Raw genomic sequence first — 41,248 nt, 5'->3', positions numbered from 1 at the left:
GGCTGCATGTTCCCCAGGCGCACGCGCCACGGGATGCCGGCGGTGAAGCGCGTCACGGCATCGGCGAACTCGCGCGCGGTGTAGCGAGGGATGCCCCCGATGGGCTGCCCGAAGAACCACGACTCCGTCAGCTCGGCGCCGTCGGCATCGCGGTACGGCACGCCCGTCGGCTCGCTCAGCCAGCCCCACAAGGGCCGAGTGAAGGACGGATACGTCATCGCGCCATGCCAGCCATCGCCCTGCAGGTCGCTCGCGGCGTCGTTCGTCGACTCCCCCAGCAGGATCGTGTCGGGGTTGATCCGCAGCATCGTCTCGCGCAGCAGCTGCCGCACTTCCGCGTTGAGATCGACCGATCCGAGGCGCCCGGTCATGTTGGCGACGTCGATGCGCCAGCCGTCGGCGCTGTACGGCGGCTTCAGCCACCTCGCCACGACCGAATCCTCGCCCGAGATGAACCGGCGGCGCAGCTCCTCCGACGACCAGTCGAACTTCGGCAGACTCGGGTAGCCGAGCCACGACACGTACTCGGTGTTCCCCTCGTCGGTGAAGTAGTAGAACTCCTCCTCGGGCGCTCCGGGGTGGCCGAGCGCGCTGCGGAACCACTCGTGGCTGTCGCCGGAGTGGTTGCTCGTGAGGTCGCCGATGACGCGGATGCCGCGCGCATGCGCCGCCTCGACGAGACGGATGTACGCCTCGTCGCCGCCGAGCAGCGGGTCGACGCGCTCGAAGCTGGCGGCGTCGTAGCGGTGGTTCGACTCGGCGGGAAAGACCGGCGTCAGGTAGAGCAGGTTCACGCCGAGCGAGGCGAGGTGGTCGAGCTTCTCGACGACGCCGTCGAGGTCGCCGCCGTAGAACTGCTGTGAGCGGGCCGGCGCGACGGGGTCGACGAGGTCGGACCACTCCGCCGGGATCGCCCAGTCCGGCGTCGAGTGGGAGTCGGCCTGCGCGGAGCGGGCGAACCGGTCGGGGAACACCTGGTACATCACGGCCTCGTTCAGCCAGGCCGGCGGGGCGGGGTGCGCGACGAGCGCGAAATCCTCGGCGTCGAGCGTCTCGATGCGATGCAGGCCGGTCTGGTTCAGCCACTCGACGCGGCCGTCCTCGTGCTGCAGCATCCACCGGTACCCGTGGCGCGGATTGCGCACGGTGACCGGCGCCTCCCACCAGTCCCAGCCGCCGGCGGTTCCGAGGAGCGCGGCATCCGTCCACTCCGGCTCATGATCGGGATTGGAGCGGGTGCGCACGGCCGCGAGCGGGCCGTAGCCGGCGGGTACGCGAAGGCGCACGCGCACCACGTCGCCGAGCTCGGGGGCGAGCGCGGAGACGTGCAGCGCGGAGCCGTCGTGGTGGGGAACGAGGGTCATGACGGGCCTTTCAGAACGGTCGGCAGCGCGCGCCGCCGAATGCGCGACGTGGTTGCACGGCCGCGGCCATGGCAGAGCCCTCGAGTTGTATGGGAATCAGGATGCCGCGGGTCGCGGCATCCGTCTACTTCACGCTTCCCGCGATCAGACCGCCGGCGATGTAACGCTGGAGGAGGAGGAACAGGATCATCACCGGGAGGGCCGCGAGTACCGCACCGGCGGCGAAGATGCCCCAGTTCTGCGACTGGAAGCCCGAGACGAGCTGGAACAGGCCGATCGCGAGCGTCTGGTCGCGCGGGTCGGTCAGCAGGACGCTCGCGATCGCGAACTCCCCGATGAATCCGATGAAGCTCAGCAGCCCGATGACGGCGAGCACCGGCGTGACGAGGGGCAGCATGATCGTGAAGAACACGCGCGCGTGGCCCGCGCCGTCGATCTTCGCGGCCTCGTCGATGGCGGTGGGGATCGTGTTGAAGAACCCGTACATGAGGAACGTGTTCACGCCCAGCGCGCCGCCGAGGTAGACCATGATCAGTCCGGCGTGGGTGCCGAGTCCGATCGCGGGGAAGACGTCGGTGATCCAGATCATGGTGAGGAAGATCGCGACGATCATGAGCAGCTGCGGGAACATCTGCAGGATCAGCAGCGCCAGGAGGCCGGTGCGGCGACCGCGGAAGCGCATGCGCGAGAAGGCATAGGCGCCCATCGCGCACAGCAGCACCGTGAAGGCGCTCGAGACGACGGAGATGACGAGCGCGTTCCAGTACCAGGCGAGGTAGATGCCGTCGTCGCGGGTGAGGATCTCGATGTAGTTGTCGAGCGTGAAGGCCCGGAAGAGCTCGTTCGAGCCGGTGAGCGTGCCGATCGGGTTCAGAGACGCCGACAGCACGTACGCGAGGGGCAGCAGCGCGAAGATGATCGCGGCGATCGCCACGAGATGGCGCCACCCCTTGTCGACGAACCACCTCCCGAACGGCTGACGCCGGTCACCGCGCACGGGCGTCGGCGGCTTGGATGCGAAGTCCGCCATTCCGGCCATGGTGGTGACGCCGTCGGCACGGCCCATGCGATTTTCGAGGAGCTGGTCCTCTTTGATCTGACGATCGATGGAGTCGGACATCAGTGCAGATCCTCCAGTGACTTCGTCGAACGGAAGGAGATGGCCGCGATGATCGCGACGATGATGAAGATCAGGATCGACAGCGCGCTCGCGAGACCGTAGTCACGGCCGCCGCCGCTGCCGAATGCGATCTTGTAGACCATCGTGATCATGATGTCGGTGGCGCCGATCGGCAGCGTCGTATCGGGGAACCTCGGATTTCCGCCGGTGAGCATGAAGATCACCGCGAAGTTGTTGAAGTTGAACGCGAACGTGGCGATCAGCAGCGGGGCGACCGCGACGAACAGCAGCGGGAGTTTGATCGACCGGAAGATGCGCCAGGCCCCGGCGCCGTCCATCTTGGCCGCCTCGATGACGTCATCGGGGAGAGACTGCAGCGCGCCCGTGCACACCAGGAACATGTAGGCGTAGCCGAGCCACATGTTCACCAGCAGCACGCTCAATCGCGCGAGCCACGGATCGCTGAGCCAGGGTATGTCGGCTCCGCCGAAGAGCACCTCGTTGATGAAGCCGAACTCCTCGTTCAGCATGCCCGCCCACACCAGGCCCGTCAGATACGTCGGGAACGCATACGGCAGGATCACCAGGATGCGGTAGATCTTCTTGCCGCGCAGGGTCGGATGGTTGAACACGATCGCGAGGAAGAGCCCGAGCGCGAAGCAGAGGAGCGTGGACAGGGCCGCGAAGGCGAACGTCCAGATCGTCACTCGGATGAGCGGGTCACGGATCTGCTCGTTGGTGAACGCGTAGGCGTAGTTCTCCCAGCCGACGACCACGCGCCAGCCGGGCGTGAGCGCCTGGCCGTCCTCGGCGCGGAAGTTGCCCTCGCCGTCGTCGGCGTACACCACCCCGCTCTCGGTGTCGGTGAAGGTGTCGGCCGCTTCGTCGTACTCGAGGGTCGACGTGAACACGAACGCGGTGGATCCGTCCGGCGTGCGCAGGGCGCCGTCGTTGATGTCGTCCGAGATGGGCACGTTGAGGGCGAGGACCTCGTCCTGGAAGCGGAGCACCTGGTTGAGGTTGAGCTTCTCCCAGCCGTCGGGGGCGCTCGTGGCCTCTTCGAGAGGCTGCTCGTTCGTGCCGAAGGAGGTGGAGCCGCCGGGCTCGGCGACGAGCATGCCGTACTGGTCGGCCTGCCGGTAGATCTCGACCGCATAGGTCGGCGAGTCGGGAACGCGCTCCTGCGACGTGCTGACGATCTGTGCGATCGCGTCTTCCTTGGTGCTGTTGTGCGCGTCGCCGTAATTCGTGAACGAGATGTACCCGGTGTAGAAGATCACGAAGACCTGGAAGATCGCGAGGAAGAACAGACCGGGGGTCAGGTACTTCGCCGGCAGCACGCCCGGCTTCAGATAGATGTAGTTGACGAGGCCGACGACCGCGAGGAGCAGCCCCGCGGCGACCCAGTCGCCCTTGCCGACCAGGACGTACAGCCCGAACACGGCGAGGGCGTCGATGATGCCGAGCAGCACCACCTTGACCACGAGGGCGAGGATGCCGCCGCTGGTGAGCTTCCGCTGGGGCCCGAACTCGGGAGCTCCGCCGCGCGGCGGCTTCGGCTTCGCGGGCGGGGCCTGAGTCTTCACGTCAGCCATGGACGCTCCCTCTTCGCAGTGTCAGGGTCAGGGTAGAAGGATGGGCGGGGCTCCCGGAAGAGCCCCGCCCATCGATAGGACGATCAGCCGTCGATGCTCGCCTGGACGTTCTGGGCCGCCTTGGTCCAGATCTCGGCGGGCTCGCCGCCCTCGCCCTTGATGATCTGCAGCTCGGCGTTGCCCCAGTCGGACCACACCGAACCCATCTCGGGGATGGCGGGCATCGGAGCACCGGTCTGGCCGATGGCACCGAACGCCGCGACGTCGGGGTCGTCAGCCGAAGCGGCCTCGTACGCCGACATCAGTGCCGGCGGGCGTCCGCCGACCTCGAACAGGCTCAGCTGAGCCTCTTCGGTGCTGAGGTAATTGACGATGTAGTTCGTCGCCGCGAGCGCGTTGGTGGACTTGCTCGAGAGGAAGAACGCGTTGACACCGATGAAGGGCTTGGCCTCTTCGCCACCGGCGCTGGGGAGCGGGTCGATGGCGTAGTTGATGCCGCCCTCCGCGATCGCGGGGATGTTCCACGGACCCGTGAGGTAGTAGGGCGAGTCGCCGGCGATGAAGAACTCGCGCGCCTTCTCACCGTCGATGTTGGCGTTGAACACGCCCGCGCCGCCGGCACCCTGCGTGCCGAGCCAGGTCGCGAACTCCTGGCCGGCCTCGTCACCGAGCACGAGCTGCGACGAGTCGTAGCTGCCGTCGGCGTTCTGCGCGAAGACCTGCGAGCCGAACGACGTCTGGAACGGGTACAGGTGATACGGGTCGCCCTGCTCAGGCGACAGGCCCACGAGGAACGGGTACTCGGTGCCGGCGGCCGTGCCGTTGGCGATGACCTCGTCGTAGGTCTCAGCGGGCTCGGCGACCAGATCGACGTTGCGCACGAGGGCGACGTTCTCGATCGAGTACGGGACGCCGTAGACCTTACCGTCGTACGTGACGGCGGCGAGGGATGCCTCGCTGAAGCCCTCAGCGACATCGCCGAGCTCGAGCGGCGCGACGACGCCGGCGGCGTAGTAGGCGCCGAGCTTGTCGTGGGGGCTGACGATGACGTCGGGACCCTTGCCGGTCGGAACCTGGCTGATGAAGTCCTGGTCGACGGTCGCGAAGTCCTTGGTCACGAGCTTGACCTCGATGCCGGTCTCCTCGGTGAACTGCTCCGAGATGGCCTCGAGCGCGGGCTCGCGCTCGATGTCGACCCAGACCGTGATGGGGGTCGTGTCCGCGTTGTCTCCGCCGTTGTCGCCGCCGTTGTCTCCGCCGCTCGCGCAGCCGGAGAGAACGAGAGCGCCGCCGGCGATGAGCGCGCTGATGGCGAGTGCGCTCTTCTTGTTCACCTTCATCGGTGTGTGCCTCTCTGAAGTGCTGTTGGGATCCGAACCGGCCCGAGCCGGCGCCGAGCACCGTGAAGGCCGTTCTTCCGCTCGCAGAAACTGCAAGCGCTTACATTGTTACCACGATGGCTCGGAAATGCAAGCGGTGATTGGGGCTATCGATACGAGTTCGTGACTTCCGCTATTTCGCGGGGCGCCCGCGAAATGGCCTGATCTGCAAGCGCTTCCAAGCCGCTGCGCCTTCGCGAGCGCTCACGAGCCCGGATAGAATCGCGGCATGGCCGATTCTTCGTTCGACATCGTCAGCAAGGTGGACCACCAGGAAGCCGAGAACGCCCTCAACCAGGCGCGCAAGGAGATCGAACAGCGCTACGACTTCAAGGGCACCGGCGCCTCGGTCGAGTGGAGCGGCGAGTCCGTGCTCATCAAGGCGAGCACCGAGGAGCGCGCGAAGGCGGTACTCGACGTCTTCCAGTCGAAGCTCATCAAGCGCGGCATCTCCCTGAAGAGCCTCGAGTCGGGCGAGCCGTTCGCCAGCGGCAAGGAGTTCCGCATCATCTCGACGATCAAGGACGGCATCTCGTCCGAGAACGCCAAGAAGATCTCCAAGATCATCCGCGACGAAGGCCCCAAGTCGGTGAAGTCGCAGATCCAGGGCGACGAGCTGCGCGTGCAGTCGAAGTCCCGCGACGACCTGCAGGAGGTGCAGCGCCTGCTGAAGGCCGCCGACCTCGACGTCGACCTCCAGTTCGTCAACTACCGCTGACGCGATCCCCTGACCTGGGGGTTTTCGAGGGTGCGGGATGGCCGAGGGCCCGCTGCGCCGTGACGACGTCGCGCCCTGGGCGATCAGGTTCGACGCGAACGTGTGGCGCAGCGTGTGCAGGGTTACCTCGTCGGGCAGACGGCATCCTCGCGGACACGGCGCCACTCGCCAGCGGCGTTGTTGCGTCGCTGGCGTTGCAGGCCCGCGGCTTCGCCGAGTCCCAGCCCCGCGAAGACGCACACTTCTACGAAGCCCCGGAACTCGTGGGCGGCATCGAGAGCTCCCCGCACCTCGTCGGCATTGAAGATGCGCACGCGATATCCAGTTGCTCACCACTAGCAATCACCATTTGCGCCTGCGTGCATTGCAGTTTCGACGTAAGTCTGGCGCGACCCGTCGAGCTGTAATGAGCAGCGACCGGACGTGACTGTGGCGCAGAGGGGCTAGGGTCATCGCGCATCTTCGCGGGCGGCTTGTACGTCCCCGCGAGCCACAACAGCGGCGGTCGGCCCCGGCAGGCCCGCGTCCTGCGAAGCGCACATCTTTCGACCCCAATACCCGGACCCCGCCCGCCGTCGGGCGCCGTTGTCCTGACCGCGGTCCCGAACACCGCGCCGCGACCCGTCGGTCTTCGCGCGCATGCGGACCGGCTGTCGGGCCGCGAAGTCAGTCCTCCCGGGACAGCGCGATTGTGACCGATGAGGCTGCGGGTCGAAAGTCGCCGGCCAGGCGGATAAGGTTTCGGCACGCAGTCCAACCGTGATCAGGAGACTCGGCGTGGTCGACTGTTTCGACGAAGAGTTCGTATCGCCGATCGCCGCGCACTTGAGTGATCCAAGTCAGCACCTCCTCGACGGAGTCGGCACCCGTGATTCGCTGCGGGTCGTGTCGAGCGGCGTGCACCTCGTCGTGTCCGGTCCAGAAGCAGACCCAGTAGACCGAGGCGTCCTCGCGCATGTCGGCCTCGAAGAACGACTCATCCCATTCAGCCTGCATCCGACCTCCTCATCGCGTAGATGACGCTATCGCCAGGTCGGCCTCATCGGCGCGGGAGATTCGCTTTCTTCGGGACCGACGATTGCACCCCTCCCGCGTCGAGAAGTCCCGAGCCGGAGCGAACGACCTGCGATTGTGCGACCATCGTCGCGTGCTCAACGAACTACAAATGCGCGTCGACGTGGGGGCATCGTCGACGGCAAGTGCAACCCACTCGCACGGGCGTTCTCTCGTGCCCTATGTCGATGGCGTTTCCCTCATCAGCCTCGTCGAGGCTCATGAGGCCGACGCCGAGTTTGACGTTGTCGGCGGTTACGGCGGCATAGAGCCGCAGAGCTTCAACTTCGGTGGTCTCCGGCTCTACTACCTAGGCAAGCAAACCAAGCAATGGCCAGACCCCGGCAAGGCTTGGCTCCTGGGTTGCGGGTGCGGTGAAGTCGGCTGCTGGCCACTCGAGGCATCGGTAGACGCCACGCCCGACGTCGTGACTTGGTCCAGCTTTCGGCAGCCTCACCGCCCGGACCGCGACTACACGGGCTTCGGTCCGTTCCGCTTCAACGCTGAGCAGTACGCGGCCGCGATTGACGCAGCCGTGAACAGCTTCGAAACCGGCGAGTAGGCGCGCTCGAGCACCGTTCTGCGGACCCGACGCCGGGACAGAACCCACCATTACGCTCGTTCCATGGTGGACTCGCGGGACCAGGCGCTCACAGACATCCGAGAGCTCGTCGAGAAGTACGGTTGGGCGATCCGCCACGTGCTGCCGAGCGCGGCGGCGGGAGCATTCTCGTACACAGTTGGTCTCTCCTATCGTGGATGGCCGGAACTCATCGTCACGGGGTTGCCGACAACGGTGGCAGATGCATTCCTCAGAAACGCCATCGATGTGCAGAACGAGAACGGCTCGTTCGAACCGGGCGACCGCACGGACGAACTCACTGAGTCGAGTCACGTGGTGTTCATTGCAGCTGCCGACGTCCGCGGCATGACCGCGACCGCAAACGTCGTTGGCACATTCTCGGCGTTGCAGTTGATCTGGCCAGACTCGGCGGGAGCATTCCCGTGGGACTCGGGCTACCGGAATCCAATCGACTCTCAACCCTTGCTTGGCCCTAGCCCCGCCTGAAACGCGCGCAGGAGTACCCCGCTGCGGGCCGAGGGCCGAAGACTTTGAAGCGGCCGCGATAGGCCGGAGCCGCGCATGGTGGGCGATCCGCTAGCTTGTCGATGTGAGTGCGATTCGCGAGTTGGTCACCGGCTTTCCGTGGGGCCTGATCCTCATCTCTGATGCTGAGTCAACGGAGCCGATTCCCCCGTGGCGATCGGACAACCATCCAGTCGCAAGTGCCGAGTCGGCCGTTGTCCTGAGGGTCCTCCACCGGGATGACGGTGATGTCTCCGTTCGGATTATCACGAGTGAGTCCGAAGCGCGCAGTTCCGAGATCTTCGATGGCGTGCTCTCCATCGGAAGTGGCCTGGTCCGCGTATCGGATGCACTGGGCAATGAAGCGATTGAGTGCCCGCTCTCGTGTGGGAAGCACCGGCTGCGCCTGTACTCGGACGATCGCTTCGAAGGCGCAATCGTCGACGTACTGCTCGACTGACCCTGGTCGCGTAGCGCGCGTGGCTGCGAATTGTGCAACACGCTGTTGCACCCGATAGACAGCCCGGAGTTTGCTGAGCAATGACCGGACGATCCGCAGGGCACGGCCGCCCAGCCGCACACTGATCGCATGAGCACCTTCCTCAGATCGGTCCGACGTGGCGAGCACCGCCTCGCAACGTCGACATGGGCTGCGGCCATCGCAGCTGGGGTGTACACCATCGCGCCGATCGATCTCATTCCGGAGTTGCTTCTCGGACCCCTGGGCTTGACCGACGACCTCGGTGTGTGGGGCATCTTCGCTGTGCTCTATCTGCGAGAGCACGCGCGCTGGCGGGCGAATCGCCTCACCTCGATCTAGTGTCGGGCAGCCCGTTGGGAGCCCGGCGAGCTGTCAACCCCCGGGTGGGCGCGAGCGCCGAGCTCTACCGACGAGCGATGACCGAAGCGTGCGAAGAACGAGCCCATCGAGTCGCCAACGGCGGCACCGACCATCTGGCGACGGACCTTGCCGGCAGCGAGCAGCTGACGGACGATGGCCAAGCGTCAACCGACGTCGACGGCGCCTCGGAGGCGTTATGCACCTGAGGCCGACAGGCTGCGTGGGGCTGCCTCAGTGAACGGTAGCTACGTCAGCCTTGCTCTGCGGCGCATGCCGCCTGGTGGCGGTGAGATTTTCCGCAAAGCATGCACGGAGACCGACCGCCTATTGACGTCTCGCCCGGATTGCAAGACGGTTCATCCGCGCGGCGCTCTAAGAGCTTGAGCGGATACGCTTCCCCGGTGAGTTTGAAGAACCCCCGAGCGGTGTCGCCGGGTCGTACGATCGCGATCGCGGCGATCGCTGTCGGTGCGGTTGTTGTGGGGATCCCTGCCGTTGCGATTGCCGTGATGATGACGGAGGAAGTACGCGGCGTCGTCACGGTGATCGACACGCCGCAAGGCAAGCAGGAGGTGTACTGGCGCGATTACCCCGGTGTCGCTGGTTTGCAGCCATCGGAGGTCCTCTCTGGCCCATCACTCGAGCGTGGCGAGGCCGATGGGCGTGCACTGTTGCGAGAAATCGAGGAAGCGCTCACCGTCGAGTTCGGTCTGGAGTGGGCGCCACCGCCGACAGGCAACGGCGACGATGTCGCCTTCCCCACGGAGAACTCCTACGGCGGTATGTCGATGCTCTCCACACTCAACATCGACGGCCGACAGTCCACGTCGGTTCCAACGACATGGGCGGAGAAGGAGCGGGTGATGGAACTGGTGGCCGAGGTGGCTGCCGAGTACGGCTACGGTGATCTGACCCTCGATCACGACGCCGACTACATGAGCGAGGCCGACCTGGTACAGGCGTATGGAGCGACGAGTCCCGAGGAATCCGTGACGGTATCCGGGTCACTGCAGGGAGAAGCCGGTCAGTGGCTGTGGTTCACCATCACTGATCTGTCCCTGGACCGCGACGGCCGCTTCACCGAGCAGGCCGAGGAATCCGAACAATACGGTTGGCAGCCAAACAGGATCTCACTGCTCTACGGCGCCAACGCCCTGCTTCCCGAGTCCGCCAGAGCTGAGTTCGACCGTCGGCTCGCCCCCTTCCTAGGTCTCCCACACCCCGAACCACTCGAGAGCTGAGCTGGTCACGCCGCGTTCCCGGCAGGCTGGACGCCCGCTTCCGCCGTGATCGCCTTCCTGGCGGTCGCAGAAGCCGGCCTTCCGATTGGCTGGGCGGTGGCCGGACTGGTGTCGGCCGCGACTCTCACGGCGGGGTACTTCTGGGCGTCCACACGCACCGATGGGAACGAGCACCGCGAGTAGATCTGCGCAACGGGACAATCGGGCACGTCATAACGACAATCGCGCTACGGGTTCGTGTTCGTGTCCTTCGGTGCGCACTACTGCTCGCCCGCCCCTGCGCCGTTCGCCGACTGGACTACACCTGACCCGGGCCTACCGCGCGGGGACCGCCGCGTAGGTGAAGACGAGCCTCGCCGGAACCGACCCCTCGAGCACCTCGTCGACGGCGGCGTTCACATCGCCGAGATCGCGCGTCTCGGTGATCACTCGCGTGCGCCCGGCCGCGTGCAGGGCGAACACCTCGGCGAGGTCCTGCCGGGTCCCGACGATGGAGCCGATCACGCTGATGCCTTTGAGCACGGTCTCGAAGATCGGCAGCGTGATCGTGCCGTCCGCCGGGAGCGACACCAGGACGAGCCGCCCGCCGCGGTTGAGGGCGTCGAACGACTGCCGGAAGACCTCCGGAGCGACGGCGAGCACGACGGCCACGTCGGCGCCGCCCAGCTCACGGATGGCCTCGACGGGGTCGGTGGTCCGCGCGTTGACGGTGTGGTCGGCTCCGAGCTCGGCGGCGAGTGCCAGCTTCTCCTCTGTCACGTCGACCGCGATCACCTTCGCGCCGACGAGGCGCGCGTACTGCACCGCGAGATGGCCGAGCCCGCCGACGCCGAACACGACGACGGTCTCGCCGGGCACCACGTGGGCGTTCTTGATCGCCGCGTACGTGGTGACACCCGCGCACGTCAGAGGCGCGGCATCCAACGGCGTGACACCGTCGGGCACGACCACGGCGAACCGCGCGTCGGCCAGCATGTACTCCGCGTAGGCGCCATCGACCGCGTAGCCGTTGTTGAACTGGCGCTCGCAGAGGTTCTCGCGCCCGTCGATGCAGTACCGGCACTCCCCGCAGGCGTGGCCCAGCCACGGCATCGCGACCCGCTCCCCCACCTGTCGTGCCGTCACCCCCTCGCCGAGCATTTCGACGAGCCCGACGCCCTCGTGGCCGGGAACCAGCGGCACGTGCGGCTTGACGGGCCAGTCACCGCGCATCGCATGGATGTCGGTGTGGCACAGACCGCACGCCTCGAGACGGACGAGGATCTGGCCCGGCCCGGGCTGCGGCACGGGCCGCTCCTCGATCTCGGCCGGCGATCCGAGGTGGTGGACGACTGCTGCGCGCATCGCGTGCTCCTTCAACGGGTGTCGATGAGACCACCCTCCCGCCAGGTGCATCGCGCGAGCGGGACGAAGGTCCCGCCGCGGCCGCGGGACCTTCGGCCCTACCCGCGGCACCCGGAGCGGCGTTGGCTGGAGTACACCGCCTGAGGAGGTCGACATGTCCGGCACCGCAACCATGACCGTCGAGGAGCTCTCGCTGGCCGAGTGCTGGCGACTGCTGCACGAGGGGTCGCTCGGCAGGCTCGCCGTCGACGGCATCGACGGGCGGCCGAACATCTACCCCGTGAACTTCCTCGCACACTACGGACGGCTCTACTTCCGCTCCGCGCCGGGCGGCAAGCTCCGCAGCATCGCGGAGCACCCGGGCGTCGCGTTCGAGCTCGACGGCACGGATTCGCGCTTCCACTGGAGCGTGGTCGTCCGCGGCGATGCCGAGCGCATGTCGACGGATGCCGAGATCGAAGAGTCCGGCATCCTCCACCTGGTCTCGACCAACCCGACACCCAAGCACGACTTCGTCCGACTCACTCCGGTCGAGGTGACCGGGCGGCGGTTCCCGCTCGACGCGCGCGGCGCGTTCCCGCGCAGGCGGGACGAGGAGTCGGACGAGAGGGACCTGCCTGTCCTCATCGAGCTCGAGAGCCTCGATGTCGTCGTCCACAGTGCGAAGCCCGAGCCGATCCCGCACCGCACCCCGCTGCCGCACTGATTCGCGGATAGGTGGGTTCGCCCCGTCAGAGAGGGTCGGGATGTTCCAGCTGGAAGATCGCGGCCTGGGTGCGCCGTTCGAGTCCGAGCTTGCTGAGCAGTGACGAGACGTAGTTCTTGACGGTCTTCTCCGCGATCCCGAGCTGCTCGCCGATCTGGCGATTGGTCAGCCCGTCGGCGATGAGCCGCAGCACCTGACGCTCGCGCAGCCCGAGAGAGCCGAGTCGCGGATCGTCGTCCACGTGGGCGTCGATGGTCGCCCTCGCCGCCCTGACCGCACTCGCGTCGAGGATCGACCGTCCGGCGGCCACGGCCCGGATCGCCTCCACGAGACGGGATCCCCGGATGTCCTTCAGCACGTACCCCGCAGCGCCGGCGAGCACGGCGGCCCGCACGGCGGTGTCGTCGTCATAGGCCGTCAGGATCAGGCAGGCCACCGAGGGCATCCGCGAGCGGATGTCGCGGCACACGTCGATGCCGCTGCCGTCGGGAAGCCGTACGTCCAGCACCGCGACGTCCGGCCGGGTCGCCTCGATGCGACCGAGTGCCTCGCGAGTGGTTCCGGCCTCGCCGACGACCTCCATGTCGCTCTCGGCGCTCACCAGTCCGGCGAGGCCCTGCCGCACGACCTCGTGATCGTCGACGAGGAAGACGGCGATCATCCCGCGCTCCTTCGGCCGTCCTCCGTGAGTGGGGTCACGGGCACCCGCCAGCGCGCGACCGTCCCGGCCGGCGAGGACTCCACCGTGAGGGATCCGTGACGGCGGTGCGCGCGGTCGTCGAGGTTGTCCAGACCACGGCGCGGCTCGCTGGGGTCGATCCCCCGCCCGTCGTCCTCCACGACGACGCTCACCTCGTCGGTGATCAGCGCGACCTCGATCGACACGCGATCGGCGTCAGCGTGCCGGATGGCATTGCTCAGCAGCTCGCGGGCGACGGCGACGACCTCGGTGGCAAGGCCCTCCCGCACGACGAGGTCGACGGGTCCGCTGAACCGCACACCGGGAGGGCGCCGGCTGTGCGACGACAGCTCACTCACGACGTCCAGCACCCGGTGGCGGAGGGATGCCTCGTCCCGCCGGGACAGCGCGAAGATCACCGTCCGGATCTGCGCGATGGCGTCGTCGAGCCGGTCGATGGTCTCTCCGAGAGTGTCGGAGTCGGGACCCGGTCCGATCCTGCCGGCGAGCGCCTGAAGGCCGAGCCCCGCGCCGAAGAGCTGCTGGATCACGTGGTCGTGCAGATCCTGTGCGATGCGCCGCCGGTCATCGGCGAGGAGCGCCCGCTTCGCGGCCTCGTCCGCGGCCGCGAGATCGAGCGCGATGCTCGCCCGGGAGCCGAGGTCGGCAGCGGCGTCGACCTCGGCGGGGCGGAACCGCTGGGCGTCGGGCCTGCGCGCGAGGCACAGCACTCCCCAGAAGTTCGGCCCGTTGCGCAGCGGGACAGCAAGGACCGGTCCGGATGCTCCCTCCCGGGTGATCAGCAGCGGATCGCCCCCGCCGGCACGAGCGCCGGGCTGCGCGTGGACCCCGCCGTCGCCGAGCACCCGTCCCGCGAACACGGAGTCGGCATGCATCACCGCCCCGCGGAGCGCGGACCCGTCATCTCCGGCCGCCGCGGCGACCCGGAGGCCCTCGCCGGCGGCATCCGGAACGAGCAGGGTGACACGGTCGGCGTCCGACACGGCGAGGACCCGGGTCACGACCAGATCGAGCGCGGTGTCGGTCGGCGTCGTGAGGATCGCGGCGGACAGCTCCGCCGCGGCGGTCACCCAGCGGGCGCGGGTGTGCGCCTCCGCGAGGAGGCGTGCGTTCTCGATCGCGAACCCGGCGGTGACGGCGAGCGATGCGACCAGCTGCTCGTCCTCCGCCGTGAACCGTCCGCCGCGCTGATTGGTCAGGTAGAGGTTGCCGAACACGGCGCCGCGCACGCGAACGGGAACACCGAGGAACGAGTGCATCGGGGGGTGGTGCGGCGGGAACCCCGCGGCCCGCGGGTCGCCCGCGATCTCGTCCAAGCGGATCGGGTGCGGATCGGTGATGAGCGCCCCTAGCAGACCGTGGCCCTCCGGGAGGTGGCCGATCGCAGCGGCATCCTCGTCGGCGATGCCCGCGTACACGAACTGCTCGAGAGAATCGCCCTCGGGGCTGATGACGCCCATCGCCCCGTACTGGGCGTCGACCAGGTCGACCGCGACCTCGACGATCCGGCGCAGGACGAGGGCCAGGTCGCTCTGCTCGACGACGGCCTGGCTCGCGCTCAGCAGTGCGCGCAGCCGATCCTCTGACCGCAGCGCCCTCCCCTCGGCCATCGGTCCTCCGTCCCCGCGTCGAGCCGAATCTATGTCCGCGGAGGCCCGGAGCGCCAGATGCGGTCCGAACGCGGAGGAAAGGCGTCAGCCGAAGGTCTTGAGCTGCTTCGCCGCCGTGCCGTTGTTGCCGAGCTGGTAGATGCTGACCGCCGACGCGGAGAACGTCAGCGTCTCGAACGCCTCGGCTTCGATCCCGGTGAGGTCGTCGAGCTTGGCGATCCCGACGGTGACGTGCGCGAGGTAGTTCGCGCCGCGCGTCGCCATCACCCGATCGGGGTGAGACGGCGAGCGAGATCCGCCGGGAGAAAGCAAACGCCCACCCCGGCGGTGAGCCGGGATGGGCGTCTGCGAATGGCGTCAGAGGGCGCGGATGTTCGCAGCCTGCATGCCCTTGGGGCCACGCTCGGCGTCGAATTCGACCTTCTGGTCCTCACGCAGATCCTTGAAGCCGTCGCCGGCGATCGCGCTGAAGTGAGCGAAGAGATCGGCGGAGCCGTCATCGGGTGCGATGAAGCCGTAGCCCTTCTCGGAGTTGAACCATTTCACGGTGCCAGTGGCCATCGTGTCTTTCCTATTCTTCGGGCCGCCGGAGCGACCGGGGGTGCCGCGACGTCGAATGCGACGCGGACGGTGAGGGAGCGACCTCGACGGCGAAGCCGGCGAGATCTGGGATGCCGCAATCGCGGCACGGGCGAGGGTGAGCGTCGTGTGAAGCCCGAGGTCCTCGCCGCGTGATCCGTAGGCGTGGATGCCGCGGGAAGTCATGTCGGTGAAGCCGGCGTATTCGTCGGCGAGTGTCGCGACGTGGATGTTGTCATCGGCCTGTCGCCAGGCCAGCGCCTGAGGCGGGGAGTGCATGGTGAAATGTTTTTCGTTCGAAGCGCGAGGTGAGTTCGCTCGCGTGCGCGGCGTGCAGAAGCCGCAGGTGAAGGGTGATGTGTCCGATCTGCGTCTCCACGATGAGGCAGAGAGACGAACACGATGAATCCCAGGTGGGAAGCCCCCTCAGTCTAGCATCCCCGGGCTCACCGCGCGTCACGCCCTGGCGGATGCCGGGGCACGAGGCATCCGCTGGTCCACTGCTCGAGCATGCGATAGGCCGCCGCACGGGGCTCCGGACGGGAGAGGAACACGTCGTGGATCGCGCCGTCGATGCGTGCGATCGTGACCAGACCGCCGATGCGCGTCGCGCTGCGCGCGATGTCGTCCACGACGAGCACCGAGTCCGTCGAGGTCATCACGTCGTCCCACGCGAGGGGCGGCGACGACCTCCTCGACAGCAGCACCAGCACCGGGCAGCCGACGTCGACGCCCGCAGTCACGCGGCGGTGCCCGTCGAGAATCGCGGCCAGCCACGCGGGACGGGTGGCGAACCCCCGCTCGGGACGCCAGTCGGGCTCCTCGATCGCGAGGGGCAGCGCGCCGATCTCGGTCTGCGCGCGCGTGTAGAAGCCGAGGTCGACGGCGGGTTGGTTCCCGAGCGGATCGAAGCGGGCGCGCGCGTTCACGAGCGGCGCGATCGCCTGCCGGCCGATCGCGCCCAGCTGCAGCTCGAGCCACGGGCTGTTGAGCACGAGCGCCGTGGCTCGCCCCGCGTGGCGCGCGGCCCACAGGGTGAGGATCAGCCCGCCGGTGGAATGACCGAGGAGCACCAGCCGGCGCGAGGATGCGGCATCCGTCCCGTGTCCCATCTCGGCCAGCGCGGCCTCGATGTCTGCGTCGTAGTCGTCGAGCGCGTCGATGAACCCGGGCGTCTGGCCCGGCCGAAGACTGCGCCCGTACCGCCGCAGATCGAGCGCGTAGAAGCGCGCGCCGAGCCCGTTCCAGAAGCGGGCGAGCTCGGTCTGGAAGAAGAAGTCCGACCAGCCGTGCACGTACAGCACGTCGACGTCGCGCAGCGGCTGGGTCCAGGAGACGAGCGGATTCGGGATGCTGCGCACCAGCGTCGCGACGAGAGGACCCGAGGCGCCGTCGAGACCGAGGTCGAGCGTCAGCTGCTCGAACGGCTTCCCGAGGACGTCGGGGACCCACTGCCCGGCCATGTGGCGAGCCTAGACCGCGCGCGGAGGCGTCCGCCCGCTACTCGCCGCGCGAGATGCGCACCATCTCGTCGCGGGGCACGACCTTGATGCGGGCGCGCTCGCGCGCGGCGCCGAGGGCGACCTCGTGCCCGTCGAGACGGTGCCAGCCTTCGAGGTCGGTCCAGCGCACGCCGCGCTGCGCGAGGAGGGCGGGGATGGCCGCCTCGGACGGGTCCTCCGGGTTCCACCACGAGCCCTGGTCGTTGATGAGGTGGCGGATCGTCTCCATCGCGTCGGACTTCGTGTGCCCGATGAGCCCGACCGGGCCGCGCTTGATCCACCCGGTCGCGTAGACGCCCGGCACCCGCTCGTTCGAGTCCTTGTGCAGCGCCTGGCCCTCGTGGTTCGGGATGACACCGTGCCGCTTGTCGAACGGCACGCCGGGAAGGGGGGAGCCGAAGTAGCCGACGGCGCGGTACAGGGCCTGGATCGGAACCTCGCGGATCTCGCCCGTGCCCTCGACGCCGCCCTCGCCGTCGGGACGGGTGCGCTCGTAGCGGATCGAGGCCACTCGGCCCGCGGCATCCTTCACGATCTCCAGCGGCTTGGCGTAGAAGTGGAAGTGGAGGCGGCGCGACGCCGAGCCCCCGGCGTTGTTGACGGAATCCCGCTTCCGCCACGACTGCAGCACGCGGTCGATGACGAGCACCTGCTTGTTGCTCGCGATCGCCGCCTTGGACGCCTCGTCGTAGTCGAAGTCCTCGTCGTAGACGACCATGTCGACATCGCGCAGCTCGCCGAGCTCGCGCAGCTCGAGCGGCGTGAACTTCACCTGCGCGGGGCCGCGGCGGCCGAAGACGTGCACGTCCGTCACCTTCGAGGCGGCGAGCCCCGCGTGGACGTTGTCGGGGATCTCGGTGGGCAGCAGGTCCTCGGCGTGCTTGGCGAGCATGCGCGCGACGTCGAGCGCCACGTTGCCGTTGCCGATCACGGCGACCGACTCGGCGTCGAGCGGCCAGTCGCGCGGCACGTCGGGGTGCCCGTCGAACCAGCTGACGAAGTCGGCCGCGCCGTAGGAGCCCGCGGCGTCGACGCCGGGGATGTCCAGGCTCGCGTCCCGGACGGCGCCGGTCGCGAAGATCACCGCGTGGTAGTGGTGCTTGAGGTCCTCGAGCGAGATGTCCTCGCCGAAGCGCACGTTGCCGAAGATGCGGATGTCCCCGCGGTCGAGCACCTCGCGCAGGGCCGTGATGATGCCCTTGATGCGCGGGTGGTCGGGAGCGACGCCGTAGCGCACGAGCCCGTACGGCGCGGGAAGCTGCTCGAACAGGTCGATCGAGACGTCGAACTTGCGCTCGGCCTTGAGCAGGATGTCGGCCGCGTAGATGCCCGCCGGGCCCGCGCCGACGATCGCCAGTCGGAGCTTGGTCATGGGAGGTCCTTTCGGGTGTCCTTCGGAGATCGGATGCCGCGCCCGGCGCGCGCGCTCAGCTCGAGCGGTCGGCCACGGCCTGCGCGAAGCGCGAGAGCGCCTCTCGCACCGGGCCGTCGGGCAGCGGATCCAGAGCCTGGACCGCCTCGTTCGACCACGCGTGGGCGAGGTCGAGCGTGGCCTGGGTCGCTTCGTGGTCGCGGAGCTCGGTGAGCGCGTCGTCGAGGATACCGGCGTCCGCGCCGTCGGCGATGCGGGCCACCCCCTCGTCGATGCGGTCGCGCAGCGCCCGGGCCGAGGCATCCGTCCGCTCCGACAGCACCAGATAGGGCATCGTCGGCACGCCCGCTCGCAGATCGGTTCCCGGGACCTTGCCGGTCTCGTCGGGGTCCGCGGAGAGGTCGATGACGTCGTCGAGCAGCTGGAAGGCGACGCCCGCCTTCTCGCCGAACGTGACCATAGGCTGCTGGAACTCCTCGGGACCGTTCGAGAAGATCACGCCGGCCTGCGCGGCCGCAGCGATGAGGGATCCGGTCTTGTCGGAGAGCACCTGCAGGTAGAACGCGACGCGGTCGTCGCCCTCCTGCGGGCCGACGGTCTCGTGCATCTGCCCCAGCACGAGGCGCTCGAACGTGTCGGCCTGCAACTGGATGGCGCGGTCGCCGTGGCGGGCCATGATCTGACTGGCCCGCGAGAAGAGGAGGTCGCCGGTGAGGATCGCGACGCTGTTGCCCCACACCTCGTGGGCGCTGGGAACGCCGCGGCGCTTGTCGGCAGCGTCCATGACGTCGTCGTGGTAGAGCGAGCCGAGGTGGGTCATCTCGAGCGCGGTCGCGCCGTCGATCACGCGATCGGTCGCGCCCTCGCCGAGCTGCGCCGTCAGCAGCGCGAGGACCGGCCGGATCCGCTTCCCGCCTGCCTCGTACAGGTAGCGGCTGGTCGTGTCGGCAAGGGCATCGGAGCTCCGCAGCTCACGCTCGAGCGCGACGTCGACGCGCTTCAGGCCCGCCTCGACCGCGGAGTGGAGCTTGCGGGACCGGGGTCCGGCGAAGATGCGGTCGGTCAGGCCCAGCTTGCCCGCGATGCGCGAGCCCTGCGCTGAGGGAGTCACACGCCCAGCCTACCGGGGCCCGTGACCGCCGATCGCGGCGGGACCCGACTCGCGCTCAGTCGCGATCGGTCGGCTTCGTGGCGCGGTGCAGAGCGACGATGCCCATCGACAGGTCGCGGTGCGCGACATCCGTCCACCCCTGCTCCCGGATCCACGCCGAGAGTGTGCGCTGGTCCGGCCAGTCGCGGATCGACTCGTTGAGGTAGTCGTACGCCTCGGCGTTCGAGCTCATCGCCTTGGCGACGACGGGCAGCACTCGGTCGTTGTAGAACCGGTAGAGGCCGTGGAAGGCGCGCGACGGCGGATGCGAGAACTCGCACACCACCAGCCGGCCGCCGGGGCGGGTGACGCGCAGCAGCTCGGCGAGAGCCTTCTTGGGCTCGTTGACGTTGCGCAGGCCGAACGACATCGTCACGGTGTCGAACTCGGCATCCCCGAACGGGAGGTCGGTCGCGTCGGCCTGCACGAAGGACAGGTTGCGGATTCCGCCGTGCCGGCGCCTGCCCTCGGCGATCATTCCGGGCGAGAAATCGGCGGCGACGACGGTCGCACCGCTGCGGGCGAGGGCGACGCTCGAGGCGCCGGTCCCGGCCGCGAGGTCGAGGATGCGCTGGCCCGGACGAGGGGCGACCGCCCTGGTCGTCGCGGCGCGCCAGAAGCGGTCGTTGCCCATGCTCAGCACGGTGTTGGTGCGGTCGTACGCCGGCGCCACCTGGTCGAACATCCCGCTCACGCGCGACGGGTCCTTGTGCAGGTCGGCGCGGTTCGGCTCGTGCTCGGAGGGGTGGGATGCCACGGCTCGAGTCTAGGCGCGGTCCGGCCTCACTCGAGGTCGAGACCGGCGAGACGGGCGAGCCACCCGCCGGGTGTCGCGTCGTCGAACGGCGCCTCGCGGGCGATCACGCGGCGCTCGAGATCGAGCGCGAGCGCCTCGAGCCGCGCGACGACCTCGAGGGGGTAGCCGTAGGCGACCCGGTGCTCGTCCCATTCGTCCTGGTCGTCGATGTAGACGCCGACGTCCTCACGGTCGACCACGTCGAGGTCCATGTCGATGCCGGTGGGCTCGGCGCCCTCCCACCGGACGTCCCACGCCAGGTCGATATAGGTGCGGGTGCGGTGCGGGGCGGCGTTGTGCGTGTACACCCAGTCGCCGCTCGGCGGGAGGAGGGTGACGTTCGGATGCTGCGGCGCGAACGTGCGGCCGGGGCGGGAGCTGTCCCACCCGGGGAGCTGACCGAACCAGTCCCCCCAGCGGTCTCTGCCGAGGTACACGCACTCGTGGATCCAGTGCGGCCCGCCGTCCCATTTGCGCCACCGGAACAGCAGGCGCGTGCCCGTTTCTGGGCGGGCGTCTTCGGTCACGGAGCGAGTCTAGGCTTGACGTGTGACCTTCCCGCACCGCCCGCCTCAGCTGGTGGTCGAGACCCGCGAGATCGATCCCGTCGAGGATCTGCTCGCGTTCGCCGATCCTCGCTCCCCGCTGGCCTGGCTTCGCCGCGGCGAGGGCATCGTCGGCGTGGGGCACATGGTCGTCGGCTACGAGACCGGCGCGGCGGGCTTCGACCCCCGCACACTGCCGTCGCCGGCCGACACGTGGCGCGAGATCGCCGCGCTGGCGGAGGTCGACGATCCGGTCGGAGTGCACGGCACGGGGCTCGTGGCCTTCGGCACGCTGGCCTTCGATCCGCGGTCCCAGGCGTCGAGCCGCCTCATCGTGCCGCAGGCCGTGGTCGGCCACCGGGAGGGGCGCGCCTGGATCACGACGATCCGCTCGACCGCGTCCACCGTGGCGGCGCCGCAGGTCGCCCCCGTGCCTTACGGACCGTACTGGTCGGCGACCCTCGGCCCCGGTGCGCTCAACCCCGAGGGCTACCAGGCGGCCGTGCGCGCGGGTCTGGACGCGATCGCCGCGGGCGAGGTCGGCAAGGTCGTTCTCGCGCGCGACCTCGTGGGCACGGTGCCGGCCGGGGCCGACCTCCGCCGCCTGGTGCGCGCCCTGGCCACGGGCTACCTCGACACATGGACCTTCGCCGTCGACGGACTCATCGGCGCGAGCCCCGAGACGCTCGTCACCGTCTCGGGGGGCGAGGTCACGGCCCGCGTCCTCGCCGGGACAATCCCCCGCGGAGCCGACAACGAAGGCGATGCCGCGGCATCCTTCCGCCTCTCGCACAGCGGGAAGGACCTCGACGAGCACCAGTTCGCGGTGCAGAGCGTGCTCGACGCGCTCGCGCCGCACGTGAGCTCGCTGCGCGCCGATGACGAGCCGTTCGCGCTGGAGCTGCCGAACCTGTGGCACCTGGCGACCGACGTCGCCGGCGAGATCGCCGACCACGCCTCCGCGCTGGACCTGGTCGCGGCGCTGCACCCGACCGCCGCCGTGGCCGGGACGCCGACGGAGGCCGCGATGGAGGTCATCCGCCGCATCGAGCCGTTCGACCGCCGGCGCTACGCCGGACCGGTCGGGTGGGTCGACGCCCAGGGCGACGGCGAGTGGGCGATCGCCCTGCGCTGCGCCCAGATCGGCATCGAGCCCGTGCGCGGCTTCGCGGAGTTCAGCGACACCATCCCGGTCGTCGCGCACGCCGGAGCCGGGATCGTCGCCGGCAGCGACCCCGAGACGGAGCTGCTCGAAACCCGCGTGAAGTTCCGCCCGATCGTCGACGCCCTCGCCTGACCCCGGCTTCGCCGGGCCGGGGCCGGGTCCGGGCTCGGTCTTGGCCTTCCGCCGGCCTGTGCCCCCGCGCCGCCTGCAGAACTCCTCAAATCCGGCGCCGAAACGGCCGTTTCGGGCCCGATCCGGCGCCCGGGAGCCCGATCTTGAGGAGTTAGTGCGGGCCGGGCGCCGGAGCCGGCCGGGCGAGGGAGCGGGCCGGGCGCCGGATCCGGCCGGGCGAGGGTCAGGCCTTCCTGTCGGGGGCGAAGAGCATGCGCGCCAGCACGAGCATCATGAGCGCGAAGCCGCCGGCGAAGGCGACGGGAGCCCACCACCAGCCGACCGTGAAGACGAGCACCGCGATCACGCAGAACGTCACGATCCAGATCGCGGCGGTGTAGATGCCGAATCGCGCGGCGGTCTCGGGCTCGCGCTCGAACCGGTTCGCCGGCTCGTCGGCGAGCGCGCGCCGCGTCCAGGCCTTGTGCCGGTTGGTCTGCGTCGCGCCCAGGAAGGCGAACAGGACGATCGACGTGATCACGCCGAGGGCTGCGAAGACGATCCCCCACACGGGCATCGTGCCGAAGGCGACGAGCGCGCCGAAACCGATCCCGTACGCCGCGAGGAAGGTCGCCAGCGCGTAGGCGCCCGCGCGCCCCGACGGCATGGGGTGGTTCGTCGTGGTCTCCTGCGACAGCGAGTCCCCGACGAGCAGGCCGAGAGCGGTGGAGGCGAAGCCGAACAGCGCCACCTGACCCCACACGATGATCGGCAGCACGCCGACCGCGCTGAGAATGCCGAGCGAGATGCCCACGACGGCGATCGCCGACCACAGCACGACGCGCACCACGAACGCGGGCTTCGGACGCACGCGGTGCTTCTGCTGCAGCGCGGCGTACCCCGCGAGGCCACGCGGGGACGCGGCATCCGTCCCGTCGTCCAGGAGCTCGCGCACATCGCCCAGCTCGGCCACCGCGGTGCGCGCCGCCTCGGCGGGGAGGGCGCCGGATGCCTCGAGCTCGGACGTGCGCGCGACGAGGTTCGCCCGCACCTCCTCCTTGAGATCCTGCGCGTCGGGGGTCATCTCGACGCCGCTGAACGCTTCGTCGAGGAGGCGGTGGAGGTCGGTGTTCTCGGTCATTGCTGCGGGTCCTTCACGTCGAGGAGCGAGTCGATGATGCGGCGGGTCGCCGTCCAGGCGGCGACGTTGCTGCGGAAGACCGCACGCCCCGCGTCGGTGATGCGGTAGTACTTGCGGCGGCCGCCCTGCGTCTCGTCGCCCCAGTAGGACTCGACGAGTCCGTCCTTCTCGAGCCGGCGATAGGTCGCGTAGAGCGTGGCTTCCTTGATCTCGTGGTCGCCGCCGGTGGCGTCGCGGATCGTCTTGTAGATCTCGAAGCCGTACCGATCGCCGCGCCGCAGCACACCGAGCACGATGGTCTCGGTGTGGCCGCGCAGCAGGTCGGCTGCGAAGGCGTCGTCCTTTGTCATGTCGAGTACTGTATCACATCAAGTACTTGACGCCGCACGCATCTATACCGGATCACCTGCCTCGCGCCTAGACTCGCGCCATGTCGTTCGACGTCGCCGCCGAGGCGTACGACCGGTTCATGGGCCGCTTCTCCCGGCCCCTCGCGACCGAGTTCGCCGACTGGGCCGCGATCGCCCCCGGGGCGCGCGTGCTCGACGTCGGCTGCGGGCCCGGAGCGCTCCTGGCCGCCCTCTCCTCGCGCACCGCGCCCGATCAGGTGGCCGGGATCGATCCGTCCGAGAGCTTCCTCGCCACCGCCCGCGCGCGCTTCCCCTGGGCGGACCTCCGTCACGGATCCGCCGAGGCCCTGCCGTTCGACGACGACACGTTCGACGCGGCGCTCGCGCAGCTGGTGGTGCACTTCATGACGGATGCCGCGGCAGGCCTCTCCGAGATGGCCAGGGTCACCCGGCCCGGCGGCACGGTCGCGGCGTGCGTGTGGGACTTCGCCGGCGGGCGCGCGCCCCAGAGCATCTTCTGGTCGGCTCTCGGCTCGGTCGTTCCCGGGGTCGAGGACGAGTCGCGCCGCACCGGGTCGAGCGAGGGCGACATCCCGGCGCTGCTGCGAGGGGCCGGATGCTCGGGCGTCGAGGAGGCGCAGCTCTCGGTCGTCGTGGACTTCGCGTCCTTCGAGGAGTGGTGGGAGCCGTACACGCTCGGCGTCGCCCCCGCCGGGCAGCAGCTCGCCCAGCTCTCCGAGGCCGACCGCGGCCGCGTGCGGGAGCGGGCGGCGGAGCTCCTGCCGTCCGGGGCCTTCAGGATCACCGCGACCGCGTGGGCGGCCCGCGGCAGCGCGGCGGTCTAGGTCAGCGCGAGCCGCTTCTTCTCGGCCTCCACGTCGAAGGTCGCCGGGGGCCACTGCGGGTTGATCTCTTCCAGCGCCTCCAGCAGCAGGTGCTGCACGGCGAGGCGGGCGTACCATTTGCGGTTCGCCGGCACCACGTGCCAGGGCGCGTGGTCGGTCGACGTGCGCTCGAAGACCTGCTGGTAGGCATCCATGTACTTCGGCCACAGCTGACGCTCGTCGACGTCGCCGGGGTTGTACTTCCAGTGCTTGTCCGGGCGTTCGAGGCGCTCGTTGAGCCGCTCCTTCTGCTCGTCGGACGAGATGTGCAGCATGACCTTGACGATGCGCGTGCCGGACCCGGTCAGCTGCTTCTCGAAGGTGTTGATCGCCCCGTACCGCCGCTCGATCTCCTCGTGCGGGGCCAGCTCGCGCACGCGCCCGATGAGCACGTCCTCGTAGTGGGAGCGATCGAAGACCCCGATGAAGCCGGGCTCGGGGACGCGCTTGGCGACGCGCCACAGGAAGTCGTGCTCCAGCTCCTCGGGCGTCGGCTTCTTGAACGCCGTGATCGACACGCCCTGCGGGTCGACCGACCCGACGACGTGCCGCACGATGCCGCCCTTGCCCGCGGAGTCCATCGCCTGCAGCACCAGCAGCACGGCGGCATCGGTCGCGTCGACCCGGCTCTGCGCGAACAGCCGGTCCTGGTACTCGTCCAGCTGCTTCGCGCCGGCTGCGAGATCCTCCGCGGCCTGGACCTTGTCCTTCCCATACCCCGGAGTGTCGGACGGATCGACGTCGGCGAGCACGAAGCCCTCGCCCACGCGCAGCAGTTCGCCGGCCTCGCCGGTCCAGTGCTTCTGGCTCGTCGCAGTCATGTGCCCATCATGCAGGGCGTGGACCGGGCGCGTCAGCAGCATCCGCCGTTTCTCGTGCGTGCTCGAGAGCGGGCGCCTCCGGAGCGACGGAGCACGGATGCCGCGGCTCAGCGCTCGAGCGGAACCTCGATGAGCTGCCGGCCCCCGACCGGTGAGGTGAGCACCTGATCGAGCGCCGAGCGGGTGGTCACGCGCCGGTACTCCCAGCCGTATGCGACGGCCAGATGCTCGAACCGCACCGCATGCGGTGTCAGCAGCACCCGGTCCATCGCCTCGGGTCCGGCGACGGCTGCGACCTCGAGCCCGTCGAAGATGGTGCCGCCGTGGTCGTTGCCGACGATCACCTGGATCCGCGGCTCCGCTTCGGACGGCGGAAGGAGCAGGGCGCCGACGTCGTGCAGCAGGGCGAGGTCGCCGAGCAGCACGCGCGTGACTCCGGGCCGACCTTCGATCTGGCTGGCCAGGGCGATGCCGGTCGCGGTGGCGACGGTGCCGTCGATCCCCGCGAGGCCGCGGTTCGAGTGGACCGGCACCTTCTTGCCGCCCAGCACCTGATCCGCGACGCGCACGAGGCGCGACGAGCCGAACACGAGCCGGTCGTGCGGCCACGTCGCGCGCCACACCGCGTCGACGAGCGCGGCACGATCGAGCGGCGCGCGCACGGCCGCGAGCTCCGCGGCGATGGCGCCGAGCCGCTCCTGCGGAACAGCCGAGGCGAGCCCTTCGGCATCGGGCGCGGGCGGGGCGAGGTCGATGGATGCCTCGCGCGACGCGTGCATCCACGCCCCGAGCCATTCGCGATCCGCGTCGCCCCTTGCGACCGCGAGGGCGTCGACGGCGGTGGTCGCGCCGTTGAGATTGAGCGGCTCCCCCGGACCCCGCACGGCGATCACCTCGACCTCGGGGTCGGACAGCAGCGCCGCGACCTCACGGCTCAGGGTCGGATGCCCGAGGACGACCGCACGCTCGATGCGCCCGCCCAGGTCGGGGTCGCGCAGCAGCTCGCGGTAGCCGTGCACCAGCTGGCGGCCGAAGCGCGCCCCGCTGACGATCTCGGCGATCAGGGGCCATCCGCCGGCGTGGGCGAGGGTCTCGGCATCCGCCCCGGCGTCGGCGCCGGCGATCACGACGGTGCGCGGGCCGGGCACCAGGACGACCGGGCGCTCGTCCGGGTCCTCAGGCATGTCGGACTCCCCGATGCCGCCCCCTCCTTGGTAGAGCGCTCCGGATGCCTCGTCCTCGGGGATCTCGGCGGCCGGCGGACCGTCGGGGTGCGCGTCGTGGGCGACGGCGAGTTCGGGGCTCGGCATCCCGAACCACTCCGGCAGGTCTCCGGCGAGCGGCTCGCGGAACGGCAGATTCAGGTGCACCGGCCCCGGCGAGCGGAGGCCTACGCCGAGTGAGGCCGCGACGGCCTCGTCCGCGACGCGCCGGAACATCACGCTCTGGTCCTCGTCGCCGCCGGGATCGCACTGTTCGGGAACGGGAAGGTCGGCCTCGTACCGCACGTTGGGGGCGAACATCCCCGGCTGGCGCGTCGTCTGGTTCGCGCCGACGCCGCGCAGCTCCGGCGGCCGGTCCGCGGTGAGGAGCAGGAGCGGCACCCCGGCGTGGTGCGCCTCGAGCGCGGCCGGAAGCAGGTTCGCGACCGCGGTGCCCGATGTGCACACCACGACAGCCGGCATCCGCGTCTCACGTCCGATGCCGAGGGCGGTGAACCCGGCGACGCGCTCGTCGATCCGCACGTGCAGCCGCAGCACGCCCCGGCGCTCCAGTTCGGCGGCGACGAGGGCGAGCGCCTGCGAGCGGGAGCCCGGGCTCAGCACGACATGCGCGACGCCGAGCTCGATCAGGCGGCTCAGCAGGGCGGCGGCAGCGTCAGTGGCGGCGGAGGCGAGTCCGCGCTCGGCGCCTGACACGGTCAGCCGACGGCCCCGCGCTGTCCGCGCTCGTCGTCGCCGTCGGCCGGGCGCACGGGAGGCTCGGCGGGAGTGTCCGGTGCCGCGGGAGCCGGAGCACCGGGTGTCGCGGTCTCCGCGCCGGCTGCGGCGGCCGCGGACGGGTCTCCGCTGGACCAGCGCGGATCGTCGTCCTCGGCGTCGAGCTGAGCGAGCTCCTCCTCGAGGCGGCGGATGCGCTCGTCCTGGTCGGAGATCGTGCCGATGCGGCCGAGGAACTCGGGGTCGTCGTCGGGTGCGCGGCGGGCGGCGATCGTCGAGCGCCGCATGCGGCCGACCAGGAGCCACAGGAGGCCGCCGAGCACGGGGATCACGACGACGATGAGGATCCAGACCGGCTTGCTCACGCCGCGGTGGCGGCTGGGCGGCTGCACGGCGCAGTCCACGATCGTGTAGACCCAGAAAGCCGTCGCCACCAGGGCCAGGATGAGCAGGGCCCGCGTCATGCTCCCATCCTAGGCGAGCCCGGACGCACGGAGGCCTTCTCGTGACCGAACCGTCGCCTGCGCCCGCGGCGGCGCCTGTGCCCTCGATTACGATGGACGGGTGAAAGCCCGCTCCGCCCTGACCTACTCGGTGCTGCGGCTCCTCGCGTTCCTGGTCCCGTTCGGGATATTCATGCTCTTCCCGATCATGCGCGAGTACTACTGGCTCTCCGCGATCTTCGCCGCCCTCATCGGCCTCAGCCTGTCGATGCTCTTCCTGCGGCGGCCGCTGGACGAGATGACCGCCGGCCTGGCCGAGCGACGGCAGCGCGCGCGGCGCGCGGCGACCGACGAAGAGGCCGAGGACACCGCCGCCGACGATCGCGCGCCGGGCGCGGCATCCGATCACCGCCCTGCCGACTGACCCGGCTTGGTAGGACCCGGCTTCGTCACCGCGGCGGCGGCCGCGCGGGGCGTCAGCCCACGAACGCCCAGAGCAGGAACGCCCCGTAGGCCACCGAGGTCAGCGAGGTCAGGCCGAGGGCGACGACGAGCTCCCGCGGGTCGCGGTACGTCCACACGATCAGAATGGCGGGCAGCGCGGCGAGCAGCACCAGCAGCGTGAGCCACGCGATGGGGTAGAACAGCGCGAGGAACGCCGCGATGCCGAACGGGGCGAGCACGAAGACCGTGAAGAGCCAGCGGGTGGCGGTGCGGCCGATGAGCACCGTCAGTGTGCGCTTGCCCGCCGCGCGGTCCTGGTCGATGTCGCGCAGGTTGTTGGCGAGCAGCACCGCGCACGCGAGCAGCCCGGCGGCGACCGCGCCGAACCATGCCTCCTGCGGCAGCGAGAACGCCTGCACCCATGTGGTCCCGAGCGTCGCCACGAGTCCGAAGAACACGAACACCATGACTTCGCCGAGACCGTAGTAGCCGTACGGCCGCTTGCCGCCGGTGTACAGCCACGCCGCGACGATCGCCACCGCCCCCACCGCGATGAGCCACCACTGCTGCGTGCGGATCGTGATCGCAAGGCCCGCGACGGCCGCGATGCCGAAGAACAGCAGAGCAGCGCCGAGCACCGCCCGCGGAGACGCCTTGCGCGACGCGGTGAGGCGCGCGGGTCCCACGCGGTGGTCGTCGGTGCCCCGGATGCCGTCGCTGTAGTCGTTCGCGTAGTTCACGCCGATCTGCAGCGACACCGACACGATGAGGCAGAACAGCGCGATGACCCAGTGGAAATCGTCGACCACGAGCATCGCCGCGCCCGTCCCGATGAGGACCGGCGTGAAGGCGAGGGGCAGGGTGCGCAGGCGTGCGGCGGCGATCCAGTCCCTCGACGTCGCCGGCTCGACGGCGCGGGGGGCGCGCGGCTGGTGCGCCCGCTGCGGATTGCCGCGCGGCGCCTGCTTCTTCGGACCGGGGTGCTTGCGCTTCTTGCTGGGAGTGCCTGCCACGAGTGGTCATCCTAGAGGGCGTCGCGATGAACTCCCGCAAGCCCCTGGCGATCCACCCGGAGGTGTCGCAGGCTGTGCCCATGTTGAGCATCGGATCGACCGTCCTCACCGTCGAAGACATCCAGCGCGCCGGCGACTTCTGGCGCGCCGCGCTGGGGTACGTGAATCGCAGCGAGCCCAGCGACGACTGGGTGATCCTCGACCCGCCGGGGAAGACGACCTGGGCCGCGCCCGGCGCGAGCCTCGCGCTCTCGGTGACCGGGTACCCGCAGCACTACCCGCCGCGGATCCACCTCGACATCTACGCCGAGGATCAGAAGGCCGAGGTCGCGCGCCTGCTCGCGCTCGGCGCGCGCGAGGTGGACTGGGACGACTACCCCGACGACGCGGACTGGATCGTCCTCGAGGACACCGAGGGGAACCGCTTCTGCGTGGTCGACACCGGCCCGTTCAGCGCCGCCTGAGCCGTCAGTGCAGCGACGCGACCGCGCGGCGGATCGCCTCGCGGTCCGGCTTGCCCGACGGCAGCGTCTCGAGTTCGTCCACGAGCACGAGCCGTGAAGGTCGCGCGTGGGCGCCGATGCTGTCCTTCACGGCCGCACGAGCCTCCTCGAGCTGGACCGCCTCGCTGCGGCGCAGCGCCTCTCCCCGCGTCGCCACGATGACGGATGCCTCGCCCCAGCGCGCGTCCGGAACCCCGACGACCACGGCCGAGTCCAGGCCCGGGACGGTCCGGACGATGCGCTCCACGCGGTCCAGCGACACGTTGATCCCGCCCGACACGATGACGTTGTCGATCCGCCCGCGCACGCGCAGCACCCCGTCCTCGAAGAGGCCGGCGTCGCCGGTGCGGTACCACCGGGTGCCGTCGGGATCGCGCGGGAACGCGGCATCCGTCCTCTCCTGCTCCCCGAGGTAGCCGTCGGCCAGCGTCGGCCCCGCCACCTGCACCTCGCCCTTGCGGATGCGCACGCTCACCCCGCGCAGCGGCACCCCGTCGTAGACGCACCCACCCGATGTCTCTGTCGAGCCGTAGGTGCGGACGATGCGCGCCCCGGCCTCCTGCGCGCGTTCGAGGAGGGCGGGCGGGAGCGCCTGCCCGCCGACCAGGATCGCCTCGAACGAGCGCAGAGCGGTGAGCACGGCGGAGTCGGTCGCCGCGGCGTCGAGGAGCGTCGCCAGCTGCGCCGGGACGAGCGACGTGTACGTGGGGATGCGCCGGCCGTGCTCGCTCGAGGCCATCATCAGCGCGGCGGCCGCGAACGCCTGCGGCGCGAACGCGCCCGTCATGACGGCCGGCTCGCGGTCGGCCACGATCGACCGCACGAGCACCTGCAGCCCCGCCACGTAGCTCGCGGGCAGGGCGAGCAGCCAGGCCCCCTCCCCCACCCGCTCCGCCGTGGCCAGCGCGCTCGCGGTGAGGGCGTCGCGGCTGAGGACGACCCGCTTGGGCACGCCCGTCGAGCCCGACGTCGTCACGACCACCGCCGTCCCGGCGCGCACGTCGCTCGGCAGGCCGCTCACCAGCCCGAGGCCGAGGGCGGGTCCCGCGCCGTGGAGGGCGCCGCGGAGCCCCCGCAGGATGTCGCGGGGATCGTCGCCGACCACGGGCTCGAGCCTCATCGGTCTGCAGAACTCCACGGATCGGGGCGCCGAAAGCCGCTCCGGGCCCCGACTGCGGCCGGGAGCGAGCAGTTCCGTGGAGTTTCGCCGGCGCTCATCGGATCAGTACTGCCACGGGTACGGCGACCAGTCCGGATCGCGCTTCTCGAGGAACGCGTCGCGCCCCTCGACCGCCTCGTCGGTGCCGTAGGCGAGGCGCGTCGCTTCGCCCGCGAACACCTGCTGGCCGACCAGGCCGTCGTCGACGGCGTTGAAGGCGAACTTCAGCATGCGGATCGCCGTCGGCGACTTCGTGAGAATCGTCTGGGCCATCGCCACCGCCTCGCGCTCGAGGTCGGCGTGCGGCACGACCCGGTTGACGGCGCCCATCTCGTACGCCCGCTGCGCGGAGTACTCCTCAGCCAGGAAGAACACCTCGCGCGCGAACTTCTGCCCGATCTGCCGGGCGAAGTACGCCGAGCCGTAGCCCGCGTCGAACGATCCCACGTCGGCGTCGGTCTGCTTGAACCGGCCGTGCTCGGCCGACGCGATCGACAGGTCGCAGACCACGTGCAGCGAATGCCCGCCGCCGGCCGCCCACCCCGGGATCACGGCGATCACGACCTTGGGCATGAACCGGATGAGCCTCTGCACCTCGAGGATGTGAAGCCTCCCTGCGCGAGCGGGATCGGTGACCGCATCGGTCTCGGAGTACTTGTAGCCGTCGCGGCCGCGGATGCGCTGGTCACCCCCGGAGCAGAAGGCCCAGCCGCCGTCCTTCGGGCTCGGGCCGTTGCCGGTGAGCAGCACGACGCCGATGCGCGGGTCCTGCCGGGCCGCGTCCAGCGCCCGGTACAGCTCGTCCACGGTGTGCGGGCGGAAGGCGTTGCGCACCTCCGGACGGTCGAACGCGATGCGGGCGATTCGCCCGTCCTTCGACACGTGCGACGTGACGTCGGTGTACCGGTCGGCGCCGGGTGCCGGCATCCATTCGTCTTCGTCGAAGAGCTCAGAGACCATGGCTTCCAGCATATTCGGCGGGATGCCGCGGCTCAGGCCCCGTTCTTGGCGTCGCGCCAGCGCAGCCACGACCGCACGAGGTCGTAGTCCCAGTCGGGTCCGTGGAACGCGAGCGTGAACAGGCGCACCCCGGCGTCGTAGAGCTCGTCGGCGACGGCTTCGCCCCGCCGGTCTAGCTCGTTCGAGACGACGAGGCCTGAGGTGTCGCGCTCCTCGCGCTCGGCCCAGCGCTCGATGACGTCGAGCTTGTGGGCGAGGTCCTCCGGGCGGACGAAGCTGTGCCAGATGTCGGCGTGGCGGGCGACGAGGCGCAGGGTCTTCTGCTCGCCCTTGCCGCCGATCATGACGGGGATGTCGCGGGTCGGCGCCGGGTTCAGCTTCGCCCAGCGGGCCTCGATGCGGGCGAGACCCTCAGCGAGGTCGTCGAGCCGGGAGCCTGCGGTGCCGAACTCGTAGCCGTACTCCGCGTAGTCGCGCTCGAACCAGCCGGAGCCGGTCGCGAAGATGAACCGGCCGGTGCCGCCCTTGGCGGAGATGTGGTCGATCGTGCGGGCCATGTCGGCCTGCAGGTCGGGGTTGCGGTAGCTGTTGCAGTTGACCAGGGCGCCGAACTCGACGCGCTCGGTCTGCTCGGCCCAGGCGGCGAGCATCGTCCAGGATTCGAAGTGCAGACCGTCGGGGTCGCCCGAGAGCGGGAAGAAGTGGTCCCAGTTGAAGAGGATGTCGACCCCCATCTCCTCGAGCCGCATGACCGCGTCGCGGAAGGCCGGGTAGGGAGCGTGCTGGGGCTGCAGCTGGACGCCGAGGCGCACCGGAGTGTCGAGCAGAGGCATGGATTCAGCCTATTTCCGCTCCCACACCGACTGGGCCGTTTGTGCGGGCGAATGGCCGGAGCATCGAGGCGCCACGCAGGCATTCGCCCGCACAAACGGATGGTGGCTCAGGGCTTGCGGGCGCGGGCAGCCTTGAGCGCGCCGTCGACGGTGTCCCACACGGCGATGCCGGCGATCACGAATCCGACGACGGTGGAGACGATCGCGCCGACCTCGGCGCCGCCCTCGCCGATGATGGCCGGGAAGTAGGCCGGGTTGATGAGCTCGCCCTGCATGAGCAGCCAGATCGCCGGGATGGCGATGACCGCATTCAGGATGCCGTTGACCACAGCGAGCCAGACGGTCCAGCGTCCGATCGCGTACACCGTGACGGCGAGACCGGCTTCGAGCGCCATGAGGGCGAACAGGCCGAGGATCCACGCCGGCCACAGCCCGGGGTCGAGGAACGACAGGCCGGGCTCGGTGGGCACGAATCCGACGAACAGGTCCCACAGGATCGCGCCCGCGGCGACGACGAGGAACACGAGCGAGGCGACCAGGTCGCCGAGGCCGGCGCCGCGAGGCCGAGGCTCGGGCAGGTCGTCGACGGTCCACTGATCGAACTCCAGGGTCTTCCCCCGGCCTTCGCTGCGCTCGACGATGACGAACACGAGTGTCGTCCAGAACGCCAGGTGCACGCCCACGGTGAGCGCGAGCGGCCAGATGGCGCCCATGATCTCGCCGAACGACGCTCCGTCGAGCACCATCGCGAGCGAGACGCCGAACACGGCGCACGGGATCACGATCCACAGCAGCAGCTTGAGCAGTCGCCACCACTGCAGGAAGTACCGCGGACCCACGAGCCACAGCGGGCGGTCGGTGTATCCGGCGGCGAGCTTGTCGGGATCGCCGAGGTCGGTCAGCACGGCCCGCTCGGCGACGTCACGCGCCTCGCCGGACTCGACGCGCGCCTCGACCTGGTCCTCGATGGACACGCGCAGCTCCGCGGCGAGGTCGGCACGCTGCGCCTCGGGCACGGTGCGCATCGCAGCATCCACGTAGCGGTCGGTGAGGGTGGGGGTGGCAGTCATCTCAATTCTCCTCGGGGAGGGCGTCGATCGCGGTCGCGATCGAGCGGAAATCGGCGGTGAGGGCGCTCGCCAGGCGGGTGCCGGCGGCGCTGGTGCGGTAGAACTTGCGGGGCCGGGCCTCGTCGGTGTTCCACTCGCTCGTGAGGAAGCCCTGCTTCTCGAGGCGCCGCAGCAGCGGGTACAGCGTGTTCGCGTCGGTGGGGAAGCCGTGCTCCCCCAGCTGCTCGAGCAGGCCATATCCGTAGCCGGGAGCCTCGAGCAGTCGCAGGCACGCGAGCACGATCGTGCCGCGCCGCAGCTCCTGCAGGTGCGTCTCGAGGATCTCGGTTTCGCTCATGCGTCACACCATACTGTGCGACGCACACTATAGTCAAGCGCACATTGAAGGCTCACGCGCGTTGTTGCTACGGCGGCGCCCCGCCGACCCCGCAAGACCCTTGAACCGCCCCGGCTCGGCGCGAAGACTCGGCGCATGGTTCTCGTCGGCTATCACGCCTCCCACGAGCAGCTGCCCCCCAGCGCGCTCCTCCGCTCCGTCGTCGCCGCCGAGCAGGCCGGCTTCGACGCGGCCATGTGCTCGGACCACCTCGCGCCCTGGGGAGTGCGCCAGGGCGAGTCGGGCTTCGCCTGGTCGTGGCTCGGCGCCGCCCTCGCGTCGACCTCGTTCTCGCTCGGCGTGGTCAACGCTCCCGGCCAGCGCTACCACCCCGTTGTGATCGCCCAGGCGGTCGCCACTCTGGAGGAGATGTTCCCCGGGCGCTTCTGGGCGGCCCTGGGCAGCGGCGAGGCGATGAACGAGCACGTCACCGGAGACCCCTGGCCCGCCAAGGATCGCCGCAACGCCCGTCTCGACGAGTCGATGACCGTGATCCGCCGCCTGCTCGCGGGCGAAGAGGTCACGCACGACGGCGAGGTCCGCGTGCACCGGGCGCGCATCTGGTCGCGCCCGGCGACGCCTCCGCCGCTGCTCGGCGCGGCGGTCAGCGCCGAGACCGCGGGCTGGCTCGCCGGCCGCGTCGACGGCCTCGCGACCGTGGCGCAATCCCCCGAGGCGCTCCGGCGCGTGGTGGAGGCGTACCGGTCGGAAGGCGGCGAGGGACCGTGCGTGCTGCAGGTGCACCTGTCGCTGGCCGAGACGGATGCCGCAGCCCTCGCTCTCGCGGAGGACCAGTGGCCGAACGGGCTCATCGGGCCGCCCCGCGCGTGGGACTTCGACCAGCCCGAGGACTTCGATGCCGCCGTCGCCGACCCGGACGAGGCCGAGCTGCGCAAGGCGGTGCTGGTGGACGCGGATGCCGCGGCCCTCGCCGAGCGCATCGCCGAGCTGGTCCGGATCGGCTTCGACCGGGTGTATCTGCACCACGTGGGCAAGAACCAGGACGCGTTCCTCGACCGGGCCGGGGACGAGCTGCTCCCCGCGCTGCGGAGGGCACTGTGAAGATCACCGACACCGGCGACCTCTGGTGGAAGTCCGCGGTCGTCTACTGCCTGGACGTCGAGACCTACCTCGACTCGAACGGAGACGGAATCGGCGACCTCACCGGGCTCGGCCGCCGCATCGACTATCTCGCCGACCTCGGGGTCACGTGCCTGTGGCTGATGCCGTTCTACCCCACGGCCGACCGCGACGACGGCTACGACGTCACCGACTTCTACGGCGTCGACCCCCGCCTCGGCAACCACGGGGATCTCGTCGAGGTCATCCGGTCGGCGCGGGATCGCGGCATCCGCGTCATCGTCGACCTCGTGGTCAACCACACCTCCGACAAGCACCCGTGGTTCGTGGCCGCCCGCCGGTCGCGGACGTCGCCGTTCCGCGACTTCTACGTGTGGCGCGACGAGCCGCCGGCGAACAACGTCAATGCGGTGTTCCCCGGCGAGGAGAGCACGCTGTGGGAGCTCGACGAGAAGACCGGCCAGTACTACCTGCACAGCTTCTACAGCCACCAGCCCGATCTGAACATCGCCAACCCGACCGTGCGCGACGAGATCGCCAAGACGATCGGCTTCTGGCTGCAGCTGGGGATCTCGGGCTTCCGCGTCGACGCGGTGCCGTTCCTGCTCGAGGTGCCCGAGGGCGCCGACTTCACCGACCCCCACGAGTACCTGCGTGATCTGCGGCGATTCCTGCAGCGGCGGTCGAAGGAGGCCGTGCTGCTCGGCGAGGTGAATCTGCCCTACCGCGACCAGAAGACGTATTTCGGCGGCGGCAAGGGCGAGGAGCTCACCCTGCAGTTCGACTTCATCGGGATGCAGGCGCTCTATCTGTCGCTCACGCGCTCCGACCCTCGTCCGCTCGCGAAGGCGCTGCGCGGCCGGCCGACGATCGCGCCGGAGGCGCAATGGGCGAACTTCGTGCGCAACCACGACGAACTCACCCTCGACAAGCTCACCGACGCCGAGCGGGAAGAGGTGTTCGAGGCGTTCGCACCCGACGAGAAGCAGCGCGTCTACGGCCGCGGCATCACGCGGCGCCTTCCGACGATGCTGGGCGGTGATCCGCGACGCATCCGGATGGTCTACAGCCTGCTCTTCTCGCTGCCCGGCACCCCCGTGCTGTTCTACGGCGAGGAGATCGGCATGGGTGAGAACCCCGAGATCCCGGGGCGGATGTCGGTGCGGACGCCCATGCAGTGGCACGACGGACGCAACGGCGGGTTTTCGAGCGCGGCGCCGGGCCGCCTCGCGTCCCAGCCGCCGGAGGGCGGCTTCTCGCCGGAGCACGTCAACGCGTCGGGGCAGATGAACGACGAGGAGTCGCTCCTGCACTTCATCCGCCGGCTGGCCGCGCGCTACCGCATCTCCCCCGAGATCGGCTGGGGCGAGCTCGAGATCCTCGAGCACGATGCCCCCGGCGTGCTGGTCCACTCGCTCACCGCCGACATCGGACGCATGGTCGCGTTCCACAACTTCACGGAAGAGCCGCAGACCGTCCGCATCGCACTGCCCGACGAGCCCGACGGGACGGCGATGAGCGACCTGTTCGGCGCGGGCCGGGCGCCGCTGGACGACCGCGGTCGGTACGAGATCGAGCTGGCGCCCTACGGCTGGTCCTGGCAGCGCGTCGCGCGGCCCGGCGACGACCGGGTCGGCTGAGCGCGTCGGCGGGCGGCCGTTGCATCGAATCCCCGGATCCCCGCCGAATCCCGGGGCAGCGCCCGGTGATTCGGCGCGAATCCCGGGGTTCGGCGGGCGCCGGGCCTTGACCCGGGCATGATGGGGAGCGTGAGCACCCCGGCGCCCGTCCCTCCGCTTTCCGAGCTCCTCGCGAGCGCACACGTCGTGGCGCTGCCGCTCGCCACGCGCTTCCGCGGCGTCGACGTGCGCGAGGCCGTCGTGTTCGAGGGGCCCGAGGGATGGACCGAGTTCTCGCCGTTCACCGAGTACGCCGATGCCGAGGCGGCGACCTGGCTCGCCGCGGCGATCGACTTCGGGTGGATGCCGCAGCCCGCCGCCGTCCGGAGCGAGGTGCCGGTCAACGCCACGGTGCCTGCGGTGGATGCGGCATCCGTCCGCGACGTGCTGGCGCGATTCGACGGCTGCCGCACCGCGAAGGTCAAGGTGGCCGAACCCGGACAGCGCCTCGCCGACGACGTCGCGCGCGTGGCCGCCGTGCGCGACGCGATGGGGCCGGAAGGCCGCGTGCGCGTCGACGCGAACGGCGCCTGGAACGTCGACGAGGCCGAGCGGGCTCTCCATGCCCTCGCCGAGTACGACCTGGAGTACGCCGAGCAGCCGTGCGAGAGCGTCGAGGAGCTTGCCGAGCTGCGCCGTCGCGTGAAGTACATGGGAATCCCGGTCGCCGCCGACGAGAGCGTGCGCAAGGCGGCCGACCCCCTCGCAGTCGCGCGGGCGGGCGCTGCGGATCTGCTCGTCGTGAAGGCGCAGCCGCTCGGCGGGGTGCGCCGGGCGCTCGAGATCGTCGCCGAGGCCGGGCTTCCCGCGATCGTGTCGAGCGCCCTCGACACGTCGATCGGCCTCTCCATGGGCCTCGCCCTGGCCGCCGCCCTACCCGACTTGGACTACGACTGCGGGCTCGGCACGGCCTCGCTGTTCACCGCCGACGTCACCGCCTGGCCGCTCGTGCCGCGGGACGGGATGCTCCGCGTCGGCCGTGTGAGCCCCGACGCCGACCTGCTCGCCGGGAACGCGGCATCCGCTGACCGTCGGGACTGGTGGCTCGATCGGCTCGCGCGCTGCCACGCTGTGCTCGCGGCGCGCTGAGCGCGCTCAGGCCTGCGGCGGCTCGATGATGAGCTGAGCGACGCGGGCCAGCTCTTCGTTGGTGCGGCGGCACATCTCGTCGTAGTCGAGGCCCGCCATCACGGAGCGCACGGCCGAGCCCTCCCACACGGTGAGCATGAGGCGCGCCGCGGCGTCCGACGGCAGGCGGAAGCGCAGCACGTTCGCGCGACCGATGTCCTCGATGATCTGGGCGACGCTCTCTCGCATCTCATCGTCCTGGGCGAGGTACGCGGACGCCAGCTCGGGGTTGCGCAGCGCGTGGATGCGGATCTCGTTCATGAGGAGCACACCCAGCCGATCATCGGCGGAGACGTCGAGCACCTGCTGGATGATCTCGAAGGCGTCGCCGGCGGCGTCCTCGAACGCACCCGCCCGCTCCAGGTCGCCGACGCGTCCCCGCACCGCGGCCACGCGCGAGCGCGCGACGTTGGCGGCCAGTTCGAGGAAGAGCTCGTCCTTCGTCTCGAAGTTCGAGTAGAAGGCGCCCCGCGTGAAGCCCGCACGCTCGCAGATGGCCTCGACGGATGCCGCGTCCAGGCCGACCTCGGCGAAGACCTGGGCCGCGGCATCCAGCAGCTTCTGTCGCGTCGCCTCCCGGCGGCGCGACGTCACCGCGACGGTGTCGGTCATCGGTGCTCCTTCCGCCCTCGTCCGTCCATCGAAACACACACGCAAGACTCAGGTTCGAGTGAGGCGTCGGCTCTACGATACACTCATGTATCCGATACAGCGCTGTATCGAAAGACCCTGATCCCACCCGGAACGCGGAGGCGCTGTGTCCACCCTGCTGTATGCCCTCGGCCGTTGGTCCTACCGCCACCCGTGGCGGGTGCTCGTGGCCTGGCTTCTTCTGCTGGGCATCGCCGGCGGCAGCGCCGCGGTGTTCATGAAGGGCACCGACAACTCCTTCTCGATCCCCGGGACCGAGGCGCAGGAGGGCATCGAGCTGCTGGACCGCAGTTTCCCGCAGGCGAGTGGCACGAGTGCGCAGCTCGTCATCGTGGCCGACGACGGCGACGTCGTCACCGATGACCCTTACGCCGCCGAGATCGACGACACGATCGCGCACCTCGAGGACCTCGACGGCGTCATCGCCGTGACCGACCCGTTCGACGAGATGGTGAGCGGCCTCGTCTCCGACGACGAGTCGGCCGCGATCATCCGCCTGCAGTTCGACGGGCAGGCAACGGATGTCTCGGACGAGACGAAGGAGGGCCTCCAGCAGGTCGCGGACGACCTGCGCGAGACGCTGCCCGAGGGCTCTCAGGTCGCGATGGGCGGCGACCTCTTCTCGCAGTCCGTCCCCGCGCTCTCGCTGATCGAGGCGGTCGGCGTTCTCATCGCCCTGTTCGTGCTGATCGTGACGTTCCGCTCGTTCGCGGTCGCGTGGTTCCCGCTCGTGTCGGCCCTGATCGGCGTCGGACTCGCGATCGCACTCATCTACGTGTCGACCGCCTTCGCCTCGATCTCGTCGACCACCCCGATGCTCGCGATCATGCTCGGCCTCGCGGTCGGCATCGACTACGCCCTCTTCATCGTCGCGCGACATCAGGACCAGGTGCGCGCGGGTGTGGAGCCCGAGGAGTCGGCCGCCCGCGCCACCGGCACCGCCGGATCCGCCGTCGTCTTCGCCGGCGTGACCGTGCTCATCGCGCTCATCGGCCTCGGCTTCGCCGGCATCCCGTTCCTCACCACGATGGGCATCGCCGCCGCGGTCGCCGTCGCGATCGCCGTCGTGGTCGCCGTCACGCTCACGCCGGCGCTGCTCGGCTTCGCCAAGGACCGCGTCGCCGGATGGGGCCACGGCCGCGCGCGTCGCGGCGTCGCGCTGTCCTCGCGGCGCCGCCGCGGGACCGCCGCGGCTGAGGAGGCCCCGGTGCCGGCCGATGCGGACGCCCCCGCCGCCGCCGCCGCGGCCGCGCCCGTGAAGAGGATGAACCGCTGGGTCATGCTCGTGACGCGGCATCCCGTCATCACGACCATCGCGGTCGTGCTCACCCTCGGCGTGATGGCGATCCCGGCTGCCAGCCTCGGACTCGCCCTCCCCAACGCGGGCCAGCAGCCCGAGACGAGCCAGGCACGCCAGGCCTACGACCTGACAGCGGAGCACTTCGGCCCGGGCTCGAACGGTCCCCTCATCATGACGGGCACGATCGTCACCTCGACCGACCCGCTCGGCCTCATGGCCGATCTCGCCGACGAGATCGAGCAGGTCCCCGGTGTCAAGGAGATCGCGCTCGCGACCCCCAACGAGACGGCCGACACGGGCCTGGTCCAGATCGTGCCGGAGACGGCGCCCGACGACCCCGCGACCGCGGAGCTGGTGCGCGACCTCCGCGCCCTCGCCCCCGAGCTCGAGGAGGAGTACGGCGTCGACCTCAAGGTCACGGGCTTCACCGCCGTCGGCATCGACATCTCCGACCGCCTCGGCGCGGCCCTGCTCCCCTTCGGCGTCTTCGTCGTCGGGCTCTCGCTCGTGCTGCTCATGATCGTGTTCCGGTCGATCTGGGTGCCGATCAAGGCCGCACTCGGCTACCTGCTCTCGGTGCTCGCCGCCTTCGGCGTCGTCGCGGCCGTCTTCGAGTGGGGCTGGGGCGCCGACCTGCTGCACGTCACGCGCGAGGGCCCGGTCATCAGCTTCATGCCGATCATCCTGATGGGCGTGCTGTTCGGCCTCGCGATGGACTACGAGGTCTTCCTCGTCAGCCGCATGCGCGAGGACTACGTCCACGCACGCCGTGGCGGCGGCCACGCCACCCGTGGGGCTCGCGACATCGCGATCGGCGCGGTGCGCTCGGGCTTCACCGCCTCCGCGCGGGTGGTCACTGCGGCCGCGATCATCATGTTCGCCGTCTTCGCGGCGTTCGTGCCCGAGGGCGACGCCTCGATCAAGCCGATCGCGCTCGGCCTCGCCGTCGGCATCGCCGTCGACGCGTTCCTCGTGCGCATGACCCTGGTCCCGGCGGTCATGGCGCTGCTCGGCGACAAGGCATGGTGGATGCCGCGCTGGCTCGAGCGGACGCTCCCGCACTTCGACATCGAGGGCGAGGCCGTCGAGCGCGAGCTGTCGCTCGCGCAGTGGCCCGAGCCCCACACGACGGCCGCGCTCGTCGGCGAGCGCGTGGCGGTGCGCGCCGACGGCGGAGCCGCGGGCGATGTGGTCCTCTTCGACGAGGCGTCGTTCCGCGTCGAGCCGGGCGGCACCCTTCTCGTCACCGGCGACGCCCGTGCCGCACGCGCGTTCGGGCTGACGGTCGCCGGACGTCTCACCCCGAGCGACGGCCTGCTGCGCGTGGCCGGGCACCTGCTGCCGGAGCGTGCGGCATGGGTCCGTGCGCACGTGGGCGTCGCGCTGCTCGGCGACGCCGACGATCCGGTGCGCGAGCTGCGCCGTGCGCTCCGCGGGCGGACGTGGCGGGGCGTGTTAGACCGCAACGACACCCGCGACCACCCCCCCCCGGCCC

44 protein-coding genes are annotated in these 41,248 nt (G+C 70.2%); 16 read left to right on the top strand and 28 right to left on the bottom strand.

From position 1 onward, the window contains the following. From ACE3O1_RS03645 to ACE3O1_RS03630, 4 genes are all read right to left on the bottom strand, one after another. Nucleotides 1-1,364, bottom strand: a 1,364-nt coding sequence (locus tag ACE3O1_RS03645) for an alpha-amylase family glycosyl hydrolase (protein ID WP_374312516.1), incomplete at its 3' end; no start/stop codon positions are given. A gap of 124 nt (nucleotides 1,365-1,488) precedes the next feature. Further along, nucleotides 1,489-2,403 (bottom strand): sugar ABC transporter permease, encoded by a 915-nt coding sequence (locus tag ACE3O1_RS03640; protein ID WP_374312524.1) that lies wholly within the window; start codon nucleotides 2,401-2,403, stop codon nucleotides 1,489-1,491. Nucleotides 2,404-2,483: 80 nt separating this feature from the next. Further along, nucleotides 2,484-4,079 (bottom strand): ABC transporter permease subunit, encoded by a 1,596-nt coding sequence (locus ACE3O1_RS03635; protein WP_374312514.1) that lies wholly within the window; start codon nucleotides 4,077-4,079, stop codon nucleotides 2,484-2,486. A gap of 83 nt (nucleotides 4,080-4,162) precedes the next feature. Continuing rightward, a complete protein-coding gene (locus ACE3O1_RS03630) occupies nucleotides 4,163-5,419 on the bottom strand; it encodes an extracellular solute-binding protein (protein WP_374312512.1) in 1,257 nt (418 codons plus the stop codon). 268 nt (nucleotides 5,420-5,687) lie between these two features. Here ACE3O1_RS03630 and ACE3O1_RS03625 point away from each other — a divergent pair, with 268 nt between their 5' ends. Next, the gene (locus tag ACE3O1_RS03625) at nucleotides 5,688-6,176 is read left to right on the top strand and encodes a YajQ family cyclic di-GMP-binding protein (protein WP_374312509.1); all 489 of its coding nucleotides are present in this window, start codon (nucleotides 5,688-5,690) and stop codon (nucleotides 6,174-6,176) included. Between the two features lie 122 nt (nucleotides 6,177-6,298). Here the strand turns inward: ACE3O1_RS03625 and ACE3O1_RS03620 are convergent, their stop codons facing one another. Both ACE3O1_RS03620 and ACE3O1_RS03615 read right to left on the bottom strand, forming a co-directional pair. Beyond that, on the bottom strand, nucleotides 6,299-6,490 hold the full coding sequence (locus ACE3O1_RS03620; protein WP_374312507.1) for a hypothetical protein: 192 nt from the start codon (nucleotides 6,488-6,490) through the stop codon (nucleotides 6,299-6,301). A 352-nt stretch (nucleotides 6,491-6,842) separates the two neighbouring features. Further along, nucleotides 6,843-7,172, bottom strand: coding sequence for a hypothetical protein (locus ACE3O1_RS03615; RefSeq protein WP_374312505.1), 330 nt, complete (start codon nucleotides 7,170-7,172; stop codon nucleotides 6,843-6,845). A gap of 151 nt (nucleotides 7,173-7,323) precedes the next feature. On the opposite strand from ACE3O1_RS03615, the gene ACE3O1_RS03610 reads away from it, so the two are divergent. The 6 genes from ACE3O1_RS03610 to ACE3O1_RS03585 all read left to right on the top strand — a co-directional run bounded on the left by ACE3O1_RS03610 (nucleotide 7,324) and on the right by ACE3O1_RS03585 (nucleotide 10,581). After that, nucleotides 7,324-7,791: a hypothetical protein gene (locus ACE3O1_RS03610; protein WP_374312503.1), complete on the top strand. Its 468-nt coding sequence runs from the start codon at nucleotides 7,324-7,326 to the stop codon at nucleotides 7,789-7,791. 63 nt (nucleotides 7,792-7,854) lie between these two features. Then, nucleotides 7,855-8,298 carry a DUF4262 domain-containing protein gene (locus tag ACE3O1_RS03605; RefSeq protein WP_374312501.1) on the top strand — a complete coding sequence of 148 codons (444 nt, stop codon included), beginning with the start codon at nucleotides 7,855-7,857 and terminating at the stop codon, nucleotides 8,296-8,298. Between the two features lie 103 nt (nucleotides 8,299-8,401). Beyond that, on the top strand, nucleotides 8,402-8,776 hold the full coding sequence (locus ACE3O1_RS03600) for a hypothetical protein (RefSeq protein ID WP_374312499.1): 375 nt from the start codon (nucleotides 8,402-8,404) through the stop codon (nucleotides 8,774-8,776). 129 nt (nucleotides 8,777-8,905) lie between these two features. After that, nucleotides 8,906-9,136, top strand: a complete 231-nt coding sequence (locus ACE3O1_RS03595; RefSeq protein ID WP_374312497.1) for a DUF1232 domain-containing protein — start codon at nucleotides 8,906-8,908, stop codon at nucleotides 9,134-9,136. A 422-nt stretch (nucleotides 9,137-9,558) separates the two neighbouring features. Next, entirely contained in the window at nucleotides 9,559-10,398 is an 840-nt protein-coding gene (locus ACE3O1_RS03590; RefSeq protein WP_374312495.1) for a hypothetical protein, read from the top strand. A 45-nt stretch (nucleotides 10,399-10,443) separates the two neighbouring features. Beyond that, complete coding sequence (locus ACE3O1_RS03585) at nucleotides 10,444-10,581, top strand: hypothetical protein (RefSeq protein ID WP_374312493.1); 138 nt, start codon at nucleotides 10,444-10,446, stop codon at nucleotides 10,579-10,581. Between the two features lie 132 nt (nucleotides 10,582-10,713). Here ACE3O1_RS03585 and ACE3O1_RS03580 read toward each other — a convergent pair whose 3' ends face one another. Continuing rightward, nucleotides 10,714-11,742, bottom strand: coding sequence for a zinc-dependent alcohol dehydrogenase (locus ACE3O1_RS03580; protein ID WP_374312491.1), 1,029 nt, complete (start codon nucleotides 11,740-11,742; stop codon nucleotides 10,714-10,716). Nucleotides 11,743-11,896: 154 nt separating this feature from the next. Here ACE3O1_RS03580 and ACE3O1_RS03575 point away from each other — a divergent pair, with 154 nt between their 5' ends. Further along, complete coding sequence (locus ACE3O1_RS03575) at nucleotides 11,897-12,448, top strand: pyridoxamine 5'-phosphate oxidase family protein (protein WP_374312489.1); 552 nt, start codon at nucleotides 11,897-11,899, stop codon at nucleotides 12,446-12,448. 25 nt (nucleotides 12,449-12,473) lie between these two features. Here ACE3O1_RS03575 and ACE3O1_RS03570 read toward each other — a convergent pair whose 3' ends face one another. The 9 genes from ACE3O1_RS03570 to ACE3O1_RS03530 form a co-directional block, all read right to left on the bottom strand. Continuing rightward, entirely contained in the window at nucleotides 12,474-13,109 is a 636-nt protein-coding gene (locus ACE3O1_RS03570; protein WP_374312487.1) for a response regulator, read from the bottom strand. Next, nucleotides 13,106-14,758, bottom strand: a complete 1,653-nt coding sequence (locus ACE3O1_RS03565; protein ID WP_374312485.1) for a GAF domain-containing protein — start codon at nucleotides 14,756-14,758, stop codon at nucleotides 13,106-13,108. The genes ACE3O1_RS03570 and ACE3O1_RS03565 overlap by 4 nt, the downstream gene beginning before the upstream one ends. Nucleotides 14,759-14,842: 84 nt before the next feature. Further along, complete coding sequence (locus tag ACE3O1_RS03560; protein WP_374312483.1) at nucleotides 14,843-15,022, bottom strand: hypothetical protein; 180 nt, start codon at nucleotides 15,020-15,022, stop codon at nucleotides 14,843-14,845. 93 nt (nucleotides 15,023-15,115) lie between these two features. After that, complete coding sequence (locus ACE3O1_RS03555; protein WP_374312522.1) at nucleotides 15,116-15,319, bottom strand: cold-shock protein; 204 nt, start codon at nucleotides 15,317-15,319, stop codon at nucleotides 15,116-15,118. A 464-nt stretch (nucleotides 15,320-15,783) separates the two neighbouring features. Continuing rightward, nucleotides 15,784-16,800, bottom strand: coding sequence for an alpha/beta hydrolase (locus ACE3O1_RS03550; RefSeq protein ID WP_374312481.1), 1,017 nt, complete (start codon nucleotides 16,798-16,800; stop codon nucleotides 15,784-15,786). A 37-nt stretch (nucleotides 16,801-16,837) separates the two neighbouring features. After that, nucleotides 16,838-18,211, bottom strand: coding sequence for an FAD-dependent oxidoreductase (locus ACE3O1_RS03545; protein WP_374312479.1), 1,374 nt, complete (start codon nucleotides 18,209-18,211; stop codon nucleotides 16,838-16,840). 55 nt (nucleotides 18,212-18,266) lie between these two features. After that, nucleotides 18,267-19,322 carry a polyprenyl synthetase family protein gene (locus tag ACE3O1_RS03540; protein ID WP_374312477.1) on the bottom strand — a complete coding sequence of 352 codons (1,056 nt, stop codon included), beginning with the start codon at nucleotides 19,320-19,322 and terminating at the stop codon, nucleotides 18,267-18,269. A gap of 55 nt (nucleotides 19,323-19,377) precedes the next feature. Beyond that, nucleotides 19,378-20,046: a bifunctional demethylmenaquinone methyltransferase/2-methoxy-6-polyprenyl-1,4-benzoquinol methylase UbiE gene (ubiE, locus tag ACE3O1_RS03535; protein ID WP_374312520.1), complete on the bottom strand. Its 669-nt coding sequence runs from the start codon at nucleotides 20,044-20,046 to the stop codon at nucleotides 19,378-19,380. A 98-nt stretch (nucleotides 20,047-20,144) separates the two neighbouring features. Continuing rightward, a complete protein-coding gene (locus ACE3O1_RS03530) occupies nucleotides 20,145-20,684 on the bottom strand; it encodes a DUF402 domain-containing protein (RefSeq protein WP_374312475.1) in 540 nt (179 codons plus the stop codon). 22 nt (nucleotides 20,685-20,706) lie between these two features. Between ACE3O1_RS03530 and ACE3O1_RS03525 the strand changes: the two genes are divergently transcribed. Then, nucleotides 20,707-21,999, top strand: a complete 1,293-nt coding sequence (locus tag ACE3O1_RS03525) for an isochorismate synthase MenF (protein ID WP_374312473.1) — start codon at nucleotides 20,707-20,709, stop codon at nucleotides 21,997-21,999. 223 nt (nucleotides 22,000-22,222) lie between these two features. On the opposite strand, the gene ACE3O1_RS03520 is transcribed toward ACE3O1_RS03525, so the two are convergent. After that, the gene (locus ACE3O1_RS03520; RefSeq protein ID WP_374312471.1) at nucleotides 22,223-23,119 is read right to left on the bottom strand and encodes a permease prefix domain 1-containing protein; all 897 of its coding nucleotides are present in this window, start codon (nucleotides 23,117-23,119) and stop codon (nucleotides 22,223-22,225) included. Beyond that, a complete protein-coding gene (locus tag ACE3O1_RS03515) occupies nucleotides 23,116-23,469 on the bottom strand; it encodes a PadR family transcriptional regulator (RefSeq protein ID WP_374312468.1) in 354 nt (117 codons plus the stop codon). Before ACE3O1_RS03515 ends, ACE3O1_RS03520 begins: the two co-directional genes overlap by 4 nt. An 80-nt stretch (nucleotides 23,470-23,549) precedes the next feature. On the opposite strand from ACE3O1_RS03515, the gene ACE3O1_RS03510 reads away from it, so the two are divergent. Next, nucleotides 23,550-24,314: a class I SAM-dependent methyltransferase gene (locus ACE3O1_RS03510; RefSeq protein ID WP_374312466.1), complete on the top strand. Its 765-nt coding sequence runs from the start codon at nucleotides 23,550-23,552 to the stop codon at nucleotides 24,312-24,314. On the opposite strand, the gene ACE3O1_RS03505 is transcribed toward ACE3O1_RS03510, so the two are convergent. From ACE3O1_RS03505 to ACE3O1_RS03495, 3 genes are all read right to left on the bottom strand, one after another. Then, complete coding sequence (locus ACE3O1_RS03505) at nucleotides 24,311-25,174, bottom strand: polyphosphate kinase 2 family protein (RefSeq protein ID WP_374312464.1); 864 nt, start codon at nucleotides 25,172-25,174, stop codon at nucleotides 24,311-24,313. The genes ACE3O1_RS03510 and ACE3O1_RS03505 overlap by 4 nt on opposite strands. Before the next feature lie 107 nt (nucleotides 25,175-25,281). Further along, a complete protein-coding gene (gene menD, locus ACE3O1_RS03500) occupies nucleotides 25,282-27,093 on the bottom strand; it encodes a 2-succinyl-5-enolpyruvyl-6-hydroxy-3-cyclohexene-1-carboxylic-acid synthase (protein WP_374312462.1) in 1,812 nt (603 codons plus the stop codon). A 2-nt stretch (nucleotides 27,094-27,095) separates the two neighbouring features. Continuing rightward, nucleotides 27,096-27,578: a PLDc N-terminal domain-containing protein gene (locus ACE3O1_RS03495; protein WP_374312460.1), complete on the bottom strand. Its 483-nt coding sequence runs from the start codon at nucleotides 27,576-27,578 to the stop codon at nucleotides 27,096-27,098. 100 nt (nucleotides 27,579-27,678) lie between these two features. Between ACE3O1_RS03495 and ACE3O1_RS03490 the strand changes: the two genes are divergently transcribed. Beyond that, on the top strand, nucleotides 27,679-27,981 hold the full coding sequence (locus ACE3O1_RS03490) for a DUF4229 domain-containing protein (protein ID WP_374312458.1): 303 nt from the start codon (nucleotides 27,679-27,681) through the stop codon (nucleotides 27,979-27,981). Nucleotides 27,982-28,033: 52 nt separating this feature from the next. Here ACE3O1_RS03490 and ACE3O1_RS03485 read toward each other — a convergent pair whose 3' ends face one another. After that, nucleotides 28,034-29,014 carry a 1,4-dihydroxy-2-naphthoate polyprenyltransferase gene (locus tag ACE3O1_RS03485; protein WP_374312456.1) on the bottom strand — a complete coding sequence of 327 codons (981 nt, stop codon included), beginning with the start codon at nucleotides 29,012-29,014 and terminating at the stop codon, nucleotides 28,034-28,036. Between the two features lie 80 nt (nucleotides 29,015-29,094). Here ACE3O1_RS03485 and ACE3O1_RS03480 point away from each other — a divergent pair, with 80 nt between their 5' ends. Beyond that, nucleotides 29,095-29,478 carry a VOC family protein gene (locus ACE3O1_RS03480; RefSeq protein WP_374312518.1) on the top strand — a complete coding sequence of 128 codons (384 nt, stop codon included), beginning with the start codon at nucleotides 29,095-29,097 and terminating at the stop codon, nucleotides 29,476-29,478. A 4-nt stretch (nucleotides 29,479-29,482) separates the two neighbouring features. Here the strand turns inward: ACE3O1_RS03480 and ACE3O1_RS03475 are convergent, their stop codons facing one another. The 5 genes from ACE3O1_RS03475 to ACE3O1_RS03455 form a co-directional block, all read right to left on the bottom strand. Next, entirely contained in the window at nucleotides 29,483-30,637 is a 1,155-nt protein-coding gene (locus tag ACE3O1_RS03475) for an AMP-binding protein (protein WP_374312454.1), read from the bottom strand. 102 nt (nucleotides 30,638-30,739) lie between these two features. Then, on the bottom strand, nucleotides 30,740-31,648 hold the full coding sequence (locus ACE3O1_RS03470) for a 1,4-dihydroxy-2-naphthoyl-CoA synthase (protein ID WP_374312452.1): 909 nt from the start codon (nucleotides 31,646-31,648) through the stop codon (nucleotides 30,740-30,742). Nucleotides 31,649-31,668: 20 nt separating this feature from the next. Next, nucleotides 31,669-32,469: an LLM class F420-dependent oxidoreductase gene (locus ACE3O1_RS03465; RefSeq protein WP_374312450.1), complete on the bottom strand. Its 801-nt coding sequence runs from the start codon at nucleotides 32,467-32,469 to the stop codon at nucleotides 31,669-31,671. Between the two features lie 107 nt (nucleotides 32,470-32,576). Next, a complete protein-coding gene (locus tag ACE3O1_RS03460; RefSeq protein WP_374312448.1) occupies nucleotides 32,577-33,539 on the bottom strand; it encodes a permease prefix domain 1-containing protein in 963 nt (320 codons plus the stop codon). Nucleotide 33,540: 1 nt separating this feature from the next. Next, a complete protein-coding gene (locus ACE3O1_RS03455; protein WP_374312446.1) occupies nucleotides 33,541-33,876 on the bottom strand; it encodes a PadR family transcriptional regulator in 336 nt (111 codons plus the stop codon). Nucleotides 33,877-34,011: 135 nt separating this feature from the next. Here ACE3O1_RS03455 and ACE3O1_RS03450 point away from each other — a divergent pair, with 135 nt between their 5' ends. From ACE3O1_RS03450 to ACE3O1_RS03440, 3 genes are all read left to right on the top strand, one after another. After that, nucleotides 34,012-34,977, top strand: a complete 966-nt coding sequence (locus ACE3O1_RS03450) for a TIGR03885 family FMN-dependent LLM class oxidoreductase (RefSeq protein ID WP_374312444.1) — start codon at nucleotides 34,012-34,014, stop codon at nucleotides 34,975-34,977. Continuing rightward, complete coding sequence (locus tag ACE3O1_RS03445; protein WP_374312442.1) at nucleotides 34,974-36,635, top strand: alpha-amylase family protein; 1,662 nt, start codon at nucleotides 34,974-34,976, stop codon at nucleotides 36,633-36,635. Before ACE3O1_RS03450 ends, ACE3O1_RS03445 begins: the two co-directional genes overlap by 4 nt. Before the next feature lie 120 nt (nucleotides 36,636-36,755). After that, the gene (locus ACE3O1_RS03440; RefSeq protein ID WP_374312440.1) at nucleotides 36,756-37,763 is read left to right on the top strand and encodes an o-succinylbenzoate synthase; all 1,008 of its coding nucleotides are present in this window, start codon (nucleotides 36,756-36,758) and stop codon (nucleotides 37,761-37,763) included. Nucleotides 37,764-37,769: 6 nt separating this feature from the next. Here the strand turns inward: ACE3O1_RS03440 and ACE3O1_RS03435 are convergent, their stop codons facing one another. Next, nucleotides 37,770-38,414 (bottom strand): TetR/AcrR family transcriptional regulator, encoded by a 645-nt coding sequence (locus ACE3O1_RS03435; RefSeq protein ID WP_374312438.1) that lies wholly within the window; start codon nucleotides 38,412-38,414, stop codon nucleotides 37,770-37,772. Between the two features lie 145 nt (nucleotides 38,415-38,559). On the opposite strand from ACE3O1_RS03435, the gene ACE3O1_RS03430 reads away from it, so the two are divergent. Further along, a partial coding sequence (locus tag ACE3O1_RS03430; RefSeq protein WP_374312436.1) for an efflux RND transporter permease subunit occupies nucleotides 38,560-41,248 on the top strand: 2,689 nt, incomplete at its 3' end.

It is taken from the genome of Microbacterium sp. (assembly GCF_041909575.1).
Taxonomy (GTDB): domain Bacteria; phylum Actinomycetota; class Actinomycetes; order Actinomycetales; family Microbacteriaceae; genus Microbacterium.
The sequence above is the reverse complement of the archived record's forward strand: the minus strand, read 5'-3'. Positions and strand labels throughout refer to the sequence as shown.

Bases quoted from the DNA above. Each gene is read 5' to 3' on its own strand.
- ACE3O1_RS03580 (WP_374312491.1), bottom strand. From the start codon at position 11,742: ATGCGCGCAGCAGTCGTCCACCACCTCGGATCGCCGGCCGAGATCGAG.
- ACE3O1_RS03480 (WP_374312518.1), top strand. From the start codon at position 29,095: ATGTTGAGCATCGGATCGACCGTCCTCACCGTCGAAGACATCCAGCGC.
- ACE3O1_RS03510 (WP_374312466.1), top strand. From the start codon at position 23,550: ATGTCGTTCGACGTCGCCGCCGAGGCGTACGACCGGTTCATGGGCCGC.
- ACE3O1_RS03440 (WP_374312440.1), top strand. From the start codon at position 36,756: ATGGGGAGCGTGAGCACCCCGGCGCCCGTCCCTCCGCTTTCCGAGCTC.
- ACE3O1_RS03615 (WP_374312505.1), bottom strand. From the start codon at position 7,172: ATGCAGGCTGAATGGGATGAGTCGTTCTTCGAGGCCGACATGCGCGAG.
- ACE3O1_RS03605 (WP_374312501.1), top strand. From the start codon at position 7,855: ATGGTGGACTCGCGGGACCAGGCGCTCACAGACATCCGAGAGCTCGTC.
- ACE3O1_RS03505 (WP_374312464.1), bottom strand. From the start codon at position 25,174: ATGACTGCGACGAGCCAGAAGCACTGGACCGGCGAGGCCGGCGAACTG.
- ACE3O1_RS03595 (WP_374312497.1), top strand. From the start codon at position 8,906: ATGAGCACCTTCCTCAGATCGGTCCGACGTGGCGAGCACCGCCTCGCA.
- ACE3O1_RS03465 (WP_374312450.1), bottom strand. From the start codon at position 32,469: ATGCCTCTGCTCGACACTCCGGTGCGCCTCGGCGTCCAGCTGCAGCCC.
- ACE3O1_RS03545 (WP_374312479.1), bottom strand. From the start codon at position 18,211: ATGACCAAGCTCCGACTGGCGATCGTCGGCGCGGGCCCGGCGGGCATC.
- ACE3O1_RS03515 (WP_374312468.1), bottom strand. From the start codon at position 23,469: ATGACAAAGGACGACGCCTTCGCAGCCGACCTGCTGCGCGGCCACACC.
- ACE3O1_RS03460 (WP_374312448.1), bottom strand. From the start codon at position 33,539: ATGACTGCCACCCCCACCCTCACCGACCGCTACGTGGATGCTGCGATG.
- ACE3O1_RS03635 (WP_374312514.1), bottom strand. From the start codon at position 4,079: ATGGCTGACGTGAAGACTCAGGCCCCGCCCGCGAAGCCGAAGCCGCCG.
- ACE3O1_RS03560 (WP_374312483.1), bottom strand. From the start codon at position 15,022: ATGGCGACGCGCGGCGCGAACTACCTCGCGCACGTCACCGTCGGGATC.
- ACE3O1_RS03550 (WP_374312481.1), bottom strand. From the start codon at position 16,800: ATGGCCGGGCAGTGGGTCCCCGACGTCCTCGGGAAGCCGTTCGAGCAG.
- ubiE (WP_374312520.1), bottom strand. From the start codon at position 20,046: ATGTTCGACCAGGTGGCGCCGGCGTACGACCGCACCAACACCGTGCTG.
- ACE3O1_RS03625 (WP_374312509.1), top strand. From the start codon at position 5,688: ATGGCCGATTCTTCGTTCGACATCGTCAGCAAGGTGGACCACCAGGAA.
- ACE3O1_RS03435 (WP_374312438.1), bottom strand. From the start codon at position 38,414: ATGACCGACACCGTCGCGGTGACGTCGCGCCGCCGGGAGGCGACGCGA.
- ACE3O1_RS03640 (WP_374312524.1), bottom strand. From the start codon at position 2,403: ATGGCCGGAATGGCGGACTTCGCATCCAAGCCGCCGACGCCCGTGCGC.
- ACE3O1_RS03495 (WP_374312460.1), bottom strand. From the start codon at position 27,578: ATGACGCGGGCCCTGCTCATCCTGGCCCTGGTGGCGACGGCTTTCTGG.
- ACE3O1_RS03455 (WP_374312446.1), bottom strand. From the start codon at position 33,876: ATGAGCGAAACCGAGATCCTCGAGACGCACCTGCAGGAGCTGCGGCGC.
- ACE3O1_RS03565 (WP_374312485.1), bottom strand. From the start codon at position 14,758: ATGGCCGAGGGGAGGGCGCTGCGGTCAGAGGATCGGCTGCGCGCACTG.
- ACE3O1_RS03475 (WP_374312454.1), bottom strand. From the start codon at position 30,637: ATGAGGCTCGAGCCCGTGGTCGGCGACGATCCCCGCGACATCCTGCGG.
- ACE3O1_RS03520 (WP_374312471.1), bottom strand. From the start codon at position 23,119: ATGACCGAGAACACCGACCTCCACCGCCTCCTCGACGAAGCGTTCAGC.
- ACE3O1_RS03630 (WP_374312512.1), bottom strand. From the start codon at position 5,419: ATGAAGGTGAACAAGAAGAGCGCACTCGCCATCAGCGCGCTCATCGCC.
- ACE3O1_RS03450 (WP_374312444.1), top strand. From the start codon at position 34,012: ATGGTTCTCGTCGGCTATCACGCCTCCCACGAGCAGCTGCCCCCCAGC.
- ACE3O1_RS03470 (WP_374312452.1), bottom strand. From the start codon at position 31,648: ATGCTGGAAGCCATGGTCTCTGAGCTCTTCGACGAAGACGAATGGATG.
- ACE3O1_RS03575 (WP_374312489.1), top strand. From the start codon at position 11,897: ATGTCCGGCACCGCAACCATGACCGTCGAGGAGCTCTCGCTGGCCGAG.
- ACE3O1_RS03570 (WP_374312487.1), bottom strand. From the start codon at position 13,109: ATGATCGCCGTCTTCCTCGTCGACGATCACGAGGTCGTGCGGCAGGGC.
- ACE3O1_RS03555 (WP_374312522.1), bottom strand. From the start codon at position 15,319: ATGGCCACTGGCACCGTGAAATGGTTCAACTCCGAGAAGGGCTACGGC.